62 protein-coding genes (1 of these 62 cut by a window edge) are annotated in these 57671 nt (G+C 34.8%); 14 read left to right on the top strand and 48 right to left on the bottom strand.

The window, feature by feature from the left end:
- The 15 genes from ACTNDN_RS02620 to ACTNDN_RS02550 all read right to left on the bottom strand — a co-directional run.
- A protein-coding gene (locus tag ACTNDN_RS02620; protein ID WP_031534292.1) for a stage V sporulation protein D crosses the window boundary here: on the bottom strand, positions 1-1902 show its 5' portion. Its footprint begins 9 nt before the window's first position; only the first 1902 of its 1911 coding nucleotides appear in the window; it begins with the start codon at positions 1900-1902; its stop codon lies off the left edge, out of view.
- Between the two features lie 317 nt (positions 1903-2219).
- Positions 2220-2543 (bottom strand): hypothetical protein, encoded by a 324-nt coding sequence (locus ACTNDN_RS02615; RefSeq protein ID WP_235251140.1) that lies wholly within the window; start codon positions 2541-2543, stop codon positions 2220-2222.
- A 182-nt stretch (positions 2544-2725) separates the two neighbouring features.
- The gene (locus tag ACTNDN_RS02610) at positions 2726-3124 is read right to left on the bottom strand and encodes a nuclease-related domain-containing protein (protein WP_048717762.1); all 399 of its coding nucleotides are present in this window, start codon (positions 3122-3124) and stop codon (positions 2726-2728) included.
- 126 nt (positions 3125-3250) lie between these two features.
- Complete coding sequence (locus tag ACTNDN_RS02605) at positions 3251-5374, bottom strand: penicillin-binding protein (protein WP_031534290.1); 2124 nt, start codon at positions 5372-5374, stop codon at positions 3251-3253.
- Between the two features lie 3 nt (positions 5375-5377).
- Positions 5378-5737, bottom strand: a complete 360-nt coding sequence (gene ftsL, locus ACTNDN_RS02600) for a cell division protein FtsL (protein WP_235251148.1) — start codon at positions 5735-5737, stop codon at positions 5378-5380.
- 24 nt (positions 5738-5761) lie between these two features.
- Positions 5762-6694 (bottom strand): 16S rRNA (cytosine(1402)-N(4))-methyltransferase RsmH, encoded by a 933-nt coding sequence (rsmH, locus tag ACTNDN_RS02595; RefSeq protein WP_031534285.1) that lies wholly within the window; start codon positions 6692-6694, stop codon positions 5762-5764.
- A gap of 63 nt (positions 6695-6757) precedes the next feature.
- Positions 6758-7189 (bottom strand): division/cell wall cluster transcriptional repressor MraZ, encoded by a 432-nt coding sequence (mraZ, locus tag ACTNDN_RS02590; RefSeq protein WP_031534283.1) that lies wholly within the window; start codon positions 7187-7189, stop codon positions 6758-6760.
- A 249-nt stretch (positions 7190-7438) separates the two neighbouring features.
- On the bottom strand, positions 7439-7738 hold the full coding sequence (locus tag ACTNDN_RS02585) for a TIGR04104 family putative zinc finger protein (RefSeq protein WP_031534281.1): 300 nt from the start codon (positions 7736-7738) through the stop codon (positions 7439-7441).
- A gap of 326 nt (positions 7739-8064) precedes the next feature.
- Entirely contained in the window at positions 8065-9699 is a 1635-nt protein-coding gene (gene bshC / locus ACTNDN_RS02580; RefSeq protein ID WP_441130716.1) for a bacillithiol biosynthesis cysteine-adding enzyme BshC, read from the bottom strand.
- Positions 9700-10036: 337 nt separating this feature from the next.
- Complete coding sequence (locus ACTNDN_RS02575) at positions 10037-10432, bottom strand: DUF3397 domain-containing protein (RefSeq protein ID WP_031534276.1); 396 nt, start codon at positions 10430-10432, stop codon at positions 10037-10039.
- The gene (locus ACTNDN_RS02570) at positions 10425-11342 is read right to left on the bottom strand and encodes a 2-dehydropantoate 2-reductase (RefSeq protein WP_235251182.1); all 918 of its coding nucleotides are present in this window, start codon (positions 11340-11342) and stop codon (positions 10425-10427) included. Before ACTNDN_RS02570 ends, ACTNDN_RS02575 begins: the two co-directional genes overlap by 8 nt.
- 340 nt (positions 11343-11682) lie before the next feature.
- Entirely contained in the window at positions 11683-12249 is a 567-nt protein-coding gene (locus ACTNDN_RS02565; protein WP_031534273.1) for an RsfA family transcriptional regulator, read from the bottom strand.
- Positions 12250-12399: 150 nt separating this feature from the next.
- Entirely contained in the window at positions 12400-12849 is a 450-nt protein-coding gene (locus ACTNDN_RS02560) for a DUF523 domain-containing protein (RefSeq protein WP_441130713.1), read from the bottom strand.
- A 173-nt stretch (positions 12850-13022) separates the two neighbouring features.
- A complete protein-coding gene (rpmF, locus tag ACTNDN_RS02555) occupies positions 13023-13196 on the bottom strand; it encodes a 50S ribosomal protein L32 (protein WP_016200993.1) in 174 nt (57 codons plus the stop codon).
- A gap of 93 nt (positions 13197-13289) precedes the next feature.
- Positions 13290-13802: a YceD family protein gene (locus ACTNDN_RS02550; protein ID WP_031534268.1), complete on the bottom strand. Its 513-nt coding sequence runs from the start codon at positions 13800-13802 to the stop codon at positions 13290-13292.
- Positions 13803-14277: 475 nt separating this feature from the next.
- Here ACTNDN_RS02550 and ACTNDN_RS02545 point away from each other — a divergent pair, with 475 nt between their 5' ends.
- Positions 14278-15492, top strand: a complete 1215-nt coding sequence (locus ACTNDN_RS02545) for a nucleotidyltransferase (RefSeq protein WP_031534266.1) — start codon at positions 14278-14280, stop codon at positions 15490-15492.
- An 82-nt stretch (positions 15493-15574) separates the two neighbouring features.
- On the opposite strand, the gene ACTNDN_RS02540 is transcribed toward ACTNDN_RS02545, so the two are convergent.
- Entirely contained in the window at positions 15575-16366 is a 792-nt protein-coding gene (locus ACTNDN_RS02540; protein WP_031534264.1) for a patatin-like phospholipase family protein, read from the bottom strand.
- A 208-nt stretch (positions 16367-16574) separates the two neighbouring features.
- On the opposite strand from ACTNDN_RS02540, the gene ylbJ reads away from it, so the two are divergent.
- Positions 16575-17795 carry a sporulation integral membrane protein YlbJ gene (gene ylbJ, locus ACTNDN_RS02535; protein WP_031534261.1) on the top strand — a complete coding sequence of 407 codons (1221 nt, stop codon included), beginning with the start codon at positions 16575-16577 and terminating at the stop codon, positions 17793-17795.
- Positions 17796-17956: 161 nt separating this feature from the next.
- On the opposite strand, the gene coaD is transcribed toward ylbJ, so the two are convergent.
- The 12 genes from coaD to ACTNDN_RS02475 all read right to left on the bottom strand — a co-directional run bounded on the left by coaD (position 17957) and on the right by ACTNDN_RS02475 (position 26880).
- A complete protein-coding gene (gene coaD / locus ACTNDN_RS02530) occupies positions 17957-18448 on the bottom strand; it encodes a pantetheine-phosphate adenylyltransferase (protein WP_031534259.1) in 492 nt (163 codons plus the stop codon).
- A gap of 4 nt (positions 18449-18452) precedes the next feature.
- On the bottom strand, positions 18453-19019 hold the full coding sequence (rsmD, locus tag ACTNDN_RS02525) for a 16S rRNA (guanine(966)-N(2))-methyltransferase RsmD (RefSeq protein ID WP_031534257.1): 567 nt from the start codon (positions 19017-19019) through the stop codon (positions 18453-18455).
- A 557-nt stretch (positions 19020-19576) separates the two neighbouring features.
- Positions 19577-19852 (bottom strand): YlbG family protein, encoded by a 276-nt coding sequence (locus ACTNDN_RS02520; RefSeq protein WP_031534255.1) that lies wholly within the window; start codon positions 19850-19852, stop codon positions 19577-19579.
- A 154-nt stretch (positions 19853-20006) separates the two neighbouring features.
- Positions 20007-20453: a YlbF family regulator gene (locus tag ACTNDN_RS02515; RefSeq protein ID WP_031534253.1), complete on the bottom strand. Its 447-nt coding sequence runs from the start codon at positions 20451-20453 to the stop codon at positions 20007-20009.
- A 76-nt stretch (positions 20454-20529) separates the two neighbouring features.
- Positions 20530-20958 carry a hypothetical protein gene (locus ACTNDN_RS02510; RefSeq protein ID WP_048717759.1) on the bottom strand — a complete coding sequence of 143 codons (429 nt, stop codon included), beginning with the start codon at positions 20956-20958 and terminating at the stop codon, positions 20530-20532.
- Between the two features lie 94 nt (positions 20959-21052).
- Complete coding sequence (locus tag ACTNDN_RS02505; RefSeq protein WP_031534251.1) at positions 21053-21292, bottom strand: YlbE-like family protein; 240 nt, start codon at positions 21290-21292, stop codon at positions 21053-21055.
- A 14-nt stretch (positions 21293-21306) separates the two neighbouring features.
- On the bottom strand, positions 21307-21726 hold the full coding sequence (locus ACTNDN_RS02500; protein WP_031534249.1) for a YlbD family protein: 420 nt from the start codon (positions 21724-21726) through the stop codon (positions 21307-21309).
- A gap of 227 nt (positions 21727-21953) precedes the next feature.
- The gene (locus tag ACTNDN_RS02495) at positions 21954-23012 is read right to left on the bottom strand and encodes a CAP domain-containing protein (protein ID WP_031534247.1); all 1059 of its coding nucleotides are present in this window, start codon (positions 23010-23012) and stop codon (positions 21954-21956) included.
- A gap of 203 nt (positions 23013-23215) precedes the next feature.
- A complete protein-coding gene (locus ACTNDN_RS02490) occupies positions 23216-23683 on the bottom strand; it encodes a DUF420 domain-containing protein (protein ID WP_031534245.1) in 468 nt (155 codons plus the stop codon).
- A 123-nt stretch (positions 23684-23806) separates the two neighbouring features.
- Entirely contained in the window at positions 23807-24724 is a 918-nt protein-coding gene (cyoE, locus tag ACTNDN_RS02485) for a heme o synthase (RefSeq protein WP_031534243.1), read from the bottom strand.
- Positions 24725-25134: 410 nt separating this feature from the next.
- Positions 25135-26373: an FtsW/RodA/SpoVE family cell cycle protein gene (locus ACTNDN_RS02480; protein ID WP_031534241.1), complete on the bottom strand. Its 1239-nt coding sequence runs from the start codon at positions 26371-26373 to the stop codon at positions 25135-25137.
- Positions 26374-26598: 225 nt separating this feature from the next.
- Positions 26599-26880 (bottom strand): YlaN family protein, encoded by a 282-nt coding sequence (locus ACTNDN_RS02475; RefSeq protein ID WP_031534239.1) that lies wholly within the window; start codon positions 26878-26880, stop codon positions 26599-26601.
- A gap of 249 nt (positions 26881-27129) precedes the next feature.
- On the opposite strand from ACTNDN_RS02475, the gene ACTNDN_RS02470 reads away from it, so the two are divergent.
- Entirely contained in the window at positions 27130-27618 is a 489-nt protein-coding gene (locus ACTNDN_RS02470; protein ID WP_031534237.1) for a hypothetical protein, read from the top strand.
- A 62-nt stretch (positions 27619-27680) separates the two neighbouring features.
- On the opposite strand, the gene ACTNDN_RS02465 is transcribed toward ACTNDN_RS02470, so the two are convergent.
- The gene (locus ACTNDN_RS02465; RefSeq protein WP_035415906.1) at positions 27681-29009 is read right to left on the bottom strand and encodes a PhoH family protein; all 1329 of its coding nucleotides are present in this window, start codon (positions 29007-29009) and stop codon (positions 27681-27683) included.
- Positions 29010-29232: 223 nt separating this feature from the next.
- Between ACTNDN_RS02465 and ACTNDN_RS02460 the strand changes: the two genes are divergently transcribed.
- On the top strand, positions 29233-29841 hold the full coding sequence (locus ACTNDN_RS02460; RefSeq protein ID WP_031534233.1) for a YhcN/YlaJ family sporulation lipoprotein: 609 nt from the start codon (positions 29233-29235) through the stop codon (positions 29839-29841).
- Between the two features lie 81 nt (positions 29842-29922).
- Entirely contained in the window at positions 29923-30123 is a 201-nt protein-coding gene (locus ACTNDN_RS02455) for a YlaI family protein (protein ID WP_031534230.1), read from the top strand.
- Positions 30124-30517: 394 nt separating this feature from the next.
- On the opposite strand, the gene typA is transcribed toward ACTNDN_RS02455, so the two are convergent.
- On the bottom strand, positions 30518-32350 hold the full coding sequence (gene typA, locus ACTNDN_RS02450) for a translational GTPase TypA (RefSeq protein ID WP_031534229.1): 1833 nt from the start codon (positions 32348-32350) through the stop codon (positions 30518-30520).
- A 340-nt stretch (positions 32351-32690) separates the two neighbouring features.
- On the opposite strand from typA, the gene ACTNDN_RS02445 reads away from it, so the two are divergent.
- Positions 32691-32885: a DUF5325 family protein gene (locus ACTNDN_RS02445; protein ID WP_031534228.1), complete on the top strand. Its 195-nt coding sequence runs from the start codon at positions 32691-32693 to the stop codon at positions 32883-32885.
- A 4-nt stretch (positions 32886-32889) separates the two neighbouring features.
- On the opposite strand, the gene ACTNDN_RS02440 is transcribed toward ACTNDN_RS02445, so the two are convergent.
- Complete coding sequence (locus ACTNDN_RS02440; RefSeq protein ID WP_031534226.1) at positions 32890-33690, bottom strand: inositol monophosphatase family protein; 801 nt, start codon at positions 33688-33690, stop codon at positions 32890-32892.
- A gap of 290 nt (positions 33691-33980) precedes the next feature.
- Positions 33981-34175, bottom strand: a complete 195-nt coding sequence (locus tag ACTNDN_RS02435; protein WP_031534224.1) for a hypothetical protein — start codon at positions 34173-34175, stop codon at positions 33981-33983.
- Between the two features lie 260 nt (positions 34176-34435).
- On the opposite strand from ACTNDN_RS02435, the gene ACTNDN_RS02430 reads away from it, so the two are divergent.
- The gene (locus ACTNDN_RS02430; protein ID WP_031534223.1) at positions 34436-35056 is read left to right on the top strand and encodes a DUF1054 domain-containing protein; all 621 of its coding nucleotides are present in this window, start codon (positions 34436-34438) and stop codon (positions 35054-35056) included.
- Between the two features lie 159 nt (positions 35057-35215).
- Here the strand turns inward: ACTNDN_RS02430 and ACTNDN_RS02425 are convergent, their stop codons facing one another.
- Positions 35216-35488 carry a UPF0223 family protein gene (locus ACTNDN_RS02425; RefSeq protein ID WP_031534221.1) on the bottom strand — a complete coding sequence of 91 codons (273 nt, stop codon included), beginning with the start codon at positions 35486-35488 and terminating at the stop codon, positions 35216-35218.
- Positions 35489-35868: 380 nt separating this feature from the next.
- Between ACTNDN_RS02425 and ACTNDN_RS02420 the strand changes: the two genes are divergently transcribed.
- Both ACTNDN_RS02420 and ACTNDN_RS02415 read left to right on the top strand, forming a co-directional pair.
- Positions 35869-37338, top strand: coding sequence for an aminotransferase class I/II-fold pyridoxal phosphate-dependent enzyme (locus tag ACTNDN_RS02420; RefSeq protein WP_031534219.1), 1470 nt, complete (start codon positions 35869-35871; stop codon positions 37336-37338).
- A gap of 111 nt (positions 37339-37449) precedes the next feature.
- Positions 37450-37785, top strand: coding sequence for a hypothetical protein (locus ACTNDN_RS02415; protein WP_031534217.1), 336 nt, complete (start codon positions 37450-37452; stop codon positions 37783-37785).
- Between the two features lie 208 nt (positions 37786-37993).
- Here the strand turns inward: ACTNDN_RS02415 and ACTNDN_RS02410 are convergent, their stop codons facing one another.
- The 6 genes from ACTNDN_RS02410 to ACTNDN_RS02385 form a co-directional block, all read right to left on the bottom strand.
- A complete protein-coding gene (locus ACTNDN_RS02410) occupies positions 37994-38239 on the bottom strand; it encodes a hypothetical protein (protein WP_031534215.1) in 246 nt (81 codons plus the stop codon).
- Positions 38240-38456: 217 nt separating this feature from the next.
- Positions 38457-39866 (bottom strand): dihydrolipoyl dehydrogenase, encoded by a 1410-nt coding sequence (lpdA, locus tag ACTNDN_RS02405; protein WP_031534213.1) that lies wholly within the window; start codon positions 39864-39866, stop codon positions 38457-38459.
- A gap of 3 nt (positions 39867-39869) precedes the next feature.
- Complete coding sequence (locus tag ACTNDN_RS02400) at positions 39870-41150, bottom strand: dihydrolipoamide acetyltransferase family protein (protein ID WP_251627358.1); 1281 nt, start codon at positions 41148-41150, stop codon at positions 39870-39872.
- A gap of 90 nt (positions 41151-41240) precedes the next feature.
- Positions 41241-42218 carry an alpha-ketoacid dehydrogenase subunit beta gene (locus ACTNDN_RS02395; protein WP_031534209.1) on the bottom strand — a complete coding sequence of 326 codons (978 nt, stop codon included), beginning with the start codon at positions 42216-42218 and terminating at the stop codon, positions 41241-41243.
- A gap of 3 nt (positions 42219-42221) precedes the next feature.
- Complete coding sequence (gene pdhA, locus ACTNDN_RS02390) at positions 42222-43337, bottom strand: pyruvate dehydrogenase (acetyl-transferring) E1 component subunit alpha (RefSeq protein ID WP_031534208.1); 1116 nt, start codon at positions 43335-43337, stop codon at positions 42222-42224.
- Positions 43338-44063: 726 nt separating this feature from the next.
- On the bottom strand, positions 44064-44747 hold the full coding sequence (locus tag ACTNDN_RS02385) for a YkyA family protein (RefSeq protein ID WP_251627360.1): 684 nt from the start codon (positions 44745-44747) through the stop codon (positions 44064-44066).
- Between the two features lie 295 nt (positions 44748-45042).
- Between ACTNDN_RS02385 and def the strand changes: the two genes are divergently transcribed.
- From def to rnjA, 3 genes are all read left to right on the top strand, one after another.
- Positions 45043-45597, top strand: coding sequence for a peptide deformylase (gene def, locus ACTNDN_RS02380; RefSeq protein WP_031534205.1), 555 nt, complete (start codon positions 45043-45045; stop codon positions 45595-45597).
- Positions 45598-46411: 814 nt separating this feature from the next.
- On the top strand, positions 46412-46624 hold the full coding sequence (locus tag ACTNDN_RS02375; protein ID WP_031534203.1) for a DNA-dependent RNA polymerase subunit epsilon: 213 nt from the start codon (positions 46412-46414) through the stop codon (positions 46622-46624).
- Complete coding sequence (gene rnjA / locus ACTNDN_RS02370; protein ID WP_251627362.1) at positions 46624-48291, top strand: ribonuclease J1; 1668 nt, start codon at positions 46624-46626, stop codon at positions 48289-48291. The genes ACTNDN_RS02375 and rnjA overlap by 1 nt, the downstream gene beginning before the upstream one ends.
- A gap of 172 nt (positions 48292-48463) precedes the next feature.
- On the opposite strand, the gene ACTNDN_RS02365 is transcribed toward rnjA, so the two are convergent.
- Positions 48464-49123 (bottom strand): potassium channel family protein, encoded by a 660-nt coding sequence (locus tag ACTNDN_RS02365; RefSeq protein WP_031534199.1) that lies wholly within the window; start codon positions 49121-49123, stop codon positions 48464-48466.
- 228 nt (positions 49124-49351) lie between these two features.
- Positions 49352-49807, bottom strand: a complete 456-nt coding sequence (locus tag ACTNDN_RS02360; protein ID WP_031534197.1) for a TlpA family protein disulfide reductase — start codon at positions 49805-49807, stop codon at positions 49352-49354.
- A gap of 130 nt (positions 49808-49937) precedes the next feature.
- On the opposite strand from ACTNDN_RS02360, the gene ACTNDN_RS02355 reads away from it, so the two are divergent.
- Positions 49938-50789 carry a mechanosensitive ion channel family protein gene (locus ACTNDN_RS02355; RefSeq protein WP_031534195.1) on the top strand — a complete coding sequence of 284 codons (852 nt, stop codon included), beginning with the start codon at positions 49938-49940 and terminating at the stop codon, positions 50787-50789.
- Positions 50790-50869: 80 nt separating this feature from the next.
- Here ACTNDN_RS02355 and ACTNDN_RS02350 read toward each other — a convergent pair whose 3' ends face one another.
- The 5 genes from ACTNDN_RS02350 to ACTNDN_RS02330 all read right to left on the bottom strand — a co-directional run bounded on the left by ACTNDN_RS02350 (position 50870) and on the right by ACTNDN_RS02330 (position 54918).
- On the bottom strand, positions 50870-51997 hold the full coding sequence (locus ACTNDN_RS02350) for an N-acetyldiaminopimelate deacetylase (RefSeq protein WP_031534193.1): 1128 nt from the start codon (positions 51995-51997) through the stop codon (positions 50870-50872).
- 97 nt (positions 51998-52094) lie between these two features.
- Positions 52095-52805: a 2,3,4,5-tetrahydropyridine-2,6-dicarboxylate N-acetyltransferase gene (gene dapD / locus ACTNDN_RS02345; protein WP_031534191.1), complete on the bottom strand. Its 711-nt coding sequence runs from the start codon at positions 52803-52805 to the stop codon at positions 52095-52097.
- A 99-nt stretch (positions 52806-52904) separates the two neighbouring features.
- Positions 52905-53798, bottom strand: coding sequence for a LysR family transcriptional regulator (locus ACTNDN_RS02340; RefSeq protein WP_031534189.1), 894 nt, complete (start codon positions 53796-53798; stop codon positions 52905-52907).
- Positions 53799-53905: 107 nt separating this feature from the next.
- Positions 53906-54352, bottom strand: a complete 447-nt coding sequence (gene cbpB, locus ACTNDN_RS02335) for a cyclic-di-AMP-binding protein CbpB (protein WP_031534187.1) — start codon at positions 54350-54352, stop codon at positions 53906-53908.
- A gap of 329 nt (positions 54353-54681) precedes the next feature.
- The gene (locus tag ACTNDN_RS02330) at positions 54682-54918 is read right to left on the bottom strand and encodes a YkuJ family protein (RefSeq protein WP_016200943.1); all 237 of its coding nucleotides are present in this window, start codon (positions 54916-54918) and stop codon (positions 54682-54684) included.
- A gap of 412 nt (positions 54919-55330) precedes the next feature.
- On the opposite strand from ACTNDN_RS02330, the gene ACTNDN_RS02325 reads away from it, so the two are divergent.
- Entirely contained in the window at positions 55331-55564 is a 234-nt protein-coding gene (locus tag ACTNDN_RS02325; RefSeq protein ID WP_031534183.1) for a glutaredoxin domain-containing protein, read from the top strand.
- Between the two features lie 97 nt (positions 55565-55661).
- Here ACTNDN_RS02325 and ACTNDN_RS02320 read toward each other — a convergent pair whose 3' ends face one another.
- Positions 55662-56264, bottom strand: coding sequence for a DUF3993 domain-containing protein (locus tag ACTNDN_RS02320; protein WP_048717754.1), 603 nt, complete (start codon positions 56262-56264; stop codon positions 55662-55664).
- Positions 56265-56356: 92 nt separating this feature from the next.
- Positions 56357-57574: an EAL-associated domain-containing protein gene (locus ACTNDN_RS02315; RefSeq protein ID WP_441130697.1), complete on the bottom strand. Its 1218-nt coding sequence runs from the start codon at positions 57572-57574 to the stop codon at positions 56357-56359.
- Positions 57575-57671: the final 97 nt, after the last annotated feature.

Here is a 57671-nt window from a genome sequence, read left to right as displayed (position 1 = left end):
TTGAAGCAATATGGTTGATCCATCCTTTACTTTTGTACCTGGTTCTGGAGATTGTTTAATAACGGTATCCCCACTACCACTTGAATCAATTTTAAGATTAATAAACAATTCACTAATGTCTTTTTTCGTATAACCAACTAAATCCGGCACTTCGATTAATGGATTTTCCGGATATTTATATATTTTATCAATCTGGTCTTCACGAGGTTCTACGCCAAGGGCTCTTAAACTATCTCCCATAATCGCCCCAACGATTGGCGCTGCAACAGCACTACCAAATTGCACCGTTCCTTTTGGATTATCTACTGCAACATAGACGACTAATTCTGGGTCATCAGCAGGTGCAAAGCCGATAAAGGAAAGGATATAGTTATTTTCTAAATATTTTCCTCCTGATGCTTTTTGGGCAGTTCCTGTTTTCCCGCCAACTCGATATCCTTCCACAAAAGCTTTACCTCCAGAACCTTTTGCAACAACGTTTTCTAATGCTCTTCTCACTTCTTTTGACGTTTCCTCTGAAATAACCTTTCTTTTTGCAACAGGCTCTTTCTCCATAATGACGTCCCCTGTAGCTGGATCAATTAACTCCTTTGCTACATATGGAGTATACAAAGTTCCGCCATTAATTGCTGCTGATAACGCTGTTACTTGCTGAATTGGCGTTACAGCAACCCCTTGCCCAAACGCTGTAGTTGCTTGCTCAACTGGCCCTACCCTATCCATGTTAAACAAGATTCCTTTTGACTCTCCTTGTAAATCAATGCCCGTTTTCTGTCCGAATCCAAAATCGCGAATATATTGAAAAAGTGTATCTTTTCCAAGACGTTCCCCTAATTCCACAAAGCCAGGGTTACAGGAATTTTGAACGACTTCTAAGAATGTTTGCGAACCGTGACCACCTCGCTTCCAGCATTTCAACTTCGCTCCACCAACTTCTGCGTAGCCTTTATCATAAAAAGTATCCTTGTCTAAATCTACTTTTCCTTCTTCAAGTGCAGCTGCCAGTGTAATAATCTTGAATGTGGATCCTGGTTCATACGAACTCCAAATAGGTAAATTTCGATTATAGACAGTAGAATCTACGTTTTGGAAGTCTGCAGGGTCAAATCCAGGGCGACTAGACATCGCCAATACCTCTCCGGTTTTCGGATTCATCGCAAGTGCAATAATCGATTCAGGAGAATACGTTTGCTCAGCAATATCCAATTCCCTTTCTACAATCGTTTGGATCCTTGTATCAATTGTAAGCACTAAATCATTTCCATTGACTGGTGCCTCATAAGCATCCGCCATATCATTCATTCTTTGTCCTTTTGCATCAGAGTAATATTGAACAGATCCTTTTTTTCCCTTTAACTCATCATCATATTCTAGTTCCAAACCAATTAGCCCCTGATTATCAATACCCGCAAACCCTAACACATGGGATAAGTAATTTCCGAACGGGTATGATCGCTTGGAATCCTCTCCAATATAGACACCATCTATATCAAGCGCTCGAACTTTTTTCGCTTTTTCATGCGTAATTTTCCTTCCTTCTTTTAAACGAACACTCATCTCCTTTTGAATAATCTGCTTATAGACAGATTCCTTATCCGCTTCCAATACTGCCGCAAGCTTATCCGCTGTGCCCGCTGGATCTTTAATTTGGCGTGGTACTATATAAACCGTTGGCGCACTGACATTTGTCGCAAGCGCTATTCCATTGCGATCCAAAATTTCTCCCCGCTGTGGCTCAAAAGCAATTTGTCGACTCCATAAATTTTTCGCTTTCGTTGTAAGCTCGTCCCCCAGAAAAAATTGAACATACGCTAATCTTGCATCAATAATAAGAAAAATTATTATCCCAGCAACTAATGCTATCAATAATCGTTTTCGAACGGTTACGTTTGAAACCCGCATACAGATGGAACCCCCTTTATACTAGCTCGATTAAAATATATGCTTGTACGAAAAGGAATAGAACGTAGAGTATTTGTTGGGGGATAGGGGTGTAGAGTGGGGTGGGGATGTTTTAGGATATCTTGACTTAATTAGGGGTTTGCTTTTTTTGATGAACGCTACTTTCTCTTGCGCTTTCGGGAATTTTGGTACTCATCCCCCTAATGAACGCCACTTCCTCTCGCGCTTCTGTCCATTTTGGTTTTCATCCCCCTAATGAACACCACTTCTCACATCTTCTTTGAATAACGGTTTTCACACCTTTTATAAAGAATCCTTCACTCATAATACGCCCATTGATGCACTCCAATAAGTGTATATTGCTTATCTAATATTCTCTTAATTCTTCGCATCTCTCCTGAAATCAGGCACCATTCATACATTTCTTTTGTCGTTATCTTTCTTTCTGGAAAAAGCAGCTTAAACTCTTCTACACTTCGTAAAACCGCTTCCTCCAAGCTTTCTGTATTTCCACATGCATCACATTTTATGATCGATCGTTCTGTTGAAACGGTCAATGAGTTACATTTATCACAAAGGATTCCTTTCTTAAGTTCATCAAAATTATAACTTGGAAGTCTTCGGTAAGGTGATTCGTCCATATGGAGAGCAATCAGCTTTCCGCTAAGTCAATATGCTGTTTATTTACTTTTGTTATATTTTTTTCTAATGATTTAATGTAACGATTTAATGGAGTAGGGTAAAGACAAGGCAAATAAAAAGGAGCTTGATGTAAGGTGAATTCGGGGTTTACAAATACAACATGAGGTATAATTGGAATGGACTAGCCAAGCTGATGAATTAGTTGTCTTAAGGAAGACTCTGTTCGTTTTAATTGAGTAATAGGATTTTTCATTTCCATTTTATTATAACGCTTATAGAATCGATCCTTTTCATAGTAAAAATCTCCTTCATAGTTCTTAATTTCATAGAGATGAAGTGCTTCTCCTTCGATCAGTATAGTATCAACTTGAAATGTTGTTTGGTTCGATTGCAGTAATAAATCATTTAATATAACATAATCTTCCGTGAATTTTCCGAGTATTGTATCAAATTTTCGCTCTCCTTCCCAGCCTTTTATTTGATTAGTATATTTCCGCTTCCTTTCCTCTGATAATTCCATCCGGCTATTCAATGATTTTAACATAGCTAATTCTGGCGGTTTCTGTCTCTGCTTGTACAAATTTTATCCCTCCTGTTATTCTTTAGAGTGTAAAAACAACTCTTGTTTTTTAGTATACTATACCTTTTCCTACTCTACTAAAAAAAGCCCCACCACATCCCAAAAAATGTAGTGAAGCTTCCTCTCTTATTCCGGTTCCTTTAACTTAACCGTTAACGTATCATTTTCTTTTACCTTTGAACCTGCCTTTATGCTTTGGGAAGATACGTACCCGCTTCCTGAGCTTTCCAGCTTTAATTTATTTAGGTCTGCTACTTTTAAAACATCTCGTAAAGACCAGCCCTTCATATTAGGGACTGTTTCATTACCATTTGTTTTTAAGATTACCTTTTCCCCTTTTAGATAGGTTTCGCCTTTATCAGGAAGCTGTCCTTCAACTGTTTTACCTTCTCCGATAATAATAGCATTTAGGCCTTTATCTTTCAGGACTTTCTTTGCTTCTTCTGCAGTCATTCCACTTAAATTTGGAATTTCAATCGGATCAGAAACTTTTTCTTCCGTTGGAACAATATCCATATATTGAAGACTACTCTTCATAACAGAAGTAAAAATTTCTGCAACAGGCTCAGAACCCACTTCTGTATCTTTAAGTTCTGGCTGCTGTACAGCTACATACATAATCAATTCTGGATCATCTTTCGGAGCCATTCCTAAAAAGGAAAAAATATAATTTTCCTTGCCAGTTAGATAACCGCCACCGCTTTTAGGAATTTGTGCCGTTCCAGTTTTACCAGCAACAGAATATCCATCAATATCGAATTTTTTGTATCCTGTTCCCTTAGGACTAGTTATTACCGTTTCAAGAATATCACGCACCTCTTTTGCCGTTTCAGCAGAAATAGGAGTTCCCGTCACTTCTGTCTTGCCTTTTTTAATAATCTCGCCTGTATTTGGATCTTTGATTTGCTCGATTACGTACGGCCTCACCATTTTCCCATCGTTAGCAACAGCAGTGGCTGCTTGAATTTGTTGAATCGGTGTTAATGCTGTTCCTTGCCCAAAAGCCGTCGTGATTTTTTCAATTGGCCAGTTAAAAACAATGGAACTATTCGCTTCTCTTGGTAAATCAATACCTGTCGGCTGATCTAAACCAAATTTCGTCAAATATTCCCTAAACGTATCAAACCCTATTTTTTCTTTAGCAAGTTTTGCGAAGGCTACATTGGAAGATCGTTGAACCCCTTCCAAATAAGAAATAGGGCCCCAACCAACACCACCATTATGATCGCCAATTCCCTCATATCTACCTGACTTGTATTCTTCATTAGGTTTAAATACTCCTTCTTCCACAGCAGCTGCCAAAGTAAATATTTTCATTGTAGAACCTGGTTCATAATTGGTTTCAATTGCTTCATTATGCCAAGAATCTGTAATTCCATCCCTTGTTTCAGGATCAAAAGATGGTCTTTGACTCATCGCTAAAATTTCTCCTGTTTTCGGATTAGCTACAATTGCAATCATTTTCGCAGGATTATATTGATCATCCACTTTATTCATTGTATCTTCTAAAAAGGATTGAATTTTCTTATCAAGGGTCAAATAAACATCATCCCCATTTTTTGCAGGCTCAATTTTGTCCTTACTGTTTGGTAAAATATATCCCCAAATATCTTTGCTATACTCCATGCTGCCATCCGTACCTGTTAACAAATTGTTTAGACTTTCTTCAATGCCAAGCCTACCGGTTTCTTTGCCATCTGATTCTTCTAAATAGCCAATTACATGGGAAGCAAAAATCCCATTCGGATAAAATCGTTTTTTGCCTTCAACGATTTGTATGCCAGGGAGGTTCAAATCTTCAATTTTCTTTTTGGTTTCATAGGAGAGGTCTTTACCAGCATTCCCAAATTCCACTTGCTTGGCGTCCTCTTTTGTTAAAATTCTATAAATCTCTGATTCTTCTAAATCAATATATTTAGCTAGCTCTCTAGCCGTCTTTTCTGGATCATCCACATGAACCTTTTTGTCTAAATTCTTACTTAATGAGGCGTCTGTTACAGCCACTAGCTTATAGGAAACAGCATCTTCTGCAATCACTTCGCCATTACGGTCTAAAATACTGCCTCTTGATGCTTCTAACACACGAGATGTATTATGTTTTTTTTCTGCTTGAGCAGCTAGCTCAACTCCTGATACTTCTCCTGTTGCCTGAATATAAACAAAGCGAATAACTAAAACAAAAAAGAGCAGACAAAATAAAATAAATAGGATGGCTGCTCCAAAATTAATATTAGGCTGCTTTCGAATCATTGCTTAATGCACAACCTTTACATTATCTTTACTAAAATCAAGTCCTAATTTACTAGCTACTTCGCGTAAACGCTCAAAGCTGCTTAATTCCTTTACTTGTGTGTCTAATTCCTTATTGGACTTTTCAATAGAATTAATGGAGCTTTGTGTCACTTGAATTTCTTTATTCACTTGATAAATTTCACTTTGATTGCTGACAATTTTCACACCGCCAAAACAAATAATCGCTATAAAGGCAATTCCTAAAACTTTCTCTCCAGGAGATAATAATGATTTTGTTTGTTTAATGACCTTTTTAACCGACTGTTTTTCCTCTTGATGCTGATACTGATCCTGTTGAATTTTTCTAGCTAAATTACTCATTTAATTACCTCCTGCATACATGGATTATTGTTTTTCAGCAACACGTAATTTTGCTGATCTCGCTCTGTTATTAAATTCCAATTCTTCCTCTGATGGAGTAATTGGCTTTCTCGTAATTAATTTCAATTCTGGTTTAAATTCATCTGGAATAATTGGAAGTCCTGGCGGCAATGGCGGCAGGTCGCTCGCTTTTTTAAATGTCGACTTACAGATTCTGTCTTCAAGGGAATGAAAAGTGATAACACTAATTCTTCCGCCTGGATTTAATAACTTCATTGCTTGCTCTAACGATGATTCAAATACACCTAGTTCATCATTAACCGCAATCCGTATTGCTTGAAATACTCTTTTTGCAGGATGTCCACCTTTTCTTCTTGCAGGTGCTGGAATTGCCTCTTTTATTAATTCAACCAGCTCTCCTGTCGTTTCGATTGGCTTACTTTCTCTTGCTGCCTCAATTTTTCTTGCAATTTGCTTAGAGAATTTCTCCTCGCCATAACGAAAGAATATTTTAACTAACGATTCATACGACCATGAATTAACGACATCATATGCAGTAACATCTGCTTCATTATCCATGCGCATATCAAGTGGCGCATCATGATGATAGCTGAACCCACGCTCAGGAGTATCCAATTGAGGAGAAGAAACACCTAGATCATATAGAACGCCATCAACATGGGTAATTCCTAAATGATGAATCTCTTCTTCCAAATAGCGAAAATTACTTTTGACAATTGTTAACCTGTCCTTGTAAGGAGCTAATTTCTCTTCTGCATTTTTTATAGCTACTTCATCTTGATCGAACGCTATTAATCTTCCACTCCCTGATAATCTCGAAAGAATTAACTCGCTATGCCCAGCTCCACCTAATGTACAATCTACATAGATTCCATCCGGCTTAATGTTAAGGGCATCGACCGCTTCATTGAGTAAAACTGTTGTATGATTAAACATGAATCCACACCTGTCTATAAATTTTCTTGTAAGTAATAATTAGTATGTACATGATGATAAAAATTAAATATCGAATCCAATCATATTCTCTGCAATTTCTCCAAAAGAATCCTCTGATTCTGAAAAATAATTTCCCCACTCTTGTTTGTCCCATATTTCAATACGATTAGAAACACCTAAAATAACACATTCCTTCTCTAACTGTGCATATTGAAACAGGGGCGTTGCAATATTTATGCGTCCTTGTTTGTCAATTTCGCATTCTGTTGCTCCGGAAAAGAAAAAACGGGTAAATGCTCTAGCATCTTTTTTCGTTAATGGTAATTGCTTGAGCTTTTCTTCTATAATCTCCCATTCGCTAAGGGGGTAACCAAAAAGGCATCGATCGAGGCCACGGGTTAGGATAAAGGTTTCACCTAAGTTATCTCTGAATTTAGCAGGCACAATAATACGTCCTTTTGCATCGACATTATGATGATATTCCCCCATAAACATACCCTTGTCCCCCACTTTCTAACCTCAATGTACCACAATCCCCCACTTTCCTCCACTATTAAATTTAATTCTAGCTATTTTGTTTATTTCCTGCAACAAAATTAATAATTTTGAAAAGACCGACAAAGCTTATTTCTACTGTTAAGAGTACATAAAAAGCTTGGCTAGAAAAAATTCTAACCAAGCTTTTTTGTATTTATCTACATTTTATTATTCTTAATCCATGGAGGCTTTATAGAAAAGGATCATTTACTTCCATAATGCTTCCTCTTCATTAGATAATTCCATTAGAAAAGGAAGTAGAACCATTACGATGATAAAGTAAGCAAGATAAATTCCAATTATTTGGTATGCTGAAATATTAAATAAACGGAGGAAAATAAGAAAGAGAGATAAAAAGGATACAACAACAGTTTTCTTCCGTGCTTTTTTAGAATAATACTGTTTTTGGCCACATTGAGGACAGTCTATAGCGGGATTTAAAGTAAACATCTTTTTAAAGGTTTGTTTCCAGCTCCAATCTTTGCCGCATTTTTGACAAGTTGGCATTTAATTATCACTCCTTTTTCATTCATTTTCATCATAATAAAAATAGTATACCAATCCTTCTACTATTTGGCATACTATTTTCTCTTGTTTATTTAGGCTGTTTTCGTAAAGTTTGTTGCGATTACTCGCAGCCGGAATACACTTCGCTTTCCGTGTGGCGAAGCTTAAGCCTCCTCAGCTTCGCCTCCGGGGTCTCAGACTGTCTCGCTAATCCCACAGGAGTCTTCGTGTATTCCGGCTGCTAATTGTTTCCAACTAATTCTTTTTCCTATTGAAAAAACAACAATCCTTTAGAAAACAGCCTTTATATAAAAGGAAAAACTGCATTATAATTTAATTACTTTATGGGTTCCATCAAAATCCATCGGTAATTTCATGACATCTTCAAGAAAATCAAGACCATACTTGTTTAAGAAATAAGTAATGTTCCAGACTCTCTCTTGAGGAGAACCTTCTGGTTTTAAATTTTGCTCAATGCGGCTAAACTTATTTACAATGACTTCATGCTTTAATTTAACCGAATCATTCACTTTATTCTGTAGAAACTCGATTTGACTCCTTAAAAAGTCTTCATTTTTCTCCATAAGTGGGAGTAAACCTTTATACTCGGATGTCATTTCCTGTTCAAGCAAATCGTATTTGGTTTCAATAACACCTTTTAACTCATTCAGTAATTGAGCTATCTTTTCATTTGAAACAGACTGTAAAAATTGCTCACACTTTTCTGATGTTCCATTTATCAGAATATCCTTCATCGATAATTCTAATTCTGTGATATCAGCTTCTACACTTCTCTCTAATAAAGTAATATTTAGACGAGGTACGATAGGTGGCATTTTGATCCCTAAATGCTCAAACGCTCCTTTAAGTTCCGCCCAATAAGCTATCTCTCCTGGTCCGCCTATAAACGCTAGTGTTGGAAAGAGAAGATCTTGTGTTATTGGCCTGGTAACGACATTATTGCTTAGCTTCTGAGGAAATTCACTTGCCATTTCCCTTAATTCCTCGAATGTAAAAGATACGGTTTTATCTTTTCCGATAAAACGTCCTTCTGCTTTATCGTATTGCAATAATACTCTTTCTTGCTCCATCTCATCATAATAAAACAAGTTAGCTGGATTTTCCGCCATTTCAATAACAAGAGAATAACCGCTATCCCGGACTAATTTTTGCTGTTCAGAAACTGCATCCGCCAATTTTTGAAATTCATTGATTTGTTTTAGAAAAATTTCTTTCTCTAGCTTACGAATTTCTTTATCACCAGAATCAACCAAAAGTAGGCCGTAATCTTTAAATAAACTCATTGTCATATAGCTAAAAAAGTCAACAATTGTTTTGGATTCGTGAACAGCTGACTGTAAAAGCTGCATTAACGGCTTAGAATGTTCTGTTTCCCCATACGATTCCACCACTGTTTCCAGCCAGTCTAAACAGACCTGTTTCTCTAGTGCTATATCGGAAGCCATTCTTTTATCCAATACTCTTTGCGGAAATACAACCTTTTTCATTTTTTCCTTACCGGGTGTATAAATATGATTAATTTCCAAGTAATCATGATCCTCTCCCGCTACCCAGAAAACAGGTACAACTGGAATACCCAATTCTTTTTCTTTCTGTTGAGCTAAAAGAATAATGCTGATAACCTTATGAATGGAATATAACGGACCTGTTAAGACACCTGCCTGTTGTCCACCAATTACAACGACACTATTTTCCTGTCTCAATTTATCAATCGATTGCCTCACTTTTTCGCTTTGAGGAAAAATTTCCATATACGCTTCAATATAGTTAGCAAGATCATTTCTCATAAAAGATCTTGTTTCCAACTCTTTCAATCTTTCCTCATAGCAACCGTTATCAAGATAAGAATAATGAAAAAATTCCTTTGTGCTATTTTTTTGTTCTAAATAATCTGTTACAAACTTATTTGCCACAGGCAAAGAGAGATTTATCATCTCCATCTATGTACTTCCTTTCTCCAATTCGAGTTTTCCCTTTTATGTATTTTCCCTTTATAATAAAGACTCTTTCATTAGTGGGAGCCCTGCCACAAGTTTTTCCTTAGGATACTTCATCTCTAAAAACATCTATTCATCCCTTTTATTTCGTTACATAGAAAAGTATAGCATCCCTTTTAAATAAAAGAAAAAAAGTTGCTTATGCACTTTTTTCTAGCTGGTATTTTTGCTAATTACAACTTGCTTCTAGCATCTACTAGTTAATTGCCCCCTATACATTTCAAGAAGGTCTTTGCTTAGAGGTTTTTGGAGATTCTCCAATGCTACACTATCTATAACTTTAAACCGTTCCCATTGCCTTTAGGATAGAAAGTACAAGGCCATAAATGACTAACACAACATACAAGGTGAAAAAGCATAGAAATGTTACACGCCAAATTCCTTTAAACACTTTTTTATACTCAATTTCCTCTTTCCATTTCCAATGAATAATAACAAATAACATTCCAATCAACAAAATAAAAATCACGATATATAATAATAGAGATGTATTCCAAATAGACCGAATAAGAAAATGCACGGAAAGGATAAAAAAGAAGGTGCTAATATCTAGTGCTAGATGTACTGAAAACCGCTGTTTTTTTGTCAACGACTTGCTTATGACAAATACAATAAACAACGTAAAGATTGGAAATACAACGAGAAAACTAATGAGCTGTGAAGTTAAATTAAGCATTTAAACACTCCTCTCTTCCTCGTTCTTTTCCTTTAATCATTAAATAAACAGTTGCAGCAATAGGCGAAGAGATTTTTTTCCTTTTCGCTTTTTCTACTATGTATCCTAAAATAGCGTCTATTTCTGTTGGTCTCCCAGCCTCTATATCCTTTAGCATGGAAGATTTATTCAAAGCAGTATTACGAATAACCTCTATACAATAATCTCGATAAAGTATTCTATTTTCTTTCGTTATCGATAAAATTTCCAACACTTCTTCTAAAAATAAACTCATTACTTGATAATAATAAGCATTTTGCAATAATTGGCCATTTTTGACCTGCAATATACTTGTTAAACTATTTACAACGCTATTTACCACTAATTTTTTTTGCATCATTGTCACATAATCGGGTTCATTGATGAATGGAAAAGCTTGATTATTTTCTGTTGTTAGGGAGAGTAAAATCTCTGCCACCTTTCCTTTGACACAAGCTAGTTTAATAGCTCCTATCCCCGTGTGAACAACTGTTTGCTCATCTTCCTTCATTGCACCGTGCTCTACTATGCCAATCATTAAATTGGGAATATTAGATTCCAAAATCGTCTCTATGTGACTCATTCCGTTTTGTAGAAAGCACATTGCTTTTATGCGACTCCCAAGTATCTCCATTTTTTCATAAATTGGTGCTAATTGATATTGCTTTACTGTTACAATTGTAAGGTCTTCTGCCCCATCCCACTCTGCAAAATAACGAACTTCCACCGTGCGAGACTGCTTATCCTCATTCACTTTATAATAAATACCTTTGTTCTTAATCAACTCATATTGCTTTGGGGACCGAACGTATAAAGTTACATCATGCTTTTCCTTTAACTGGTATGCACATAATAAGCCAATTGCACCAGCTCCTATAATTCCAATTTTCATCCGAAGCTCCTTTACCGTTTCAATTATTGTTAGTTCTATCTTAACATTTTCTGAAAAGTTTGTTAGTACGAAAAGCATAGGAAAAGGAATAAATTTATCAAAAAAACTTTTGATTTTTTTATATAGAGAATAGAATAAGGTGAGAAATGGTTAGAATAATAAATTGTAGAAGAGGAATAGAACGGTGAGATGTGATTAATTCTGTTTTTGCTAAAACCAGAAAATTTCAAAATATAGTTAAAGCAGGAGTCGAGCGAATACCTTTCGGAAACTATAGGCTCCCTCCTGCGTAAAACCAATTTATTTCTTGCTTATTTGAATTTTAAAAACTATGGAGTAATTATACTTTGGGTAATTTATCTTCATCTTTAAACACGACCATTTGTCTTGCTTTTTCCATGAGCTCCACTAATGCCTTATAGGCACCTTCCATGGAGTCTAATTCACTTTGTAACTCTTCATTTTCTTTCTTCAATATAGTCAGTTTTTCTTCTAGTTCCTTCGTTTTCACTTTTACGGTGGATGAATCTATATTTTCTTGCTCCCACTTACTCGCTTTATCATATAAGTCTTTTAAATACAAAAGCATCTCATCAAATTGGTTTTGAACTGGGATGGGAGAAGCGGAAGGGCTGACGATCACTTCGTCTGTAGAATATTCCTCTGTTCCAGTTGACTTTTTTAATTGCTTTCTTTGTTTCTTGGCAAGCTCAATACCTGATTTATATTGTTTGCGTACATATGAATTCCACCGAAACCCACATGCTGCACTTGTTCTTGATAATAGCTTTCCCACTTCTTCAAACGCTTGAAGTTGTGTACCGCCTTCTCTAATATGACGAAGAACGATTTCTGCTAGCAGAATATCTTCATCCTTTGACCAAGCATCTTGTCTTGTTGTTGTCATCAGTAAACCCTCCTAGTGTTTTTTATTCATACATATGCATCTACTAGAAAAGATAGACTGATTATTCCTCATTGAAAAAAGAAAATTGACAGAATGCTTTTTAGGAATAGATAAACCTTTATAAAATCTACACACTTTAAAGATAGCGGATCACTGAAATAATTCGTTCTCTGAAATCACTTTAATGCCATTTCTTCTTAATATAGCTGTGGTAACACCCACCCCGTCCTTTTTTGTTCCATCAAAACAGCCTGTGTAAATAAAACTACTTCCACAAGAAGGACTATTTTCTTTTAAGACTACCATTTCTGCGTTCAAACTTTTAATAAATTCTAATGTTTTATAAGCTCCATCCATATACATTTGGGTAACATTATTTCCTGTACAATCCTGTACAACCGCTTTACCATCGAGAACATCATAACCATCCCCACCAATTATCTCTGCAGGTTCTCTTGGTGTAGAGAATCCACCCATTAACTCTGGACAAACCGTTCTTACCTTATTATCAGTTAAAAGCTTTTCTATCGTATCATCTAAACAATCGGTTCCATTATACCGAACTTTCAATCCTGCTAAACAAGAACTAACGACAATCATATGTCCTCTCCTTATCTTAGTAGTATTTACTCCTATTATTGTACAGGTATATTGTCTTTTTCTATTTATTCTACTCTCTCTATTTTAACGCATCTGTTTTTATAAAAGTAGCCATATATGGAAAAAAGCACAAGAACCTAAGTTCTTGTGCTTTTAATCAAACAAAAAAGATATTAGTTGCTTACAACTTCTTTCCCTTTGTATGTTCCGCAAGCGCTGCATACACGGTGAGCAAGTTTCATTTCACCACAGTTAGGGCATTCTACCATACCAGGCACTTGTAATTTAAAATGTGTACGACGTTTTCTCTTTGCAGTTTTAGATGTTCTTCTAAAAGGTACAGCCATTCGTCCCACCTCCTTAAAGAGTATTAAGAAAGTAATGAGAAAAGATAATTCCAATCTCACGTTTTTCTTTTGCATAATTAAGTATGAGTTTAATTACTCATTTTCAAAAAACTTAGCAAGCCCAGCAAGACGAGGATCTACTTTCTTTTCCTGTAAATCTTGCTCTTGGATAACTTCCCAATCATTACCTGATTGAGGAGCACCTTCTTCTTTAGTATCTTCACAGAAGACTTGCATCGGTACCTCAAGTAAAAGTATTTCAGCAATAATTGGCTTTAAGTCAATTACATCCCCTTTTACTTGATGAACTTCCTCTTCGTCTGTTTCATATTCTGAAACTTTTAATAGGAAGGTTTCTGTTGTTTCAACATTAATTGGATAATCCACGTCTACTAAAGTACGAGAGCAAGGTAGCACGAGAGACCCTTTTATATTTAAATGAAAAGTCACTTTCGTTGAATCAATATCTGTACGTCCTGTTATATGAATAGGAGATACTCTTCTTATGGTTGGATCTGTTTCTTTGATCTCATCCATATTTATTGTTTCATCAATTGGCAATCCCTTACTTCGAAATTTTTGTAACTGGCTTAACGTCCATTTCATATATATCACCCCAAGGCAACAAAGGTAATTATAGCTTTCATATAATTATTTGTCAATATTTTTTCTTTACAGTAAATAATAAGCAATAAGTGAGTTAATCCCTTATTATTCGATTTCTTTTTTATTCTACCCATATTCAACAGAATTGCAACCAACAGTTCAATAGAAAGATTCTTTTTCTTCTATATTTACTTTTTATTTATGCACCAAAATGGAACCCCTTTTTCAAACTAACAAAATTTCGTTTCCACCTAAAAGTACCTAAATGAGATTGTATTAGTAATCCTACCCTTTTCTTCTCCCAAAAAACAAATGAATGTTAGTAGTTTATAAACACCCTTCTCCCATAAAAAATAATAAAATGGTTGTTATTCCCTCATGTTTCTCTTTTACAACCAATATTTTTAGGATAAACTTTTACTAGTAAAAACATTGGAGCTAATGTTTTAAATGAATAATAATTAGGGAGAGTGTAATGAAAGCTGTTGGTATTGTTGTAGAATATAATCCATTTCATAATGGACATTTGTATCATATCCAAAAGGCAAAGGAACAAACAGATGCAGATATCGTAGTTGCTGTAATGAGTGGTCCATTTTTACAGCGAGGGGAGCCTGCCCTTGTATCAAAATGGTGCCGTGCGAAAATGGCACTGGAAAATGGAGTTGATCTCATAGTCGAGCTTCCCTACTCTTTTGCTACACAGCATGCAGCTGTGTTTGCTAAAGGTGCTGTAGATATTCTCCAAGGATTAGAATGTGATTATTTATGCTTTGGAAGTGAGTCTGGGGATATAAACGAGTTCTCTCATACTTTCATCCAGTTACAAAGAAAACAGGACGAAGAAGATTTACTCGTGAAAAAATTTTTAAAAAATGGGTCGAGCTATCCAAAAGCCAAATCATTAGCAATGCAAGAATTAACATGTAGGGAAAACGATAGGGGACTAAATCTTAGTTTGCCTAATAATATATTGGGCTATGAATACTACAAAGCCGTACATACTAATCATTATCCTATGGAGGTTTGCACAGTTGCCCGAATGAATGCAGACTACCATGATAAAATATTTACATCTGACTCGATAGCAAGTGCAACAAGTATCAGGCAAGCACTATTAAAGGAAGAAGGTTCCTTAAAAACAATTGAGCCCTACCTCCCGCTTGCAAGTCTTAATCTACTTCGAAAGTATAAAGAAACCTATTTATCTTACCACACTTGGGAGAATTACTGGAGTTACTTAAAATTCCGGCTATTGCAAACAACCGCCAAAGAGCTGGCCACTATTTACGAAATGGAGGAAGGGTTAGAATATCGGTTCCTTAAATATGTGAAAGAAGCTTCATCTTTTCAAGCGTATATCCGCTTACTAAAAACAAAGAGATATACTTGGACAAGACTGCAAAGAATCTGTGTACATATTTTAACAAATACAAAAAAAGAAGAAATGGCTGTCCATTCACAGCCTTCCTATATTCGTTTACTAGGTACAACTGCAAATGGTCGGTACTATTTAAAAGAAAAGAAGAAGCAGTTCGCACTGGACATTATTAGTAAACTTTCTTCTTTTGATAAAGATAAAATCGCACTGGACATTCGCGCCTCCCAAATTTACGCTCTAGGCGCACAAGCAACAGCTCAAGAGCAGTTACTAAATATGGAATACTTACAGCATCCCATTATAAAGTAACCTCCTGTTGCTTCAATTAGGGATTTGTATTTTCCGAAAAAAAAACCGGGTGCTTTTGCCAATGCGCGCGGTTTTTTCCTATTTATTTCTTCTCATTTGTTCTTCTTTTCTTGATTTCCTTTTTAATTACATCGATATACTTTCTTGTTTCTGTTTCTCCTATTGCGATTATTTTCTCTAAATCAGTAAATGCTTTACTATTAAACATTTCTACTGGCGGTTTAATCATCACATCACTTGCAACTTCTCGCGATTCCACTAATTCCATCTGCATAATATCCAATGAACGCATAATTACATCATAAATATTTGAAATCTCAGCATTTACATTTACCTTTGCTACATCTACCGCAATAATGATATCCGCTCCCATCTCTTTTAAAACCGAAACAGGGACACGGTCAATTACTCCTCCATCAACAAGTAAACGCCCATCCATTTTCTCTGGAACAAATATGCCAGGAATAGATATACTTGCACGCACTGCATTAGCAATTGATCCTTTCCTAAAAACGACCTTTTCCCCTGTTAATAAGTCAGCAGCAACAACAGCAACAGGAATATCCAATTCCTCTAATTTTTTTCCGTAGGTGAATAAATGGATTAATTCCTTTACTCTATTCCCAGCAATAAAGCCCATTTTGGGGACAGTAAAATCTAAATAGTATTTCCGCTTAAAAAACTTCGATAATGTATATAGTCGCTGTATATCAGATCCTGCTCCATATAAGCAGCCCACAATTGCTCCTATGCTGCTACCGGCAATATAATCTATTGGAATATTCTCTTCTCTTAATACTTTGATTACCCCAATATGTGCAAATCCTCTCGCTCCACCTGAGCCTAGCGCTAACCCTATTTTTGGGCGTTCCATATCGTCTCACCTATTCTCTCTAAATTCAATCTACCTTAATCTTATGGTCTTTTTTTTCAGGTTATGAGTATATTGATTGGTAGAGGGATATTCTTTAGGCTAATTGTGTACAAGTATTGCTTCTACACGTTAAGGTTTTAAACCAGCCTTCCTTACATAGATGAGAATAAAAACCTACTATTATTATTTGAAGGGGGAGCAATATAATTTGTTACGCTCAAAATTTAAGACAGTCGCACTTGCATTATCCGCGTCTCTATTAGCTCTTGCCCTGATTTCTTTTCCTGGGGTAGCAGTTGACGCGTCAAAAAATGGACTGAATACTTGGTGGACGATTGTTTTTCCTTCACTTCTTCCTTTCCTTATCTTATCTGAAATTTTAATAGGTTTTGGTGTCGTTCGTTTTATTGGTGTTTTATTAGAGCCCATTATGCGACCGCTCTTTAAAGTTCCAGGAGTAGGCGGATTCGTTTGGGCCATGGGGATGGTATCCGGCTTTCCAACTGGAGCAAAATTAACAGCACGAATGCGTGAGGAAAAACAATTAACTAGAACGGAAGCGGAAAGGCTTGTTTCTTTCTCTAACGCTTCTAATCCAATGTTTATCATCGGCGCTGTTTCTGCCTCTTTTTTTCATAGTCCTAAACTTGGTCTCCTGCTTGCTTTCTCACATTACTTAGCCAATTTTACCGTTGGACTATTTATGAGATTTCACGGAAAAGATACAGAAAAGACAACAAAAGAGCCAAAAGAAAAAGCCTCCTTAAAAAGGGCGCTGCGAGAACTGCATCATACTCGTCTAAAAGACAAGCGCCCACTTGGAAAACTAATGGGAGATGCGGTAACCTCCTCGATTCAATCTTTATTAATGGTTGGTGGCTTTATCATTCTCTTTTCCGTTATTAATCGTTTATTATTTCACTTACATATTACTTCCTTTTTTGCAAAATTATTAGAATCTTTATTCCAGCTGTTTACTTTTTCAGGTGACTTAACGATACCCTTTATCGCCGGCATATTTGAAATTACATTAGGAAGTAAATTAACGAGTGATGTGGAAACATCTACCCTTATGCACCAAGCCATTTTAACGAGCTGTATCCTTGGATTTAGCGGATTAAGTGTACAAGCGCAAGTAGCAAGTATTCTCGCTCAGACAGATATTCGCTTTAAGCCTTTTTTCTTAGCGAGAATTATGCAAGCAATCTTTTCTGGCATCTACACTTTTATCGCATGGGACTTCTTTTACAAGACATTCTTGTCAAAAGATACACCAACAATTGCAATCCCAGGGATAAATAGGGAAGAAGTCTTCTTTCAGCAAATATTTGAAAATATAAGTACATGGGGGCCAATTGTAACAATTATTTCCTTAACAATCTATTGTTTTATTTTAGTAAAAAGATTAAGACCAAGAGGAGAATTATAAGACAATCTGGAGGAAAACTTCAAGACTCACATCGTTCACTGGGTGCCTAGAGATAAATTCAAACAAAAACTTCCTTAATTATAAATAAGACATCTTGCCACTATTTTGGCAAGATGTCCTTTTTTTGCTTGCTATAAAAAGAATTCCACTTTTTGAAAAACTTATTTTCCATCATAATGAAATTTTGCTCTTAATGCATCATTCACAATCTTAGGAACAAGCTCTGAAATGTCACCATCATATTTGCTTACTTCTTTCACTATGCTAGAGCTTAGGAAAGAGTATTGGTTATTTGTCATGATAAAAAATGTCTCGATATCGTCTGATAGTACACGGTTCATCGACGTAATCTGCATTTCATATTCAAAGTCTGATACTGCTCGTAATCCTCTAATAATTGCATTTGCATTTACGCTTTTTGCATAATCAATTAGAAGCCCTTCATAAGATGATACAGAGATATTCTGAATATCCTTCGTTACCTCTCTTATTAGCTCCAATCTTTCATCCACCGAAAAAAAAGGTTTTTTGGCAGAATTATTTAATACACATATGTATACATGATCGAATACTTTAGCAGCCCTTTTAATTATATCAATATGACCATAAGTAATCGGATCAAAACTACCTGGGCAAACTGCTACACTAGCCATCTTTTTAGTCCTCCGTACCATTTTGTAAGGAATAAATAGAAACTCCAATTATTCCATATTTTTCATGTCTCACTTGTTGAAGTCTATTTACTGCCACAGGTAAAGAAATATCCGAACCATGCTCACATACAATGACTCCTTCATCCTTTAACAGACCTGCTTCATCAATAAATGTTAACATATTTTCTAATTGTTGCTTTTTATATGGCGGGTCTAGGAAAATATAATCAAAGCTTTTTTCTCTTTTTTGCAATGCTTTTAAAGCACGATTCGCATCATTGCGAAATATTTCGGCTTGGCTGTCCAATTTACATGTAGAAAGATTTTCTTTAATCGTATGTATTGCTTTTCCTTCTTTATCTACAAAAATAACAAGATCTAACCCTCTACTTAAAGCTTCAATGCCAAGTCCGCCGCTTCCAGCAAATAAATCAAGGCCTTCTCCTCCTTGAAAGTAAGGACCTATCATATTAAAAATAGCCTCTTTCACTTTATCTGTAGTTGGTCTAGTCGAGTTACCAGGAACAGCCTTTAATGGAATCCCCTTATTCTTACCGGAGACAACTCTCATTTCAATCACCACAACCCTATTTTACTTAAAGTTATTTTACCTTCCCTATCCTACCATAAACCTATTAGAGAGCCAACATTTTAACGATTTATTCCTTTTATCTGTCAATTTTTATTCGTAAAAAGATAATCAAATCGGAATATTATTACCATTGCATCCTCTTTATATGGTATAGATTAAACCTAATAAATTTTGTTACCTCTAAAAAATAATTTGTTTTTATGTATAAGTGGTCACCGTATGGGGATAATGTAAGTAACAGCATCTATTCGAGGATGTTGTTGCCAACCGCGGAGAAGACTTACGTTTCCCCATAAGTTCTTCCTCCGGTTTCTCCTCTCCCTTTACCTTCTGTTCTTATGAATAATAAGAACGTAGAAGGACCCTGCAGGCATATGCTTGCAGGCTTTTTTTGTCTTTTTCATAGAAAAAACAGTATTCAATGAAGGGCATGGCGGATTCCACCTTTCCTTTACATAAAATACTGCTTTTGTTTTTCTTCAACTACTTATAAGGGATTGTCCTTAGAATGAACATTCCAATAAAGAACAATTTTCTTAAATCCCCATTTTATAATCATATTCTTTCGCTTTATCTGGTCGCGAATTTTCAAATTCCACTTTTAAAAATGGCTTATAGGAAGGCTCTACCTTTTTAACGAAAGAATGAGCATTAATTTTTTCCATTATGCCATCCACATCACTTTGATTCGTGTAGAGCACAACATATTTTAATCTTTTGGAAATAAAATGAACATTTCCATATCTTCTTAACATTTTTGCTTGCTTTAGTGAAAATAGCCAAACAATGATTCCCTGTCGTTGCCCTAGCATAATTTAACCCCTTTAAAATACCATTATTTATCATAATAGCATAGGCAACCAAAATAGAAAAGTCGGAATCTGCTTTTACGAACGCTAGTAAGCCATAAGAAACGTCAAAATAAAAAAGCAATGATCCTAGATTTGATCATTGCCTCTTCGTATATTATGCAGAACAACTACAGCTTCCACCACTTCCACAACCACCGGCGCAACCAGAAAGTTCATCAAAAAATGGATTTCCTGTTGGTACTTTAATAAAAGTAGAAACAGAACGTCCGATAATAACACTGACATCATCTAGAAGCTTTTGCAAACCATTCTCCGCTACTTTAAATGCTGCCACATTATCATCTACATCCATATCGCGTTTTAGCTGTCTAATTTCCATCATGACTTTTTTATATTCAGGATGGTATTTTCCAAAACGCTGAACCTCTTCATAAAGCTCTTTCATTTGGTTAAAAGAATGAATTTTTTGCTGTGTTTCCTTATTTGATTGTAAATTGGCCAAACAAATACGGTATTGTTCTGCAACATCTGAGTTTAATATCATTTCTGCAATGTCTTCTGCTTCCTCTTGAATAAGAAGTATTTCAGTTGTCGCAAGCACGTATTCGCTCACCTCCAATTCTTATTCTACATGAAAGACAGAAGAAAGAAAAGGCTTGTGACTTCCTTTTTCTTCCCTACTCTTTAATCATTACTTGAAATGACTTTTTAAACTTTGTTGTTTTGCTGGCAACATCCATAACAGATAAGTTCATTGTATGTTTTCCTGTTTTTAATCCTTCAATCACAAATGCAGCAGAAGAATATTCCTTCTTCTCCCCATTTATCTCCAAAACGATTTTTCCTAATTTCCCATTGCTATCTTCTCTAAAAGAATAGTCTCTCACTTTACATTCCACAAATACTTTATTTCCTTTAACAATATGACGCACATCAAATTCCTCTTTTGCTGTAGGGGAGAAAGAGGCTTGTACATCTGCAGCCGTAGGTATGGCAGAATAAGTTGCAGCTTCTTTATTTGTCTTTACTTCTGGATCTGGAACATCATCACCACATCCGGTTAAAAGGAGAAAAGCAGGAATACAAATCATTCGGATTTTTTTCAAAGTAAACACTCCTGGTAATTTTTAATGAATTTTCATTTCGGTTAGTATTACCATTCATGCTTTTTTTACTCTAAATAATGTTTATCTTAAAAAGTTATGATTCAGCATTCATTGCTTGAAACATACTAACCATCATGGATGCCATTTGAACACCATTTGAAAATTTTTGTACGTGATCTGGAATGGTTTTCTTATAATAATGAAGAGATGCTATCTCAAAGGTTTCCAACTGATTTGGATTTCTGCTTAATTGTCTATACCATTGCGGCTGTTCTCTTATAAATTGTTGTAATTCTGGATTCTGCGCAATATATTCTTTAATGCTTTGTCTCATATCCATCCTCCTACTTAATCTTTTCTAAAAGAAAACGGCCCAGAAGGTTTTTGTTCTTTTGGCGCAGATGATCCACTAGAACCACTATTAGGAGCAAATTGTGAAATGACACCTTGAATCGTTCCTAAAGCTTGATTTAAGTTTGCTAAGTATCCCTGTATTTGATTTTGATCCATCTTTTTTAGTGTATCAACAATATTAGACATCCAGACAGTTCGATTTGCTTCTGTCTCTTCTTCCTTTTTGCTAGAAGATTCAGAAGCACCTTCTCGTAATCCGTCCCATCTTGCATCATCAGAACCTAATAAATACCAATCTTCATATAATTCTTGTAATGTCACCTTGCCACTTCTCGCTTCTTTTAATATTTTGGGATTTGCTTTCACAAATGCTTTAAATTCTTCTACAGAAGGATGAAGTTCTTTATTAGCCATCATTATTTCACCTCTAATTTGATACATCTGCCTATATTACTTTATGATGCACTTTAGAAAACGTGCAAATCCTCTGTGTCATCCTGTAAATTTTATTGCTATAAACCCGTGGCCTATTTTATTTATTTTTCCTATTGAAAAAGCAATAATCTTTTAGAAAAACCAAACCAAAAAAGCTGACAACCAATCAAATGATTGTGGTTGTCAGCTTCTTTCATACTATTATTTCACCATTTTTCAATAAAATTCTGTGTATAGTATTTATCAAATACGCCTACTCCAAGATGAGTAAATTTCTCATTCAATAAACACTCTCGATGTCCTTTGCTATTTAACCAGCCTTCGATTACTGCAGGGGCATCCGCATAGCCTGCTGCAATATTCTCTCCAGCAACTTGATAAAATACGTCTCCTGCCTTTAAACGGTCCTCTAGATCTCCATACTTCTCTGATGTATGGGAGAAATCCTCGGTTTCAAACATATCTTTACTATGGCCTAATGCGACTTCAGCAGTAGGTTGATCCCATTCTACTTTATTTAATTTAAATCTTTCTCTTAACACATTTGTCATATCTAATATTTGTTTTTCATTGCCTTCTTGAATTTCTTCACTATATTCCACATTATTATCTGTTTCTAATAGTTCTCCTCGATAAACTAATTCATAAGGCCTTAAATGAAGTAATGTTCGTGCATCCATGTAACGAACACTTGATAAAGTTCCATTAAATTTATCAAAGTATAGCTGTGCATAATAATCACCTATCTGAATTAATGGACGGTTATTTATTTCATCCTCCGATAATTCGAATCGGTAAGAAGAATTTTCATAATTAAAGCTAATATTTGTTTCAATTGGTGTCATCGTATATATATCCCCAACTTCTTGTCCGATTTTATAAGGATTAATATTCACAGCACTACCAATTGCATAGACAGTCACCACTTTGTCATTTAGAATTCCCACCTGAAAATACTCAGATACATTCTTATTATAAATCCACCAATCGTATTCATAGGCTGACGGATCGATTCTAGTTGGTTCACCATATTTCTCTTTTAGTTCATTGACACTTTTACCAATCAAGCTCCCTAATCCTTCTTTAGGAACTGGTAGAATTTGCGAATTCTCTGCTGCTTCATTGAGATTATCCTCCACTTTTGTAGGGTTATCTCCATTTTCAACTAGTACGTCTGGCTGTTCCTTATCATCTGTTATATTAAAATAGAATCCAATTGCTGATAATACTGCAATAATTACGACAGTTCTTAATAAGATTTTCAGAGGATTCCCCCCTCTCTAGCATTGTTTCTATCAATATATGTTGACTTCTTACTAAATAGTATAACTTAATTTAAATAATTTTAATAGAATAAGTAGTTTTTCCATTTTTAGTCCACAAAATAATAAAAAAACTGAAAACAGAGTCCTTTTATTCCAAGGAATTTGTCTTCAGTCTGAATGCTTCTATTCTCTCGAAGCATTTATTAAAATCCTAATATTGCCTTTATAACAGACGTTGTTTCTCCACCATGATAGAAAACATAGAGAAGTAAATAGACGGCTGTTCCTGTAATAGCGGTAATAAACCAGATAATGCTTGTCATTGGACCTAATTTACGATGTTTCGCATATTGTTTTTTATAGCCTGTATACAACATAATAATTCCTAACACCGCCCCGATTGTAGCTAGTGTAATATGAAATATTAAGAAGATTGTATAATAAATCTTAATATCATCTGGTCCCCCAAAAGAAGTATTGCCAATAAAAACCGTTCTTGATGCATAGATAACAAAAAAGATTACGGCAAAAACAGCTGCAAAAAGCATTACCATCTGATGTTCTTTTCTTTTTCTTTTCTTGATTAACCCCCAGCCAATAGCTACAAAAATGCCACTCAAAACGATAAATGTAGTACTTATTGTCGGCAAAATCGGTAATGTAAATTCCATTAAACTACCCACTCCATATAGTATTTACCTCTTTGTTTAACTAACTCCCCAAATTCCCTTATTTCTATTAAAACAAGTCATTATTCTCGAAACTCGTTTTTCCCCTAAAAAAGCGATTTTTCTTTAGAATAATGTAAATACCACCATTGATACAAATAGTATTGTTAAATATTGAATGGAATAGATGAACATTGCTGTAGCCCATTTATATTCATCTTGCTTTTTACTTGCTCGAATTCCTGTAATAACCCAGCCAATATTTAGTAACGTTGCTAAAACTAAAAATGGGATACCAATTTGATATAACAAAAATGGTAGTGGAAATAATGCAACAATCCATATATACGTATGTTTCTTTGTTACTTCAAATCCTTTTACAACAGGTAACATCGGAATTCCTGCTGCTCGATACTCTTCTACTCTTCTAATCGCTAAAGAATAAAAATGCGGTGGCTGCCAAACAAACATAATTAAAAATAGGCTCCAAGCAATAACATCAAGTCCAGGATCAATTGCGGCCCATCCAATTAGTGGAGGCACTGCTCCTGAAAAACTCCCGATAACAGTATTTGATACCAATCTCCGCTTAGACCACATTGTATAAATCACAACATAGCTAAATGCTCCAACTAAAGCAATAACTGTAGCAGTGATAGTTGTTAGCAATAAAAACAAAGTACCTATTAAAAGAAATCCAAAACCTAGGACTGCAACATTTGAAGGCTTTGCTTTTCCTGTTACAGTCGGTCTTGCCTTTGTTCTTTCCATTAATGGATCAATATCACGATCAATAAAATTATTTAACACACACGACCCAGCAATAATTAGTCCTGAGCCAATCAAAGTATATAAAATGATATCAATGTGCTCTAAAAACTTTGCATCTGTAAAGACAATTGCAAGCCAGATACCTGTAAATACCGTAATTAAGTTTGAATTCACAATTCCTATTTTAATTAATGCAAGAAAGTCCTTCCAGGCACTTGTTTCGGCTTGCTTATCCGTCAATTTGGCATTTGAATATGCACGAAAATTAGCCATTGATTATGTCTCCCCCTTCTATTACATAGTAAAGAAAATACTATTTAAATAACCGTTCATTTCCATTTGTGTCATTATTCACATTTAACAACATAGTAATGTTAAAAAAGACTCTTTTGCTATTAAAACATATTTTCACAGAGATTTCTCTCTTTTTTTTGAAAAAACTTCAGTTTTCACATTATTGGAAAATTTGTCCATTTTAGATAAACACTTCGAAAGCGTTTTAGGAATAAAAGACACTCTTTTTATTATAGCTTTTTTTTACAAGGAAGCAAATTAATTAACCTTTTAAATATCAATGTTCAGATTTTAAAATATAAAAAAGATAGCACCAACTATCTGTGCTATCTTTTATGAATCTATTAATTAGGCATTTTTCGTAAAGTTTGTTACTAGGAAGCCCTTTGCTATAAAGGTCTGTTTGTTCGAACAAATGGGGAAGTAGGTTGATTCGCCTGTGGAATATCAGCAACATCTTCAACTTTTGGTTTATAAACCCTCTCATATTTTACAAACATCGAAACATTCACTAAAATCCCCATTCCAATAGATAATTGTAAAAGGGACGATCCACCATAACTTACAAAAGGTACTGGCACACCGGTTAATGGGATTAATCCAGAAATCCCGGCAATATTAATAAACGCTTGAATCCCAACCATACTCGAAATCCCTATCGCTAGTAAGCTTCCAAAAGGATCTTTGCACTTTAATCCCGTATAAATGCCCCGTAAAACAATATAGCCAAGACCTAATACTACAAAGCCTACACCAAAGATACCTAGTTCCTCCGCTATTACAGCCATAATAAAATCGGTGTGACCATCTGTTAAATAGCCAAGCTTTTGTACTCCTTGTCCCAAGCCAACTCCTTTAAGACCACCAGAGCCAATCGCAATAAGTGAATTACTCATATGATAACCAGAATCTTGCACAACATCTTCGCCAAAAGGGGAATCCATAAACACAAATATTCTCGCCATTTGCTTTTCCGTAAACACACTTTTACCAGCCAGCTGCATACAAAGTAGCAATAGGAGTATAAATCCTAATCCAATAAGCATCAGCTTCGATAAATTCTTCCAATTCATTCCTGAACAGAGAATAATTGTTGCACCAATCATCAGAATAATAACCGCTGTCCCAAAATCTGGTTGAACCATAACTAAAGCACAAACAATAACTAAATAGGCTAGTGGTGGGACAACACCCCTATTGAATTCATTAATATAAGACTGCTTTTTTGAATAGATAGCCGATAAATAAATGATTACAGATAGTTTAACAAACTCTGCCGGCTGAAGACTTGAGGTTCCAATTTTATACCAACTTTGCGCATTTCCGTAAACACTACCAAACAAAAATATTCCACCTAAGAAAAAAATAGACCCAAACACCATTGGTACTAATATTCTATTGCTTAGTAGGGCCTTGTATGGAAAAAGTGCGACAACAATGAATGCAGCACCCGCTACTATAATATTCATAATCTGCTTCTTATAATAAAAATCACTACTATCATGTCCATAATATTGGACTGCTGAAACCATGCTCGCACTATAAATCATAATTAAGCCAAATAAAATTAACAGCACCATCGCTATAATAATTGTGTAATCATACGATTTTAATATCTTCTTTATCATTCAACCGCATCCCTTATTCATTCTCCTCATTTAGAGTATTCGTTGTCTCTTATCTATTTCCTGCTGAAAAGGATAAAACTTCTATTCATTCTCTTAAAATATCGGGCGTAAACTTATATATATTTTTAACTAATCCTATTTCGTATGTACTTCCCTTATTTTAGAATAATACACCTAACCACTAAAAAAACTCAAACAATGAATGCTTTTGTTTGAGTTTACTTTTTATTTTCTTATAGAAGCTTCATGCAAATTCGATAATTCTTTTTCCAACTCATCTAAAATCTTCTTGCCAACATGCTCTTCTACTAATCCTAATCGAATAGCAAAATCTATCTCTTTAGACAATCCATACATTTGCGTATCCAATACCTCTTCATATAGAGGACATTGAGGCATTGTTAAATTATCCATCTGAACTTTAATTAGTTTTAATATCTTCTCAGCATCAGCTTTCAATAGCTCATTTGCTTTTTCTTTATGATTAATAATCATTTCAGAAGTCAATCCTATCCCCCCGTTTCCGAGCGATTATCCTATCTATAAAGTTTAAACTCAACCTAGGAAAATTGCAAGAACAATCCCCCTTAAAAAATCTAAAATTTCGTTTCTAACCTTCTAAATGACAGAAAGACAAGAAGAAGCTATACTTAAATTAATATTGTTTTTAGACTGCTAATTATAAATCAATCATGTCCTCATTAATTAGCAGAATTTTAATACAATCAACGAATAAAGAATAAGGAGGAGAATTTAATGAATACTATTATTCAAGTTACCGGATTAGTAAATTTTCCGATAACCATTGATCCGACTGTATGGATATTTGATGATCGTAAACAAACCGCTGAGTCAGTATTCGCGCCAGTCGAAGTAAAGGATGAATTAGAAGCATATACAAAAGAAGCATCCAAGCACTGGGATCAAGAGATTACAGAAGGTGCTAAAGTGCCAGAGCAATCCACAAAAACTTATAAAAAAGTAGAAATGCTAACTGGTACCTTTTATATGCCTTTAGCTCCTTTTATAAAAAATACTGAACCAAAGGAAGTAGCAAAAAATCTGTTAATCACAACAGATGAAGAAGAATATACTATTCCACTAGAAGAAATCGATTCGATTTTCTTATTATTTTGCGTAAAAGGAAAACCGCTTACAGAAGATGGTCCTGTATATATTTTTGATAATACAAAAGCCAAGAAACAAACGCCTATCAAAAATGTCAAAGCATTTAAAATTACATAATAGAGCATCCATCCACATTTACGCCATCTAGCAATTGCTAGATGGCGTAAAAAAGCTAAAGTTTATAATAAATCTGCAGCTAACTGTGCTAGAGACGATCTCTCTCCTTTGACTAATTTTACATGTCCAGCTATTGGCTGGTCTTTAAAACGTTCTACCACATAGCTTAATCCATTATTAAAAGCATCTAAATAAGGATGGTCGATTTGTTCTGGGTCTCCCATTAAAACAATTTTACTTCCTTCTCCTACCCTTGTTAAAATCGTTTTCACTTCATGCTTTGTTAAGTTTTGTGCTTCATCAATAATAATAAATTGATCAGGGATACTTCTTCCTCTAATATACGTTAATGCCTCTACTTCTATTGAGCCCATTCCTGCAAGAATTGCTTCTAATTCACCAGGTTTCTTTGTATTAAACAAATACTCGAGATTATCGAAAATCGGCTGCATCCATGGCCTTAATTTCTCTTCCTTCTCTCCAGGAAGAAAGCCTAGATCCTTCCCCATTGGTACAATAGGTCTTGCAACTAATAATTTTTTATAATCGCCAAAATCTTCTGTTTGCATCAATCCTGATGCTAATGCCAATAAAGTTTTTCCTGTTCCTGCTTTCCCTATTAGCGTAACTAACGGCATGTCTTTCTTTAATAACATTTCAATTGCCATTGTTTGCTGCACATTTCTTGGGCGAATTCCCCAAATATGCTCATGATCAAACACTAGCTTTTTCACATATTTTCTTGATGAATCAACAATTGCTAACGCAGATGACGAAGACCCTAATACATCCTTTAAGATGAGAAACTGATTAGGATAATAACTTCCATTGCCAATTTCCGTGACAGGAAGCTGTCCAATCTCATAAAAGCGATTTAATACATCAATCGTTACTTGTACATCCATAAAACCGGTATACAAATCTTCATTTTCAACAACTCGGTCACTTAAGAAGTCCTCACTCATAAGCCCAATTGCATCTGCTTTAACACGGACTAGTGTATCTTTACTTACTAAAATAACGGTTCGTCCATTTTCTTTTTTGCTTTCTTCTATTGATAAATTTTTTGCAACTGCTAATATTCGGTTATCATTCGTTTTTTCCACAAATATTTCTTGAAGCTCATGAAAAGATCGGTGATTTAGTTCAATTCTTATAGTTCCGCCATTTTCCAAAGGAATCTTATCATGCAACTTTCCTGCTTCTCTTAAATTATCGATCAATCTAGATATTTGTCTTGCGTTCCTTCCGATTTCATCCATGTACCGTTTTTTGCTGTCTACCTCTTCTAATGCTACTGCTGGAATTACTACATCATTGTCACTAAAAGAAAAAATGGAATATGGATCCTGTAACAAGACATTTGTATCCAATACGTAAATTTTACTCAAACCGATGCCCCCTGCTCTAAAACGTCATATATTGCTGCACTATCCGTGTAACGGAAAGAACCTTGGTAAAATATATGTTTTATCGCATAAAGATAGAAGATATTTCTCACAATAAAGAGAGAGGAAGTATAAAAAAACATAAAAATGCTCATTTCCACCAACAAATCAGGTGAAAATGCACACTTTTAGAAGTTATTCTTCAATATTAAAGGAGGTAATTTTTATGAAAAAAGGATATTTGTTCATTGCAATCCTTTTTCTGCTTGCTGGATGTAATAACAATAATGTAGAAAATAGCCAACAATCAGAGAATAGAGATGATACCCCTCATGTTACAAATGTAAAAAATTCTACTATCGAGGAAGTTGACCGTAAAACAGGACAGGATATTGCCAAAAGACTCGTTTCCCTTGCAACAAGTATCGAAAATGTCAATGATGCAACAGCAGTAGTCATCGGTAAATATGCCCTTGTAGGTGTGGATATTAACGCTGACTTAGATCGTTCAGAAGTCGGTTCCATCAAATATTCTGTTGCAGAAAGCTTAAAGAACGATCCTGATGGGGCAAATGCTGTCATTATTGCTGATCCTGATATGAATGCAAGACTAAAAGAAATTGGCGAAGATATACAAAATGGGAAGCCAATCCAAGGTATCTTTAATGAATTGGCCGATATTAGCGGAAGACTAATCCCTGAAGTACCTGCTGATATGATTAAAAATGAGCCAGATGGGGATATGAAAAAGCCGAATGAAAAATTGAATGAAGAAGAAGAAAAAGAACTGAAAAATGACCAAGATGAGCAATCGAATAATCGTATAAGAGATTAAAATTCGATTTTCTATACGATTTTATATATAATGTGCCTATAATCTATTTTTTTCGATCTTATAGGATTAGAGGTGCAGCTGTTGAAAGTAAAATGTGTAATATGTGATAAAATTGAAGATATAGACGAAAATTCCTTTCAGGCAAAACGACTACGAAATCGGCCGATTCATACGTATATGTGTAAAGAATGTGAAGAACGAATTGCGGAAAATACAAAGAAACGAATAGATTCTGGCAACTTTGTTCTTTATCAAAACAAAACGCAAGAAGATGATTGGTAAGTAGACAAGCAGTATCAATAAAAAGAAGATCTTTTAGCTAAGGTCTTCTTTTTTTTACATACTTCTTTTTTAACTGCTTCGTTATTTAGAGGTTATTTGTTGGAAACACGAATTTATGCTTCTATTTTTATTACGTTTGGTTTTAGATCATGGTAGCTAGTATGAGATATTCTCTGTTACCTTTCACTTTGGATTTTCTTGCTCAATGGAAAAAAGTGGGGGTTATGAACACCACTTTTCTCTTTCAACTTGCGAAATCTGGTTTTCATCTCCAATAAAAACACTATTTTTCCACCTTACTCACTCTAAATGACAATTTCCAGCGAAATCCCTACCTCCGCCCTACTCTAAACACAAAAAAGAAGCCATCAACAGATGACTCCTTTTCTTTTATTTATTCAGCAGATTTTTTCTTCTTGCCAGCTCTTTCACGTTCTGCTTTATTTAAGATTTTTTTACGTAAACGAATGGATTCTGGAGTTACTTCACAATACTCATCTTCATTTAAGTATTCTAAAGATTCTTCAAGTGTCATAATTCTTGGTTTTTTCATTGTTGCTGTTTGGTCTTTGTTTGCTGAACGGATGTTTGTTGCTTGTTTTACTTTTGTGATATTAACAGTAATGTCATTTTCACGTGTATGCTCACCAACAATCATCCCTTCATAAATTTCAGTCCCAGCTTCTACAAAGATAATTCCGCGGTCTTCTACTTGCATAATCCCATAAGTAGATGATTTTCCAGATTCCATACTTACTAATACACCTTGACGACGTCCACCAACTTGGCCTGATGCCATTGGTTGATAGCTATCGAATGTATGGTTGATGATACCATATCCGCGTGTTAATGTTAAGAATTCAGTTGTATAACCAATTAGTCCACGAGCAGGTACGTTAAAGATTAAACGAACTTGTCCGTTACCATTATTAATCATATCTAACATTTCACCTTTACGAGCACCAATTGACTCCATTACAGAACCTGTATGCTCTTCAGGAACATCAATTTGTACACGCTCGATTGGCTCACAACGAACACCATCGATTGTTCTAACAATAACTTCTGGTTTTGAAACTTGAAGCTCATAACCTTCACGACGCATATTTTCAATTAAGATAGATAAATGAAGCTCTCCACGTCCTGATACAGTCCATGCATCTGGAGAATCTGTATTTTCAACACGTAAACTTACGTCTGTTTCTAATTGAGCGCGTAATCTTTCTTCAATTTTTCTTGAAGTTAAATATTTACCTTCTTTACCTGCAAATGGAGAGTTATTAACTAAGAAAGTCATTTGAAGAGTTGGCTCATCGATACGTAAAACTGGAAGTGCATCTTGATGTTCAAAAGGACATACAGTTTCACCAACGTTAATATCTTCCATTCCTGATACTGCGATTAAATCTCCAGCGTATGCTTCTTCGATTTCTTGACGTTTCAATCCGAAGAAACCAAAGATTTTTGTTACACGGAATTGTTTAACAGTTCCATCTAATTTCATTAAAGCTACTTGTTGACCAACTTTCATCGTACCGCGGAATACACGACCGATACCAATTCTTCCAACATAGTCGTTGTAGTCTAAAAGAGCTACTTGGAATTGTAAAGGCTCTTCGCGATTATCAACTGGTGCAGGAATATGCTCTACAATTGAATCATATAATGATTGCATGTTTTCATCTTGTTTTTCAGGGTTTGTGCTGGCTGTACCATTAATAGCTGATGCATAGATAACAGGGAATTCTAATTGTTCTTCTGTTGCATCTAATTCAATAAATAAGTCAAGAACTTCATCAATTACTTCAGCAGGACGAGCAAAGTCACGGTCAATTTTGTTAACAACTACAATTGGAGTTAAGTTTTGCTCTAATGCTTTTTTCAATACGAAACGTGTTTGAGGCATACAACCTTCATATGCATCAACAACAAGTAGAACACCGTCAACCATTTTCATGATACGTTCTACTTCTCCACCAAAATCAGCATGTCCTGGTGTATCTAGGATATTAATACGTTTATCTTTATATTGAATAGCAGTATTTTTCGCTAATATTGTTATTCCACGTTCTCTTTCTAAATCATTGGAATCCATTGCACGTTCTTCCACATGCTCGTTTGTACGGAATGTGCCGGATTGTTTTAGCAGCTGGTCAACCAACGTTGTTTTACCGTGGTCAACGTGAGCAATAATAGCAATGTTACGAATATCTTCTCTAATTTTCAAAAATTTCACTCCTACCTAAATATGTCTATCTTGATTTAATTTATTTTTTTAATAATATTATAACTGAGTCATTATATCACATAATTCCGAAGAAACCTAAAAGCTTTTATAAAAAACACTGAATGAAAACGCTATTTTCGAAAAATATTTTTTAAACTAACCTTTTTATCCGATAATTATCAATTTCTTTACATTTTTTCTGTTCTTTCCAAGCCATCCCATTGTATTATAGAAGGAGAAAATAGATAAAAAACCCACATCTAGTCGCTGTGGGATCATTTAATCATTATCATACGCTATTATTTCCGATTAATATATACCATAATAAAGGAAGATAATCATGAATTTTGATAAATATCCATTTTTTTACTATAACATCTATGGAATTTCAAGTTTTATTGGTATCGGTATATGTATTGCTGAAAAAACATTAGTTGGCACACTCATTTGTTTTTTCTTAATGTGTGGGATTTGGTCACTTCGATCCCAAAAGAAAAAGAAAATGCAACAAATATTGGAAAAACAGCAGTGTTAGTCTTTTACCAGTTACCATCCTTTAAATATTTTTCGAGTATTTCCTCATGTAATCCAGGTTTAGAAGCAAAAAAAGATTGTTGTGTTAATAAATCAAGAGGCTCATTTTTTAAAGTTGTTACCTTTCCTCCAAGTTCTTCCACCATTATCTTGCCTGCTGCGTAATCCCATGGCGATAATCTTAAAGTGAGATAAGCATCCATTCGTCCAGCTGCAATATAGGCAAGTTCTAAACAAGCTGACCCGAAAGATCTCGTTCCTCTAGATTCCCTTACCAGTGGTTCTAAAATGCTCGGATCTATACGTTTATTTTTCGTAACCCATGTTGCATTTAATCCAATAATAGCCTCATCAACAGCGGTGTCCTTTAAAGGGAGTAGCTTTGTTTCGTTCATATATACCCCATTCCCCTTTTGAACATGGTATAGTTCATCTGCAACTACATCATAAATTAAGCCGATTTTCCCTATTCCATCCTCATAAATACCGATTGAAATCGCGAAATCCCGTTGCATATGGACAAAATTCATCGTTCCGTCAATTGGATCAATAATCCAGACAATCCCCTTTAAATCTTCTAAAGATTCACTTACTCCCTCTTCTCCTAAAATTCGATGAGCAGGAAAAACATCATTTATTTTATTTATCAAAAACTCTTCCGTCCCCTTGTCTATTTGCGTAACTAAATCATTTTTATTAGATTTTGTTTGAATAATGAGCTCAGATGAAAAAGACTTGATGATCCTTTCCCCCGCTTCTTTTATCCATTCTTTTGCATACTTATCAATTTCAAGCCAATTTGTCATTTTCTCAACCTTCTTTACATTCTTTTTTCCAGCACTTCCTATATTTTAGCTAATATAATCTCTAAACATACTTCAAAAGAAGCTATCTTATTCTCTATAGTATCATAAAATAAGAAAATTCTATAAATTGCAGTGCTATAGAATAACTATTTAAAAAGTCGATTGCCATTAAACAAGTTTCCTTCCTATCATTCCCTAAATAATGTAGCAAGCAAAATCATGCAGCTGACTCTATAGGAATTCAAATTTCCTTCCTATAGAGTCAGCTGCATGATTATCTATTATATTCCTTATAATGCTTTAAGTCTTAGAAGTTCCTGCCTGATTCTTTCTAGTTTTTGCTTACTTAATTTTTTTTGTTTTTCATCTTTTTCATTGATTGCATCGAATAAGGTAGCCAATTCATAATCCATTTCTAGACGAAGAACAGCCCTTTTTTCCTTTTCCACTTCCATTTTCTTCGCTAAATTCATCAATTGTTTCACTGACAGTACACCCCTTTCATCGACTTGCATTTCTGTGATTTCATATATATTATGTGAAAACCAATTAGCTTGCTCCTTTTTTGTGCGATAACCTAGTGCAATCCAAATTTCTTCATAATATTATTTATGTATGCTACAATATTGGCGAAAAGCATATCAAAAGATGAATATACAAGAAAATAACTAAATAGCTTACTTGATTATATATAAACTATTTACCCGGAAACATAAGAGATAAACTCAAAAGGAGATAAGAAATAATGTCGTTCACTGGTTTTATACAAAAAGATTTTGATACATTTAAGATTGAAGGACTGGATTCAAGAATGGAAGCAATTCAAGAGAGAATTCAGCCGAAATTCCTCGAAATTGGCGCAGAGCTTACAGATGAACTTTCAGGTAAACTCGGAATGGAAATGTTCCTCCATATTGCCAAGCACGCAAGACGGACCGTGAATCCCCCAAAAGATACATGGCTTGCGATTGCAAATAATAAGCGTGGATATAAACAACATCCACATTTCCAAGTTGGCTTATTTGATGACCATCTCTTTATATGGCTAGCTTATATATACGAACTTCCAAAAAAGAAAGAAATTGCACAAGGCTTTTTAGAAAATTACGAGCTAATACAGTCATCTCTGCCGAAAGATTATTTCCTTTCCATGGATCATATGAAAAAAGAGGCTATAAAAATAGAAGAAGCCGATTTAAAAGCAGCTTTAACAAGGTTCCGCGATGTAAAAAAAGCTGAATTTTTAGTTGGTCAGCAAATCCCAGTTGGTAATCCGATTCTTTCAAATGGAGAAGCATTACTCTCCTTAATTGAACATACATATGATACATTACTTCCAATTTATAAATTATCAATGGAGTATTAAAGAGGACAAAAAAACTTGGGTATACCAAGTTTTTTTGTCTATTAAGAATCACTCTACTAGCCTTCAATAGATGCGGAAAAAAAAAGCACCCTAATTAGCATCATGACTTTACAGTTAGCAAGATTGCTCTTAGAATGCTTTTTATGTATAACCCTTTTCCTATGGCATCTTTATTCTGCTATTCTCTGTAGCATCTTTCGCCTTTTTGATTGTTCGATATGTAGAATATCCACTTACTTCTTCAAATTCATCACAGACATTCTTTTCTTGCGCTTTCCCTGGGACAATTTTTTTAAATGCTCGATATTGTTCCATTAATTCAGCTTTTTCTACACCTTTTTCATAGGCTTTCTCAATACATTCAAAAAACTTAACTACCGTAATGATTTCATCTGTTGACCAATCGATATCGATTGGGTATTGATAATCCATTTTTCCACATCCTATTATTTAAAGTATTTTTCAGATAAAATCTATTGTAATTTAAGTAAGTAAGAAAGTAAAACTTGTTTCTTCATACTAACTTTTTCCTTTGTTTTATAAGCTTATGCACCCAAAAAGGCATGTAAAAAAATAATTCTTTTTGCTATAGTAAAAACTAATTGTATGCAAAGAAAATAAAAAATGCTATAATTCTTTTGTTTTATGATTTTTATAATTTGAAATTAGGGTAAAACTTGTTAAGAGTAACGAAATTAAAGACAAAAGGGCGACAAATAGGTACAATAAATTTCTAGCACGTACATAAGAAATTTCAATAAAGTTCGCTAATGTTTGCATAAAAATACTTAATAAAGAGGTGTGGTAATAAATTGTCACAACACGAAACACCGTTATACCACGGATTATTGGAACATGTTAAAAAAGATCCTATACAATTTCATATACCTGGGCATAAAAAAGGGAATGGAATGGATCCAGAATTTAGAAACTTTATCGGAGAAAACGCCCTTTCGATAGACCTTATTAATATTGGTCCTCTTGATGATCTTCATTATCCAAAAGGGATGATTAAACACGCCCAGCAACTTGCTGCTGAAGCGTTTGGAGCAGATCATACTTTCTTTTCCGTTCAAGGCACAAGTGGTGCTATCATGACAATGATCATGAGTGTTTGTGGCCCAGGAGATAAAATTATTGTTCCAAGAAATGTTCATAAATCTGTTATGTCTGCGATTATATTTGCCGGAGCTATTCCAATTTTTATCCACCCAGAAGTAGATAAAAACCTTGGTATTTCTCACGGAATCACGGTTGAATCTGTTCAGCATGCTTTAGACCTTCATCCAGATGCGAAAGGACTACTTGTTATTAATCCAACTTATTTTGGCATTTCAGCTGATTTAAAAACAATTGTGGATTTAGCTCATTCCTACAATATTCCTGTTCTAGTGGATGAAGCACATGGAGTTCATATTCACTTTCACGAGGCGCTGCCCATGTCTGCAATGCAAGCAGGTGCAGATATCGCAGCAACAAGTGTACATAAACTTGGTGGTTCTATGACACAAAGTTCGATTTTAAATATGAGAGGCGACCTAATTAGCTACAAGCGAGTCCAGTCCATTCTAAGTATGTTGACAACAACTAGCACATCCTATCTGTTGCTAGCATCATTAGATGTTGCGAGAAAGCGACTTGCAACAGAGGGAAAACAACTAATAGATAAAACGATTAATCTTGCACAATACATTCGAAGACAAATTAATGACATTGAACACTTATACTGTGTTGGAGAAGAGATTCTTGAGTCAGACTCTGCATTTGATTATGATCCGACTAAACTAATTATTTCCGTGAAGGATCTTGGCATAACAGGCCATGATACGGAAGAGTGGCTTCGTAAAAATTATCGGATAGAAGTGGAAATGTCAGATTTGTATAATATCCTGTGCATTATTACACCTGGAGATTCAGAAAAAGAGGCCAATATTTTAATTGATGCCCTAAAAGCACTTGCTGAAGAAAGAAAAGATAAAGCGTCTAAAGTGGAGGCACGAGTAATGCTGCCAAACATCCCTCTACTAGCGCTAACACCAAGAGATGCTTTCTACTCTGAGACAGAATTAATTAATTTTGATGATTCAGTTGGAAGAGTCATTGCGGAATTTATTATGGTATACCCGCCAGGAATCCCTATATTCATCCCTGGCGAAATTATTACAGAAGATAACCTTGCCTATATAAAACGAAATATGGAAGCAGGATTGCCTGTTCAGGGGCCTGAGGATTACGATTTCAAAAAGCTTCGCGTTATTAAAGAGCATCGCGCGATAAGATAATAGTGCTTTAGGTAACAGGAATGCCAAATGAAGGTATTCCTGTCTTCTATTTGGATATAAAAAATGCTATACATTTATTTCTATAGGTAAGAACAGATTGGAGTTATCTTTTTGAAAAAATATTTGATTATGACGATTATAAGTTTACTAATTAGTCTTGCTACCCCGTTTCTCTTTAAAAATTACATAGTACAAAAACCGACGCAATTAACACAATCCTTTCGTTTTGGTGGTCCCATCCCATTTGCAGAACAACAAAAGCTGTTGCCTGCCTCATCGAATGCCTATCCATTAGAAGTTTCATTCGAATCTCCCATGCAAACGAAAACTATTTTTCATCCCGTTTCATTTATGTTTAGCTTTCTTATGTTTTTCTTATTAATACTATCGATCTTCACTGTTCTTAAAAGCTATTTTGGAAAAATACCATCAAAGCGGAGACAATAAATAGTTGCATGGTTTTTAATTCTATTTAAATAAAATGCCTTTGATTATCCAAGGGCATTTTTTGTATTGTATTACTGTTTTGTTTATAAGGAAATGAATATGGTAACAGAGATTGCCTCTCTACTTTCTTCTTATCCAAAAAAGCAAGTCCAAATGATTCAGAGCAAAACACTTATCTAATCCTTTTTAATTGTATGTTATGTTATATTTAGACTACAGAAATAATCGTCATAATTAAATGGAAGGATCCGTAAATAGATAAACTAATCATCGTGGCTAACATCGTTTTTCTTGTTGATTTTATGATTGTATTTCCTATAATAATCGCTAAATAAAAGAACACCCCAAACATAAACACTTTATAGAGGATTAAATCATGTCTTGATAACCATTCTATGATCGAAAAGCCACTCCAAATGATTAGTTGAAATAAAATTGCCGTATAAATCTTCAAGAAAAACCACCACCCTTCCTTCCTAAAACCTAACAATTAATACTAGTATATGTATCAATCTTTTGTTTTATTTTATAATTATTTTCTTCAAAAAAACAGTAATATGGCTGGACGGAATAAAGCTGACTATATGAAAAATGGATAAAATTAATAGATTTCTTTCCTTTTAAAAGTCAAAAAAAAGCCCTCTTATAAAGAGGACTTCTTTTTTTAGCAATTAACGTAAGATATGAATTGGGTTACCAATTGCAACTTCCGCTGCTTCCATTGTTACCTCACCTAAAGTTGGGTGAGCATGGATAGTCATAGCTAAATCTTCAGCTGTCATACCAGCTTCGATTGCTAAACCTAATTCAGCGATCATATCAGATGCACTTGGACCAGCGATTTGAGCACCGATTACAAGACCATCTTCTTTACGTGTAACAAGCTTCATGAAACCTTCAGCATCATTAAGTGCTAATGCACGTCCGTTTGCTGCAAATGGGAATTTAGCAGCTTTCACTTCGATACCAGCTTCTTTAGCTGATGCTTCTGTGTGACCAACTGTAGCTAATTCTGGCTCAGAGAATACAACTGCAGGAATTCCTAAATAGTCGATTTCTGCATTATGTCCAGCAATAACTTCAGCAGCAATTTTACCTTCATAAGAAGCTTTATGAGCTAATGGAGGACCAGAAACAACATCACCGATAGCAAAGATATTGCTTACAGTTGTACGGCATTGCTTATCTGTCTTAATGATTCCGCGTTCGCCTAATTCGATACCAACTTGTTCTAATCCAAGTTCGTCTGTATTAGGTTTTCTACCAACCATTACGAATACATAATCAGCTTCAACTGATTTTTCTTCGCCTTTAACTTCATATTTAACAACAACGCCAGTGTCCGTTTCTTCTACACCTTTAGCCATTGCTTTAGTGATGATTTCAGCACCTTTTTTCTTTAAGTTACGAGTAACTAATGAAGACATTTGTTTCTCGAAACCACCAAGAATTTCATCAGCACCTTCTAGGATAGTCACTTGAGTACCAAAGTTAGCGTAAGCTCCACCTAATTCAGTACCAACATATCCTCCACCGATTACAACAATTTTCTCTGGAATTTCTTGAAGTGCAAGAGCACCAGTTGAATCAAGAACTCGCTTAGAGAATTTGAAAGTAGGGATTTCGATTGGACGAGATCCTGTTGCGATAATTGCGTTTTTAAAAGTATAAGTTTGAGATGATTTTTCATCCATTACTTTTAATGTGTTAGCATCTACGAAATATGCTTCCCCATATGCAATATCAATTTTGTTCCCTTTTAAAAGTCCTTCTACTCCACCAGTAAGTTTTTTAACAACACTGTCTTTCCAAGCTTGAACTTTTGAGAAGTCAACTTTTACATTTTCAGTTGTAATACCCATGTCTGCAGAATGTGCAGCATGCTCATAACGGTGTCCAGCAGAGATTAAAGCTTTAGAAGGAATACATCCAACGTTTAAGCAAACTCCACCTAATACGTTTTTCTCAACAATTGTAACTTTTTGTCCTAATTGTGCTGCGCGAATTGCTGCAACATATCCACCAGGACCCGCACCAATGACTATAGTATCTGTTTCAATAGGAAAATCTCCAACTACCATGTTTTACGCCTCCATTAACAATAGTTCTGGATCGTTCAATAAACGCTTAATATGATTCATTGCATTTTGAGCAGTAGCTCCGTCGATCATTCTGTGGTCAAAGCTTAAAGAAAGTGCTAATACAGGAGCAGCAACAATTTCTCCATCTTGAACGATAGCTTTTTCAGCAATACGACCAATACCTAAAATAGCAACTTCAGGATGGTTGATTACTGGAGTAAACCATTGTCCACCAGCAGAACCAATGTTAGAAATTGTGCAAGATGCACCTTTCATTTCAGCTGGAGCTAATTTACCGTCTCTTGCTTTAACAGCAAGTTCATTAATTTCGTTAGAGATGTTAAAGATACCTTTACGATCAGCATTTTTAACAACAGGAACTAATAAACCTTTTTCTGTATCAGCAGCAATACCGATATTATAGTAATGCTTATGAACGATTTCGCTTGTAGCATCATCTAATGATGTGTTTAAAGCAGGGAATTCTTTTAGTGCACTTGTTAAAGCTTTTACTACATAAGGTAAGAATGTTAATTTAATACCTTTTGCTGCAGCAACTTCTTTATATTTCTTACGATGTGCAACTAATTTAGACACTTCCACTTCATCCATCAATGTTACGTGAGGAGCAGTATGCTTAGAGTTTACCATTGCTTTAGCAATCGCTTTTCTAATTCCACTCATTTTCTCACGAGTTTCTGGGAAATCACCTTCTGGAATAGCAAGTGGCTTAGGAGCTTCCGTTGCTGTTTCAGCTGGAGCAGCTTCTGCAGCTGGTTGGCTAGCAGGTGTTGCACCACCATTTAAGTAAGCATCAATATCTTCTTTTGAAATACGTCCGTTTTTACCAGAACCAGAAACAGCTTGAATTTCTACGCCTTTATCACGAGCATATTTACGTACAGAAGGCATTGCAATAATGCGTCTGCTTGGATCAACATCTGCTTCTTGTGCTTTGCTTTCTTCAGCAGCATCAGGTTTTGCTTCTTCAGCATCAGCTGGAGCTTCATCACCATGATCGCCTTTGAATTGAAGATTTTCATATCCAGGAGCATCAAATGTAATTAAAATATCGCCTACAACTGCTACTGTTCCTTCTTCAACCTTAACTTCTTCTACAGTACCTTCAACAGGAGAAGGTATTTCTACTACTGCTTTATCATTTTGCACTTCACATAATACATCATCTTCTTGAACTTTATCGCCTGGTTTAACAAACCATTTTACGATTTCGCCTTCGTGAATACCTTCACCAATATCAGGCAATCTAAATTGAAAAGCCAATGTGACAACCTCCTAATAATCTTATGAAAAAATTTTCTTCGTTCAACTAACTTATCTTCTAATTGTTGCGTAAATATTATTCGGTATTAATTAGAAAGTTAGAACTTTTTTAGCTGTTTCAATAATATCTTTAAAGTTTGGAAGCCATACAGTTTCAGCTTGTGTAAATGCAAATACAGTATCTGGTGCAGTTACACGTAAAACTGGAGCTTCTAAGCTTAGAATTGCACGATCATTGATTTCAGCAACAACATTAGCCGCAATACCAGCTTGTTTTTGTGCTTCTTGAACAACAACTGCTCTACCTGTTTTTTCAACAGATCCAATGATTGTATCGATATCAAGTGGGCTTACAGTACGTAAGTCAACTACTTCCACTGAATATCCTTCTTTTTCTAATTCTTCTGCTGCTTTAATAGACTCTTGAACCATCGCTCCATAAGTAATGATAGAAAGGTCTTTACCTTCACGCTTTACATCCGCTTTTCCAAGAGGAATAGTGTACTCTTCTTCTGGAACTTCTTGACGGAATGAACGGTATAATTTCATATGCTCTAAGAAGATAACAGGATCGTTATCGCGAATAGCAGAAATTAACAAACCTTTAGCGTCATAAGGAGTAGATGGGATAACAACTTTAAGACCAGGTTGTTGTGCCATTAATCCTTCTAAGCTGTCCGCATGAAGTTCAGGAGTATGAACCCCACCACCAAATGGTGAACGAATAGTTACAGGTGCGTTGTAACGTCCACCTGAACGATAGCGCATACGAGCCATTTGTCCAGAAATACTGTCCATTACTTCATATACGAAACCAAAGAATTGAATTTCAGGTACTGGACGGTAACCTTGAAGTCCTAAACCGATTGCTAAACCACCAATTCCAGATTCAGCTAATGGAGTATCAAATACACGATCTTCACTGAATTCTTTTTGAAGACCTTCTGTCGCACGGAATACACCGCCGTTTACACCTACGTCTTCTCCAAATACTAATACATTTGGATCATTACGTAATTCTGTGCGTAACGCATCAGTGATTGCTTGAATCATTGTCATTTGCGCCATGGCTTACTTCGACTCCTTTGCTGCATAAATTTCATATTGTTCTTGAAGATTAACTGGTAGCTCTTCATACATGATGTTCATTAAGTCAGTTACTTTTTGTTTTGGAGCTTCGTCAGCAATTTTGATTGCTTCTTTAATTTCTTCTTTAGCACGCTCAATTACTTCGTTTTCTTTTTCTTCGTTCCAAATGCCTTTGTTTTCAAGGAATTTACGGAAGCGCACTAATGGGTCTTTCTTTTCCCACTCGCTGTCAAGATCAGCTGTACGGTAACGAGTTGGGTCATCTCCAGCCATTGTATGTGGACCATAACGGTAAGTTAAAGTTTCGATTAATGTTGGACCTTCACCATTGATTGCTCTTTCACGAGCTTCACGAACAGCAGCATAAACTGCTAAAGCGTCCATACCATCTACTTGAATTCCAGGAATCCCTGCAGCAACTGCTTTTTGAGCAATTGTTTTCGCAGCAGATTGTTTCTCAACTGGAGTAGAAATTGCAAAACGGTTATTTTGTACAACGAAAATTGCAGGAGCTTTGAATGCACCAGCAAAGTTAATTCCTTCATAGAAATCACCTTGTGAAGCACCACCATCACCTGTATACGTAATTGCAACAGATTTAGCACCACGTTTTTTCATTCCTAATGCTACACCAGCAGTTTGGATGTATTGTGCACCGATAATGATTTGTGGAGAAATTACGTTTACACCTTCAGGAATTTGATTTCCTTGGAAGTGACCACGTGAGAATAAGAATGCTTGAGATAAAGGAAGCCCGTGCCAAATAATTTGCGGAACATCACGATATCCTGGAAGAATAAAATCTTCTTTTTCTAATGCAAATTGTGAAGCTAATTGAGAAGCCTCTTGTCCTGCAGTAGGTGCATAGAAACCTAGGCGACCTTGTCTGTTTAATGAGATAGAGCGTTGATCAAGAATACGTGTATATACCATACGAGTCATTAATTCTTGTAATTGCTCATCACTTAAATCAGGCATTGCAGATTCGTTTACAACTTCGCCCTCTTCATTTAGAATCTGAAGTGTTTGAAATTGGTTTGCCACTTGTTCAAGCTGTGCTTGCACATCAAATTGTGCCTTCTTTGTTTTAGAAGCCATTAAAGCCACCCTTTCCTTTCATATTAAAAGACTTTTTTCTGTAAAAACAAATAGATGTTTACAATGTGTTTGAATGTGGTAAACATTCAGTTGGGTAACGCTTTCTATTACTTACAGCATATCACTTTAAGTAACAAAAAAAACCATACTAAAACAGTTTTCCACAAATTACGCAAGAAAAAACGTCTTATAAATTAATTCGGTTTCCGTATAGACTGTATCAATTATTAATATGTAAATATTAATACAACTGTTCAATACATTTATAAGTTTAATATACTTAAATATTATCCGTCAATCTTTAAGCTCTAAGTTTTTATTATTTTTTTACATAAAATTAATACAACTGTATTATTTATAAAACTACATCTGTATTATACAGATACCACTATTTACAACTGTTTTATAATAATTTTCCTCCTTGTCGAATAAACACATTATTGCGATTAAAGAATACAGAAGTACAGTAACAACAGTTTCTATCATTAAATGTATTTTAATTCGCAGGAATTTCCGTAAAACTTTTGCTAATTCTCACCTCCACCATTGTGCCATGTTGGTCCATCTTTAGACAGCCACGTATTTCAAAAAAATTTATTTTCCCCTATAAAAAAACCACAGTAACAGTTTGTCCAATTCAGCAATTTTCTTGCTCCTTGACAGATTCTGTTCCTGCGGTAAATGAAAATAAAACTTGGAAGACATAAAAAAATATAAAAAAGCTACTTACTCCTCTTCCTTCTCATCACTCATCTTAATTTTTATTCCTGCTTCATTATAGAAGTCTACTTTTAGTTCATTATATTTTTTCGTCAGTTCATTAAAGGTTTGATTATTTTCATACACTTTTTCATATGTTTCATTTATTTTCTTTACTTGCTTTTCTAAATCATCCATATTCACATCTTCATCTTTAAACATTTCATATAGTTTTTTATCACTGTTAAGCCCTTCTATGTAATTAGCGTATAATTTATCATGTTCTTCATAACGGGCCATCATTGTTTTATAAAGTTCGTCTGCTTTTTCTTTTAGCTCTTTATCTTCTTTTTCTTCTAGTTCTTCCATATCAGTTGTAATTGTCTCAAACTTTTCTTGCGACTGTTTAATGCTTTCTGCTTCTTTATCCATATATTCTTTTCTCTTGGCAATAGATTCTATGGCCTCATCTGATAATTTTGTGATTTCATCCATATCTTCTAAGCCAAGACTAATTATTTCGGAATAGATGTCTTGTTCTTTCTTCTCTAAAGTCACAAGAGGCTCTTGCTGCTCTTCAAAGCCAATTTCAATTTCAACCACTTCTTCTAGTTTTTCATACATTTTCTCACTTGGAGACTGAAAATTACATCCAGCAGCAATCATTGCAAATAGCAAGATTGTACTAAACAATAGCATACTTCGTTTCATCTGTTTCCTCCTCACTTTCTTATTACTATATCGATTCTTCTGTATTTTTACAATAACGGTTGGCTTATTATTACTCCCTTTTCCTTATTACTAACCCTTTTTAATTCCGTCATAATATAGTGTTATTCAATTTAAGTAAAATGAAACGGTTTATATATTAAACATATTAGCCTGTCCTATAATATATTATGGGTATATATGATTATCTTATTGCATAAAGTACTATTCTCTTGTATTAACTTTTCATTCTTTCTCTGTTAGACTACTTTATAGATAGAACAAGGAAGTGATTATGATGATAACAATGGCAGATATTATTCGGGATGGTCATCCAACATTAAGAAGAGTAGCAGCAGAAGTTACAATGCCACCAAGTCAAGAAGATAAAGAAATTTTAAAAAGCTTACTTGAATATGTAATAAATAGTCAAGACCCTGAATTAGCGGAAAAATATGGTTTAAGAGGCGGTGTTGGATTAGCTGCACCACAAATAAATGTTTCCAAACGAATGATTGCTGTTCATGTTAAAGATGAAAATGGCAAGCAATATAGCTACGCCCTTTTCAATCCAAAAATCATTAGCCATTCGGTTGAAAAAGCCTATTTAACTACAGGAGAAGGTTGCCTATCTGTAGACGAAGCCATCCCAGGATTTGTGCCAAGATATGCAAGAATCACATTAAAAGCTATTGATTTAGATGGCAAGGAAGTAAAGCTACGACTAAAGGGCTTACCAGCTATTGTATTCCAACACGAAATTGATCATTTAAATGGTGTCATGTTCTATGATTACATTAATGAAAATGATCCTTTTCTTCCTATTGAAAATGCAATTCCAGTGGAAAGATAGAGTTAAGAACATTCCTTCTTTCCTCCTGGTTCGATCATTTAATAAATTTCTTCGAGCCTTCTTCTCCCTTCCACTCCTAAACAATTACAATAGAAATAAATCAATCTTCTTGCTTCCCCTCTTCCATTAGAGGGGACCCATTCGCTTTCATATAAAGTTAATTATTACGAAATAAAAGCCTATTTTACAATTACCAACATTAACCATGAGAATCCTGCAATAAATTTCATATACTATTACTATAAAAGGCTGTTTTTAATAAGATTGTTGTTATCATATATAAAAAAGCCTATTAAATGAACGAACCATTCGATGTGATTTAACACATGTAAAATCACCTTCAGTTAAAAAAAGAAAGAATCGGTAAAAAAACAACATCTCAAAAAACTATTTTTTTACAAAAAGAAAATATAAAATGTGAAGATGACTTTACTTTGTACAAGAATGGTTTAAAATAGAATTAAGGAGATGATCCACTATGTTAAAGAAGCTAAGAAAAAAGCTCTTAAAACAGTGGAAAGATTTACTGCGTAAAAAAACAATAGCTTAAAAAAATTGAAGGGTATTCTTATGGTCCGACCTATGCCACGCTTTGTTAAATATAGTGGTTATTATACCACTATATAAACCAAGCTTAGTGGGAAGAGTCTGACCTTTTATTTTATAAAGATTTAAATATATTTTACATAATAAAGTTGATTATCTTTCAAACAATGGATTTTGATAATAATTGCTATTAAAAGAAAAAACATGAAAAACATGTTATTTTTTTATATAATAATTTTAGATATAAATGATTAAGGAGCGAATTACCATGATATTTAAAGTATATTTTCAAGATTTAAAAACAGAGGTACCAGTAAGAGAAAACACAAGAACAATATATGTTAAAGGTGTTTCTGAAAGAGATGTTAGAACAAAATTGGCAGAAAAACCATATAATATCGAGTTTATAACTCGTGTAGAAGGTGCATTCTTAGAGTATGAACAACAAAACGAAGACTTTACAGTATTGGAGATTGAATAATGAAATTTGTAAAAAATGATCAAACTGCTGTATTTGCCCTCGGTGGACTAGGGGAAATCGGTAAAAATACTTATGGTGTCCAGTTTCAAGACGAAATTATTTTAATTGATGCTGGTATTAAATTTCCGGAGGACGAGCTTTTAGGAATTGACTATGTTATTCCCGATTATACTTTCTTGGAGAAGAATGTAGACAAAATTAAAGGCTTATTTATCACGCATGGTCACGAAGATCATATTGGTGGTATTCCTTACCTTTTAAGACAAGTTAATATCCCTGTATATGGTGGAAAATTAGCATTAGCACTTGTTCGTAATAAGTTAGAAGAGCATGGACTATTGCGTCAAACTACGATGCATGAAATTCAAGAAGATGATGTGATTAAATTTAGAAAAACATCTGTTTCCTTCTTTCGAACAACTCATAGTATACCTGATTCCTATGGTATTGTCGTGAAAACTCCACCAGGAAACATCGTACACACTGGAGATTTTAAATTCGATTTTACGCCCGTTGGGGAGCCTGCCAACTTAACAAAAATGGCTGAGATCGGTAAAGAAGGCGTTTTATGTTTATTATCTGACAGCACAAATAGTGAAGTGCCTAATTTCACAATGTCCGAAAAAAAGGTTGGCAAAAGTATTCATGACATATTTATTAAAGCAGATGGTAGATTGATTTTCGCTACTTTCGCTTCTAATATTTATCGTTTACAGCAAGTAACAGATGCTGCCGTAGAATTCGGTCGTAAAATCGCTGTTTTCGGAAGAAGCATGGAGGCTGCCATTAATATTGGCTTAGAGCTTGGGTTTATAAAAGCTCCAAAAGAAACCTTTGTAGATCCTCAGCAAATTAATCGTTTACCGGCTAATCAAGTTGTGATTTTATGTACAGGAAGTCAAGGCGAACCTATGGCTGCTCTTTCAAGAATTGCCAATGGAACACATAGACAAATCCAAATTATTCCTGGTGACACAGTTGTTTTCTCATCTAACCCTGTACCAGGTAATACACTAAGCGTTAATAAAACAATAAACATGCTTTTTAGAGCTGGTGCTGAAGTTATTTCTGGGCCACTTAGCAATATTCATACTTCCGGTCACGGTGGACAGCAGGAGCAAATGCTAATGCTACGACTAATTAAGCCTAAATTCTTTATGCCAATCCATGGAGAATTCAGAATGCAAAAAACACATGCCCAGACTGCTGTTGACTGTGGCGTCAAGGAAGAGAACTGCTTTATCATGGATAATGGTGAAGTATTGGCACTTTCGAGTGATACAGCGCAAGTTGCTGGTAAAATCCCATCCGGAAACGTTTATATTGACGGAAGCGGAATTGGAGATATAGGCAATATTGTATTACGCGACCGCCGAATTCTTTCAGAAGAAGGCTTAGTCGTTGTAGTAGTAAGCATTAACATGACAGACTTTAGAATCGCAGCTGGACCAGATCTTATTTCAAGAGGATTTGTATACATGCGCGAGTCTGGCGATTTAATAAATGATGCACAGAACTTAATAAGCAAGCATCTAAATAAAGTAATGGAACGCAAAACAACACAATGGTCTGAAATCAAAAACGAAATTATTGATACGATTTCTCCATTCCTTTACGAAAAAACAAAACGTAGACCAATGATTCTTCCAATAATTATGGAAGTATAACGGTATATAAAAGGCGCTGTATGTTCAATTCTTGAACATACAGCGCCTTTTTTTCGGTTATGAAAGTATTTTTAAAAAACTAAATAATTATAAGTCTAGCACCATAAACCCAATATCTTTCTTTCATTTGTACTGTATTTAGGCAAGAGTCCTCGCTTTTTCTTATTAATGATTAAGACATTACCTTTTTTTCAAAACGATTAATATCTGAATCCGCACCAATAACAATCAAAATATCATTTTCTCTTATTGGTTCTGATGCCTGAGGAGAAACAATAATCTCCTTGTCTCTTTTTATAGCAACAATCGTGATTCCATATCTCGCACGAATATCTAAATCAATAATGGAACGACCATCTAATTTGTGGCTAGCCTTAATTTCCACAATACTATGTTCATCAGAAAGCTCCAAATAATCAAGGACATTATTAGAAACAATATTATGCGCAATCCTCTTCCCCATATCTCTTTCTGGATGAACTACTGCATCTGCTCCTATTTTACTCAACACCTTCTCATGATAATCATTTTGAGCCTTTACCGTTATATTTTTAACACCTAGCTCCTTTAACATTAAAGTAGTTAAAATACTCGCTTGTATATCCTCGCCTATCGCAACTATAACGTGATCAAAATTACGGATTCCAAGACTCTTTAATACCGTTTCATCTACTGCATTACCGACCACTGCATGTGAAACTAGATTTGCATATTCATTTACTTTTTCTTCACTTTTATCAATTACCATAACATCCATACCTAGTTCCGTTAATTCCCGACAAATACTGCCTCCAAATCTTCCTAGGCCAATTACCGCAAATGCTCTTTTCACTATTAAATCCTCCAACTATCGTATAAATTTTATCTCGCATCACATGTATTATTATCTCCTATAATAAACATTCATTTTAAGCGAGAAGCAACACCTATTCATAACTATCTTATCAATGCCAGTTAAAACTCCTAAATAATGATGTTTCCCGTTATCTAATGAAACGCCATTATTATAACATTAATTGAAGCTGTATTGATATACTTTCCAGATGCCAAATTATATTCGCTAAGTTCTGTCTAATTGGCCATTTAATACTCGACTTATTCGGGTATCTAACATTTTCAAATTAATCCCGCCAGCCTGATAGTATCGTAATTTCCCAGCCTGATCAAATAAATAATAAGATGGCACATATTCATTTGAAAATGCTTTGGCTAGCTGAAATTCATGATCTACATAAATGGATTGTGTCATCTTATATTCCTCCACCGTTTTTTTCACTAATTCTATGTTCAAATCATGTTCCGAACGAGGAAAATGTACAGAGATAACAGTCAAATTTTCTTGATAAAAATCTCTGTATTGGTTTAGTTCTGACATAGCCCTTTTACAAAAATAACAGCTTATAGACCAAAAGTGAATTAAAGTTACTTTATTTCCACCTTTCTCCATTCCTTTTGTTTCTCCATTAATCCATAGTGTCGGAGCACCCCATTCGGGAAGTGGATCACCTATTTTCACAGTAGTATTTACCCTCTTTCCTTTTCTCTCTAAAAAATATTAATATAACCTCTAGTTTATCAAATACATATAAGGGAATAAAAAGAAAATACTTGGCTAGTTAATTTTTACAAAAGGAGTACAGCATTAAATGTTCTATTTAAACAATTTAAAAACCTATATACAAACCATACATTGGGGAGACTTCTTCTTAAATACTGCCCTTGTAGCAATAAAAATACTGCTTATCCTTCTTAGCTATCTTCTAATTAAAAAAATGGCTAAGCAGCTAATAAATAAATTATTCGAATCCTATATTCAAAAAAACTCTATCTCTAGAGGTAGAGCTTTTACACTGGAGAGCCTGATTAATAACCTAATTACCTATGTACTATTTTTCATTCTCATTATAACCATACTCCAATTGCTCGGTATCGATGCTACAGCAATATTGGCTGGTGCAGGAATTATAGGATTAGCAGTCGGCTTTGGAGCTCAAGGACTTGTTAGTGACCTAGTGTCAGGATTTTTTATCCTATTAGAAAAACAATTAGATGTTGGGGAACTTATAACGATTGGAGAATTTTCAGGCACAGTAGAACAAGTTGGCCTTAGAACAACCCAAATACGAGCAGCAGATGGCACTTTACACTTTATCCCGAATCGAGAAATTACACAGCTTAGTAATCATTCCCGGGGAGAAATGCAAGCTCTAGTGGATATAGATATTTCAGTCAACAATGATTTGCAGAGAACATTAGAAATACTACAGCAAGTTTGTGAACGTATTGCAGACGAAAACGACACTATAACAGATGGCCCAAATCTAATTGGTATACAAAATTTAGGTGCAAATACGATTACAATAAGAATAATTGCAAAAACAAAAAATATGGAGCAATGGGGAATGGAACGCTTGATTAGACAGGAAGCGAAAGTCGCGCTTGATGAAAATGGGATTCAATTCCCACAAGCACCCCTAGTGATTGAAAAAGAAAATTAATGCTTTAAAAAAGCTTACTGCTATTATTCCAATATAAAGCAGTAAGCTTTTTGTTTACAAATAAGCAACCGTCCGAACAATTAATTTCCTTTTTTCATTAAATACGCAGTTAAAACATTAACAGCTACTTGTAATGCGTCTTCTTTCGGATTAAGCTTGCTATGATGTAAACCATATGGAGAATCAACACCTAGCCAAAACATAAACCCTGGAATGTCCTTTAACATATAGCCAAAATCTTCGCCCGTCATTGCTTCTTTGCATTCCAACACATTTGCTTCTGTTTCGTATTCAATAAAATCCATAAACTCTCTTGTTAATGGCTCATTATTATAGACTTGATAATAACCACTACCGAAATCAATCGTACTCTCACAGTCATAGCCAATTTCAATACCATTCACCAAAGCTTGGACACGTTTCTTTACTTTATCCATTGCCTCACTTGAAAGGGTTCGCATTGTCCCTTCTAGTCTTGCATTTTCAGCAATGACATTTTGCACAGTTCCACCTGTGATTTTTCCGATGGTCACAACAGCACTATCGAGCGGATCAATATTCCTGGATACAACAGACTGAAGCTGGGAAACCAGACTACATGCTGCAACTACCATATCATTAGTAAGATGTGGGTATGCTGCATGCCCGCCTTTCCCTTTTAAATCAATAAAAAGCTCAGAAGTGTTTGCAAATAGCAAGCCCGGCTTTACTGCGATGGTGCCTACTGGATATTCAGGAGCTACGTGAAGAGCCAGGATAATATCAGGCATCCATTCTTTAAGCTCCTTACTTTCAAGCATAGGCTTTGCTCCGCCTGGTCCTTCTTCAGCAGGCTGAAAAATAAACACAACATTATCTTTAATAGGAGTTTCCATTATATTTGCAAGTAAGCCTAAAGCAATGGTCATATGAAAATCATGTCCACAAGCATGCATTTCTGTAGGGTGCTCAGATAGAAATGGTAATTCCGTTTCTTCAACAATTGGCAATCCATCAATATCTGCTCGGTAGCCAATCGTTTTCGTTGGGTTAAGTCCATGAACCTTAACAATAATCCCCGTTTTCCATGTTCTTATTTCTACTCGTTCATTTGAAAAGCTTTGAATTTTTCCGAGTAAATATTGTTGTGTTTTAAATTCCTTAAATCCAAGCTCTGGAATTTTATGCAAATCTCTGCGGATTTGGATTAAATCAATCGTATTCCCCATATAAATCCCCTTCTCTTCCTATTTTCTGATGAATGCTTTCCTTTTCTCTATTTCTAAAACAAAAGCGTGGAAACTTCTCCACGCTTTACACTGAAAATTATAGTTGACGTAGCTCTTGCATAATTTCCGTTTTTGATTTAGTTTTATCATCAATTTCTTTAACTACACGTGCAGGAGCTCCTGCAACTAATGTGTTTGCTGGGACATCTTCTAGTACAATAGAGCCTGCAGCTACTACAGATCCTTGACCAACTGTAACTCCTTCAACGATAACTGCATTTGCGCCCACTAATACATCATCTTCAATGATAACTGGTTTAGCAGAAGGTGGCTCAATAACACCTGCTAATACTGCACCTGCACCAATATGGCAGTTCTTCCCTACGGTAGCACGTCCACCCATAATAACGCCCATATCAATCATTGTACCTTCGCCAATTGCAGCACCAATATTTATAACTGCACCCATCATGATTACTGCATTGTCGCCAATATCCACTTGATCACGAATAATAGCACCTGGCTCAATACGCGCTTTAATATTTTTTAAGTCTAGTAAAGGAATTGCAGAGTTTCTACGATCATTTTCAATCACATAATCTGTAACTTTGTCCTGGTTTCCTTCGATGACACTTTGAATATCAGCCCATTCTCCGAAAACTACACCAGAATTTCCACTGATAAAGGTTTGAACATTTTCACCAAAATCAACTGCAGATAAATCGCCTTTCACGTATACCTTTACCGGTGTAGATTTTGTACTATTTTGAATAAATGAAATAATTTCATTTGCATCCATCATTTTCATAAACTAATACCTCCATTATGTATATATGCAATACTAAAAATTACTTTACCAAACAAAAGTGATGAAAACAAGCCATAAATACTAACTTTTATCTTCGATTCATCCCTTTCCCCTTTTTTCTTCTTCCAGATATTCGTGAACAATTTCTAAAAAAGCTTGTACCTGTTTTAATTGAAAAGTTGCTTCATAGCCAATTAACCAAGTTCCTCTTGTGATTGGCTCATTATAATCATTAAATAACGGAATTCGGGAAAGTGCATCATCTACTTTTTTTAAGGCAATAGAAGGAAGTATACTATAACCAATCCCATTAAAAGAAAGCTGTTTACATGTTTCAATCTGATCCACGACAATAGTATTGTTCGGAGGCAGTTGAAAATTCCGATGCCACCAAACCTGTATTTCTTCGTAATAGTTTGAATCACTTTTAAATTGGATAAACGGCCGATTCGTTAAAGCAATATCCTCAAGCTTCGCAATTTCTCGATCCACTAAATAAAGGGGGTCATCAAATAAATGAATTTTAATTCCCTTCCAATCGGATACTCCTCTTACAATACCTATATGCATACTATCCTCAGAAACAGATTTCATCATATCGCTACTCCAGCCTGTTACTAATGATACCTTTGCCTGAGGATAGCGCTCAACAAATCGTTTTAAGACCTCCGGAAGCCAGTTCTGTCCTACGATACTTGCAACAGCTATCTTTAATGTTCCATACACTTCTTCTTTGAAAGCATGAATGGATTCTTTCACTTCTTCTTCTTTCTTTAGCGTTTCCATTGCGAATTTCGTTACTAATTCGCCAGCAGCAGTAAGCGAAAGCCCTCTTTGTGACCTAATAAATAATGGTGTCCCCCAATCTTTCTCGATATTTTGCAGCCTTTGAGAAAGGGCGGGTTGTGTGACAAAAAGTCTTTCTGCTGCTTTTCTCATATTCATTTCTTGTGCAAGAACGGTTAATAATTTTAATTCAGAAATCGTTGACATGATAGTATCCTCATATAAAAAATTTGTTATCAAAAGAGGGAAAGAACTCTAATGAAGAGGTGAATAAGAGCGGCTACAGTAGGTGAAAGGAATTTAATTGTTATAGATTATTGGTGATTGTTTTGATGTAAATAATTGTTAAGTCGCTTTAATATTGCTCTTCTCGTTAAAATCCCTTCAAAATAGCCATCTTCTGTTTCTACACAAATAAAAGGATGGTCTACCAAATGTTTAATCGTATGTAATACAGAACTATTACTCTTCACTCTCGGCATTACAGTGTTCATAATTGTTTCTACTTTTATTTCTTCTAATTTTTCAAATTCAATTCTTTCTAGTCCAAGTATACTCTCCATAATAATTGGCGTACTCACCAATCCATGGAGCTTATAATGTGCATCTAATACAGGGATTGCTGAGTATCCACTTTTTGTTAAGACTAGCAGAGCGTGTTCTAAACTGTTTCCTACCTGTACATGTGCAACCCGTTCAGACGGAATTAATAAATCATTTAAAGTGATGTTTAAAAACTCTTCGCTGTGCATACTTATCATAGCCGAAAACTCCTCACAAAATATATTTATACCTCATTTTATCACAGTTTCCGGCTTAATGCTCCTTTAACCCTTACTCGTTTTTATATTCCTTACAAGTAGTTGACAATGAGGGCATTGAAAGATTACATTTTGATTAGATTGAGCTGTCAGTACATTCTCTAATTTTTCCTCACGAGAGCATTCTGGACAAATAACCGTTGGCATCATGTTTATCACCTCAACTATTAGTATGGATTCACTTGCTTTTTTCATGTAGTAAAATTAAAAGTATAAAAAAAGCTTTCTGCATTTGGGTATCCGTAAATGCAAAAAGCTTCTTAAAAATCTTACTGAATTAAATCAAAAATCTCAATTGTAATCATATCAACATTATCAAATTGATATCTTTTTGGTTTTTCTTTGTCATTATAGACTTCTAGTTCAAACGTTTCTGTTTTTGGATGAAATGTAACTTGACACTTTCTCTCCCCATTTACCTCGAAGAAACGTTGAGTTGGTTCTCCCCCAGTTGCCTGCTCTTGCAGATTCTTTAATCTTGTTAATATGCCTTGTAATTGTGACATGCTCTCTCTCCTTTCAAAACAAACCTTTTGTTAACAATAGGTTTCACTATTAGCATGTTTCTATACACTTTCTTCGTTAAATAAAGTACCATTCGCCTCTTGTGTAAAATGCCAATACTAACAGAATAAAAGATTGTCGAGAGTTTGTCCAAGTAAAACTAAAAAAAACTAGTTGTTTTTTTATTATTTATTTCATCTGAATATTCTAACATATAAAATCATAACAAAAAAACACCTTTCTTATAGCAAAATGGAAATAATCATTTGTCTAATTCCGCACATCTACAGCTCCCTCAGAATCCAAAAAGTAACCTTTCCTGTTTAAACCTATTCCTATCATTTGCTAAAATGAATTGCACGAAAAAAGCTTTCTTTGTATGATTAGAAGTAGAATGAATGTAGGAGGAACAAAATGCACCAAATCACGTTATATACCCAGCCTGACTGTCCCCCTTGCGAATATTCCAAGCTCTTTTTAAAAGAACATGGATTTGACTTTGTAATAAAAGATATTCAAAAGGATTCGCGTGCGAAAACAGAATTAATAAAGAAATACCAATCCTTTTCAACCCCAACTTTTGTGGTAGATGGAACTGTAATTTATGGTTTCGATTTGGAAAAACTTAAAATTGCTTTAAATCTTTAACAGCAAGTCACCAATGTGGCGTACACTATACGTAAAAAAGTGCGCCACACTTTCATTATAGCTATTACCTCAAAATCTAGAAAATAACTCTTACAAGCTATTTTAGCGTTTGTACATTATGATTTTTCCAATTGTTACTGATATAAGTTACTTGATTTTCTATTGCAAACAAGGGCATATAAACCAATGTACTATAGTTATTTTCTTTGTTATTTATAATGGTTCTTACCTCTTTATCTGTCAGCATATTCGTAACAATCCAATTCTCATTCACCTTTCTTATAAGCACTCCTTCATAGGCTCCTTCATATACTTTTTCTCCAAATATAATTGGTTCATAATATTCATATAGAAGAATACTATTTTCTTCTGTTTCTATAAAGGTTTGATCGGATAACTGATAAAAAGGCAGATAATATTTTCCGAATTCATTACCGTATGTATAAAATGCCCCATTTTCTCCAGTCAAGTTTTCATTAAGAAATAAATAGATTAGTTTCTCCGAAAAATAAGGTGCCAATATTTCTTGTATCTCCTCCATATCCCTCGCTTCTTTACTTAATGACACCTGTGCTCGAAATGCCTTTTCTACAAAAGCAAAGACTTCATCCCTACTTGTCAAATGGCTGGTAGCATGTGCGGAATATGGAAATATACCAAGAAGCAAAATAATCACTATAGTAAAGAAGCTTTTATTCATCCTACTCTCTCCTTCTCTATTTATTTCATTTAAACTTTACCCTTAATTTATGGCATAAAAACAAGCTGAAGAGAAAATCTCTTCAGCTTGTTTTAACTAAGTAGCAATTTCTTTCGATCAAGAAAATTATAAGATAAATCAATAAACAAATATTCCTTGGCGTTTAATGGGTATGAATAAGTTCTTACTGTTTCTCCTGTTTCGATATCACTATATAAATCAGACAATATCCCTCTTTTTTCATTCCTCATTTTTATAATATTTTCTAGGAAATATGGTCGCCAACTCCAATTTTTGTGTGCATATTCAGGCTGAATAATCCAATCACTATCGTATTTAATAATATTTGCAGATTTCTGAAATCCATCTTCATCACATACATACATTCGAAAAGCAACATCTGTTAAATCAGCAGTAAGTAATTTCAAAAGCTCTTCATAGGAAGAATATTTCTTATATTTAACAAGCAATGACTGTAATTGAACTTGAAAATCCTCTGTTAATTCAAAAATTGTTGATAGTTTTTTCTTTTCTGAAAAAATGAACTCATGAAACAAATCTCTTAATGTTTCTTTTCTGCAATTGCGATCAACGAAATTTGCCTCAGGATAGTGTAAATAGTATCCTTGATAAAATCTCCCACCATTTTTCCAAGCAAATTGAAGCTGATATACCATCTCAATATTTTCAAATAATAAAGTAGCACCAATTTTTCGAGCAAGCATAGATAGCGAATATAAAACATTTTGGTAAGCATGCGAGGTAGATGTAGATCGCAAAGCTAATAAATCAATTTTTAGGATATCAGGTGCTAAATCACCGAGTCTGTCTAAATAGCTACTATCACTTCCCATTTTATCAATGGCAATTTTAATGCCATATGTTCGATAATAAAGTAATAAATGATCTAAATGATAAAATTGCCCATGATAATTTCGCTCTGAAATCTCCAGAACGATTCGATCTAACTTGAAGCCTTTCCCTTCATATTCCAACAATGTTTCTAAAAATGATTCTCCATCATCCTTCATCAAGATTTCAGCATCTCTATTGATAAAGAGCAATACATCCTCGTCAAGGGACAATGCTTTATCCAGCGCTTTCGTTAAAATAACTTGATCTACCTCAATTTTATATTCATCAGGAATTCCTTCATCAAAAAAGAAATCTCCAAGGCTTTGAACACCATCTGCTCCATTATATCTTCCTAATATTTCATAACCGATTACTCGATGTTCATCAGCGCTAAATATAGCTTGAAAATAAGGGATGACATTTTCTAAATCAGTCAAAATATCCAAAGCATCCATATTTTGATAGCCTCCCCACAAGAAAAGCAAACTCCTTTGCTTATCGCTTCCGTTATAAATCATTTCATCCTTTTTTTGATGATATTTATTTTTAGAC

This window comes from Niallia sp. HCP3S3_B10, assembly GCF_052064465.1.
Lineage (GTDB): Bacteria > Bacillota > Bacilli > Bacillales > Cytobacillaceae > Niallia > Niallia hominis.
Note: the sequence above shows the minus strand (reverse complement) of the source record. Positions and strands in the feature narration are given on the sequence as shown.

What these genes read in the sequence shown, in the direction of transcription:
- ACTNDN_RS02615 (WP_235251140.1), bottom strand. Translation starts at nt 2,543, where the DNA reads ATGGACGAATCACCTTACCGAAGACTTCCAAGTTATAATTTTGATGAA.
- ACTNDN_RS02605 (WP_031534290.1), bottom strand. Translation starts at nt 5,374, where the DNA reads ATGATTCGAAAGCAGCCTAATATTAATTTTGGAGCAGCCATCCTATTT.
- ftsL (WP_235251148.1), bottom strand. Translation starts at nt 5,737, where the DNA reads ATGAGTAATTTAGCTAGAAAAATTCAACAGGATCAGTATCAGCATCAA.
- rsmH (WP_031534285.1), bottom strand. Translation starts at nt 6,694, where the DNA reads ATGTTTAATCATACAACAGTTTTACTCAATGAAGCGGTCGATGCCCTT.
- mraZ (WP_031534283.1), bottom strand. Translation starts at nt 7,189, where the DNA reads ATGTTTATGGGGGAATATCATCATAATGTCGATGCAAAAGGACGTATT.
- ACTNDN_RS02585 (WP_031534281.1), bottom strand. Translation starts at nt 7,738, where the DNA reads ATGCCAACTTGTCAAAAATGCGGCAAAGATTGGAGCTGGAAACAAACC.
- bshC (WP_441130716.1), bottom strand. Translation starts at nt 9,699, where the DNA reads ATGGAGATGATAAATCTCTCTTTGCCTGTGGCAAATAAGTTTGTAACA.
- ACTNDN_RS02575 (WP_031534276.1), bottom strand. Translation starts at nt 10,432, where the DNA reads ATGCTTAATTTAACTTCACAGCTCATTAGTTTTCTCGTTGTATTTCCA.
- ACTNDN_RS02570 (WP_235251182.1), bottom strand. Translation starts at nt 11,342, where the DNA reads ATGAAAATTGGAATTATAGGAGCTGGTGCAATTGGCTTATTATGTGCA.
- ACTNDN_RS02565 (WP_031534273.1), bottom strand. Translation starts at nt 12,249, where the DNA reads ATGACAACAACAAGACAAGATGCTTGGTCAAAGGATGAAGATATTCTG.
- ACTNDN_RS02560 (WP_441130713.1), bottom strand. Translation starts at nt 12,849, where the DNA reads ATGATTGTCGTTAGTTCTTGTTTAGCAGGATTGAAAGTTCGGTATAAT.
- rpmF (WP_016200993.1), bottom strand. Translation starts at nt 13,196, where the DNA reads ATGGCTGTACCTTTTAGAAGAACATCTAAAACTGCAAAGAGAAAACGT.
- ACTNDN_RS02550 (WP_031534268.1), bottom strand. Translation starts at nt 13,802, where the DNA reads ATGAAATGGACGTTAAGCCAGTTACAAAAATTTCGAAGTAAGGGATTG.
- ACTNDN_RS02545 (WP_031534266.1), top strand. Translation starts at nt 14,278, where the DNA reads ATGAAAGCTGTTGGTATTGTTGTAGAATATAATCCATTTCATAATGGA.
- ACTNDN_RS02540 (WP_031534264.1), bottom strand. Translation starts at nt 16,366, where the DNA reads ATGGAACGCCCAAAAATAGGGTTAGCGCTAGGCTCAGGTGGAGCGAGA.
- coaD (WP_031534259.1), bottom strand. Translation starts at nt 18,448, where the DNA reads ATGGCTAGTGTAGCAGTTTGCCCAGGTAGTTTTGATCCGATTACTTAT.
- rsmD (WP_031534257.1), bottom strand. Translation starts at nt 19,019, where the DNA reads ATGAGAGTTGTCTCCGGTAAGAATAAGGGGATTCCATTAAAGGCTGTT.
- ACTNDN_RS02520 (WP_031534255.1), bottom strand. Translation starts at nt 19,852, where the DNA reads ATGCTAGGGCAACGACAGGGAATCATTGTTTGGCTATTTTCACTAAAG.
- ACTNDN_RS02505 (WP_031534251.1), bottom strand. Translation starts at nt 21,292, where the DNA reads ATGAGACAAAGCATTAAAGAATATATTGCGCAGAATCCAGAATTACAA.
- ACTNDN_RS02500 (WP_031534249.1), bottom strand. Translation starts at nt 21,726, where the DNA reads ATGGCTAATAAAGAACTTCATCCTTCTGTAGAAGAATTTAAAGCATTT.
- ACTNDN_RS02490 (WP_031534245.1), bottom strand. Translation starts at nt 23,683, where the DNA reads ATGGAATTTACATTACCGATTTTGCCGACAATAAGTACTACATTTATC.
- cyoE (WP_031534243.1), bottom strand. Translation starts at nt 24,724, where the DNA reads ATGGCTAATTTTCGTGCATATTCAAATGCCAAATTGACGGATAAGCAA.
- ACTNDN_RS02480 (WP_031534241.1), bottom strand. Translation starts at nt 26,373, where the DNA reads ATGATAAAGAAGATATTAAAATCGTATGATTACACAATTATTATAGCG.
- ACTNDN_RS02470 (WP_031534237.1), top strand. Translation starts at nt 27,130, where the DNA reads ATGAATACTATTATTCAAGTTACCGGATTAGTAAATTTTCCGATAACC.
- ACTNDN_RS02460 (WP_031534233.1), top strand. Translation starts at nt 29,233, where the DNA reads ATGAAAAAAGGATATTTGTTCATTGCAATCCTTTTTCTGCTTGCTGGA.
- ACTNDN_RS02445 (WP_031534228.1), top strand. Translation starts at nt 32,691, where the DNA reads ATGAATTTTGATAAATATCCATTTTTTTACTATAACATCTATGGAATT.
- ACTNDN_RS02440 (WP_031534226.1), bottom strand. Translation starts at nt 33,690, where the DNA reads ATGACAAATTGGCTTGAAATTGATAAGTATGCAAAAGAATGGATAAAA.
- ACTNDN_RS02430 (WP_031534223.1), top strand. Translation starts at nt 34,436, where the DNA reads ATGTCGTTCACTGGTTTTATACAAAAAGATTTTGATACATTTAAGATT.
- ACTNDN_RS02425 (WP_031534221.1), bottom strand. Translation starts at nt 35,488, where the DNA reads ATGGATTATCAATACCCAATCGATATCGATTGGTCAACAGATGAAATC.
- lpdA (WP_031534213.1), bottom strand. Translation starts at nt 39,866, where the DNA reads ATGGTAGTTGGAGATTTTCCTATTGAAACAGATACTATAGTCATTGGT.
- ACTNDN_RS02395 (WP_031534209.1), bottom strand. Translation starts at nt 42,218, where the DNA reads ATGGCGCAAATGACAATGATTCAAGCAATCACTGATGCGTTACGCACA.
- pdhA (WP_031534208.1), bottom strand. Translation starts at nt 43,337, where the DNA reads ATGGCTTCTAAAACAAAGAAGGCACAATTTGATGTGCAAGCACAGCTT.
- ACTNDN_RS02385 (WP_251627360.1), bottom strand. Translation starts at nt 44,747, where the DNA reads ATGAAACGAAGTATGCTATTGTTTAGTACAATCTTGCTATTTGCAATG.
- def (WP_031534205.1), top strand. Translation starts at nt 45,043, where the DNA reads ATGATAACAATGGCAGATATTATTCGGGATGGTCATCCAACATTAAGA.
- ACTNDN_RS02375 (WP_031534203.1), top strand. Translation starts at nt 46,412, where the DNA reads ATGATATTTAAAGTATATTTTCAAGATTTAAAAACAGAGGTACCAGTA.
- rnjA (WP_251627362.1), top strand. Translation starts at nt 46,624, where the DNA reads ATGAAATTTGTAAAAAATGATCAAACTGCTGTATTTGCCCTCGGTGGA.
- ACTNDN_RS02355 (WP_031534195.1), top strand. Translation starts at nt 49,938, where the DNA reads ATGTTCTATTTAAACAATTTAAAAACCTATATACAAACCATACATTGG.
- ACTNDN_RS02350 (WP_031534193.1), bottom strand. Translation starts at nt 51,997, where the DNA reads ATGGGGAATACGATTGATTTAATCCAAATCCGCAGAGATTTGCATAAA.
- dapD (WP_031534191.1), bottom strand. Translation starts at nt 52,805, where the DNA reads ATGAAAATGATGGATGCAAATGAAATTATTTCATTTATTCAAAATAGT.
- ACTNDN_RS02340 (WP_031534189.1), bottom strand. Translation starts at nt 53,798, where the DNA reads ATGTCAACGATTTCTGAATTAAAATTATTAACCGTTCTTGCACAAGAA.
- cbpB (WP_031534187.1), bottom strand. Translation starts at nt 54,352, where the DNA reads ATGATAAGTATGCACAGCGAAGAGTTTTTAAACATCACTTTAAATGAT.
- ACTNDN_RS02330 (WP_016200943.1), bottom strand. Translation starts at nt 54,918, where the DNA reads ATGTCACAATTACAAGGCATATTAACAAGATTAAAGAATCTGCAAGAG.
- ACTNDN_RS02325 (WP_031534183.1), top strand. Translation starts at nt 55,331, where the DNA reads ATGCACCAAATCACGTTATATACCCAGCCTGACTGTCCCCCTTGCGAA.
- ACTNDN_RS02320 (WP_048717754.1), bottom strand. Translation starts at nt 56,264, where the DNA reads ATGAATAAAAGCTTCTTTACTATAGTGATTATTTTGCTTCTTGGTATA.
- ACTNDN_RS02315 (WP_441130697.1), bottom strand. Translation starts at nt 57,574, where the DNA reads ATGGATGCTTTGGATATTTTGACTGATTTAGAAAATGTCATCCCTTAT.